Source organism: Flavobacterium sp. LC2016-01, from assembly GCF_009711135.1.
Lineage (GTDB): Bacteria > Bacteroidota > Bacteroidia > Flavobacteriales > Flavobacteriaceae > Flavobacterium.
Genome location: NZ_WMIC01000011.1, coordinates 1 through 57,671 on the forward strand (window position 1 = coordinate 1; position 57,671 = coordinate 57,671).

Below are 57,671 nucleotides of genomic sequence, written 5' to 3' on the forward strand. Positions count from 1 at the left end.
ATTAGTAGGTTAAGTTTATGGTAGATTTGGGGCAAAAAAGGCGGAAGAGATTCCGCCTTTTTTATTTTTCTTTTTTTAGAGAATAGAACATAGAGTAAAGACCGAAAAAAACAGATAAAAAAAAAGACGAACACTGATGTGTCCGTCTTTTTTCTTTATTCTTTACTCTATCTTCTTATTTATCTAAAGCAAATCTTCTTGCAACTTCTGTCCAGTTGATTACGCTGAAGAAAGCTTCAATATAATCTGGTCTTCTGTTTTGGTAGTTTAAGTAGTAAGCGTGCTCCCAAACATCCATTCCTAAGATTGGAGTTCCACCGTTACCAGCAACTTCTGGCATTAATGGATTATCTTGATTTGGAGTACCTACAACTTCTAATTTTCCGCCTTTTTGAACTGTTAACCAAGCCCATCCAGAACCGAATTGTGTTGCACCCGCTTTAGCGAATTTTGCTTTAAATTCTTCGAAAGTTCCAAAAGAAGTTTCGATAGCAGCTAATAAATCACCAGTTGGCAATCCGCCTCCGTTTGGAGACATTACAGTCCAGAATAAGTTGTGGTTGTAAAAACCTCCACCGTTGTTACGAACTGCTGCGTTTGATTTATCTAAGTTGATTAAGATGTTTTCAATTGTTTTTCCTTCTAAATCTGTTCCTGCAATTGCAGCGTTAAGATTTGTTGTATATGCATTGTGGTGCTTTGTATGGTGGATTTCCATCGTACGAGCATCAATATGTGGTTCTAATGCATCATATGCATAAGGTAATTGTGGTAATTCAAAAGCCATGATATTAGGATTTTTATGGTTTATAATAATTTATTCCAAATTTAGACATTTAACTTTGTAATTGAAAATACTATTTCGTTATAATTCAATTAAATTAATCGATAAATCGATTTTTTAAAAGTTAAATACTTATAAATCTTTACTTTCCGTTGAAAGTTGTCATCGTATTTTCTAATCCGGCTGTTCCAAAAGATTTTATAATTTCAGATGCTACTTCTAAACGTTCTGGCATTTTTGCTTTTTCATCTTCGTCCCAATCACCTAAAACATAATCAACTTGCTGTCCTTTTTTGAATTCATCGCTGATTCCGAATCTAAAACGGGTGTATTCCTGCGTGTTTAATATTTGGTTGATGTTTTTGAGTCCGTTATGACCTCCGTCGCTTCCTTTTTTTCGGATGCGAATAGTTCCGAAAGGAAGATTTAAATCATCGGTAATGACAAATATATTCTCTAACGGAATATTTTCTTTGTCCATCCAGTATTTTACTGCTTTTCCGCTGAGATTCATATAGGTATTTGGCTTTAAAAGAAAAAAAGTTCTTCCTTTAAATTTATATTCTGCAAGTGAGCCTAATTTTACTGTTTCGAATGAAAGACTTTCTTTTCGGGCTAAAAAGTCTAGCACTTTAAATCCGATATTGTGTCTGGTGTTTACGTATTCTGCACCTATATTGCCTAAACCTACTATTAGATATTTCTTCATATTATCTATGTTCTCTTCTTTTTGTGTTGATGAAAACAGTTTTGTTATCCATTTTATCATGTTTGCAAAAATAGAACTAATTAAATAATTTGCCAATGTGAAAATTAGATAATTATTTACTGGTCGTAATTTAACCGCAAAGTTCGCAAAGAAAATGTTTCTCGCAGATTTAGCAGATTATAAAGATTTTCTCTTAGCATCTTAGAATCTCACTAACTTAGAATCTTATAAAAAAGATATTTTCTCACTAGCCCTGACAGAAGCGGCATCCTTTTTATCCGCTTTTTAGCGGATGAAAAGATATAGCGGATGGCAGGAATGTCGCGTCTTGAAAAAAACGGAGCGTTTCTGCTTCTAAAAAAAACAATTAGATAATTAGAGGATGTGGCAATTAAATAATTGTCTTTAAAGGGCTTCGACTGCGCTCAGCCTGACAGAAGAAAACTTAGAGCCTTAGAATCTCAGAACCTCAGAACCTTTCAAAAAAAAGGCTTCGACTCCGCTCAGCCTGACACGCTTAATATTTGTCAGACTGAGCGGAGTCGAAGCCCTCTCCTATTAAAAAAAAACTTAGAACCTTAGAACCTCAGCATCTTAGAACCTCAAAAAAAAAGCCCCAATCGAAAGATTGAGGCTTTTTGTATTGATTTGAAAAAAATTATTTTTTCTTTCCTTTTGCAGGAGCTTTTGCAGCTTTTGCAGCTTCTTGAGCAGCTTTCATAGCAGCACGAGAAATTCTTACTTGAGCAACAACAGTGTTGTCTGGGTGCATAATTTTGTACTCCGGTTGTCCAACTTTAGTAACGTATAATTTGTTACCCATTTCAAGTGGAGTGATGTCAGCTTCAACAAAATCAGGAAGATTTGCTGGTAAAGCTTTAACTTTTAATTTACGAGTGTTTAAACGTAAAACACCTCCCGCAAGAACACCTTTAGATGTACCAACGATTTTTACAGGAACTTCCATTGTGATTTCTTTATCATCAAATAATTGGAAGAAGTCAATGTGTAAAATTTTGTCAGATACTGGGTGAACTTGGATGTCTTGCAAAATTGCATTGAATGATTTTCCTTTTCCAAGCTCAATCACAACTGTGTGTGCGTTTGGAGTGTAAACCAAGTTTTTGAACGCTGCAGCGTCTGCTGAGAAGTGTACTGCTTGATTTCCTCCGTATAACACGCAAGGAACCGCTCCAGCATTACGTAAGGCTTTAGTTGACACTTTGCCCACGCTTTCTCTTTCTGATCCTTTAATTGTAATCGATTTCATTGTAAAAAAATATAGTTATTAAATAAATATTCTAAATTGCTGTAAGCTTTAGGCCATAGGCTTTAGGCTTTTTCTTCACTATATAATAAAGCTTATTGCTTATTACATTATGAATTTTCCACTGATGGAATTGTTGTGGTGCACCATGTGCATAACTTCGGCAAAAAGCGGTGCACAACTCACTACTTTTATTTTATTTGATTCTTTCTTTAACGGGATTGAATCAGTTACGATCAATTCTGTTAATTTCGAATTTTCAATTTTTTCATATGCACTGCCAGATAATATGGCATGTGTACAAATTGCTCTTACACTTAGTGCTCCTTTTTCGATCATCAGGTCGGCTGCTTTTGCTAAAGTTCCTCCTGTATCGATCATGTCGTCTACTAAGATTACGTTACGGCCTTTTACTTCACCTATCAGCTCCATAGTGTCGATAACGTTGGCTGCTTTTCTTTGTTTGTAACAGATTACTACATCTGATTCTAAAAACTTAGAGTAAGCGTATGCTCTTTTTGATCCTCCCATATCTGGAGATGCGATAGTTAAATTTTCTAAATTTAAGCTCTGCACGTAAGGCAAAAAGATTGTAGATGCAAATAAATGATCTACTGGTTTTTCAAAGAATCCTTGAATCTGGTCTGCATGCAAATCCATTGTCATGATTCTTGTTGCTCCGGCTGCAGTTAATAAGTTAGCAACTAACTTAGCTCCAATCGGGACTCTTGGTTTGTCTTTTCTATCCTGTCTTGCCCAACCAAAATAAGGCATAACAGCTGTAATATGTCTTGCTGATGCGCGTTTTGCAGCATCAATCATTAGTAACAATTCCATCAAATTATCTGCCGATGGAAAAGTTGAACACACGATAAAAACGCGTAATCCTCTAATTGATTCTTCGTAAGATGGCTGAAATTCTCCATCACTGTACGTTGACATCGTTACTTTTCCTAACGGAATTCCGTATTGTTCTGCAATTTTTTCTGCAAGATAAACACTTTGTGAACAAGCAAAAATTTTAGCTTCTGGTTCTAGGTGCGACATTATAATTTGTTGTTTTTGCTCCGCTGCCCTTGTACAATTTAGCTTCACCTTTTTGGGTAAAGCAAAATAATATAAATGCCTCGGGTGTAGTTAGTTGTGTGTGCGTCGTTTTAACGAGGTGCAAATTTATAAAATTTATTGGACACTGAAAGGAAAAATTTAAGTATTTTTAGTAGTTGATTTAATTTTATTTTTTACATTTGCACCGTGTTAAAGGAATAAGCACAGTTATGACATCATAATTACTTATTCTATTGCGTTAAAATAACTGATTTATTAGTTGTTTTTTTTCGTCTGCTAAGCCCGGATGGCGGAATTGGTAGACGCGCTGGTCTCAAACACCTGTGGGAAACCGTGCCGGTTCGACTCCGGCTCCGGGTACATTAACGGTCAAACTGTTTTTTTTAACGGTTTGACCGTTTTTCATTTCCTCTAAACCCCCGCTAACTCTACTAAAAGTACTTAATACTTCATTCACATTAGTGGTTCGACAATCTTCATTACTGAAAATTAATTTTCCCGTAAATAAAGAACCCATCAATATTCTTTTGCATTCATAATCACTTTTTTCAAACACAATATCTAAACTTGTAAGAAGTTCCAAACCTGTACTTACATACTGCTTTATAGAATCACTATCCGCTTCTAAAACCTCAATTTCCATATTAATATCCCTTAGTTCAGTATTATATCTTTCAACTATACTCTTGTATCTATCAGCGGGCAATTCATTAGCAAGTCTCATATCATCAGCATTGTCTAGTTGATTTAGTAATGTCTGCTTACGCTCAATTCTGTTTTTTAGACGAATAGCTTTATTCCCGCTTATTTGCGCTTCAGAGTCTTTTAAAACTTGCGCAAATAAATCCTTAACATTTTCATTTATTTTAAGATTTCCCAACAGACCAGAAATCTTAGCGTGTGTTTTTACAGTTGAAACTCTTGTCTTGCATTGTTCACGACAATGATAATAACCATATTTTTTAGTTCGACCCTTCGACATGCTACCAGTGATTTGACGACCACAAACTTCACAAGTAAGAAAATCTCTCATTGGGAATTCAAAATTTTCATGACTAGGCTTTAAACCATGCCATCTTTTGCCACTAAATACTTGTTGTACCTTTTCAAAGGTTGCTATATCAATTAATTGTTCATGCACTCCATCCACAATTCTAGCTACTTCTTTCTTATATTCAGGAACTATAACTTTACCTGCATAAACGATATTTTTCAACATCTCAGTAAATGAACTTTTTCCTAATTTTAGCCCATCATTTACAAGTCTTTTTCTAGTAGTTTCAATCGATTCAATGTCCATAGCTACTTCTTTAAAAGCTCTAGTAACAAAATGAGCATTGCCATTTGGAACAAGAAGAGACCTTTTTCCTTTAAAAACGCCTCTTTGATTTATTCTTCCTCCTCGATGACTATCGTACCCATAAGGAGCCCTACTTGCATAATATCCCTCTACTTTAGCTTGATAAGTACCATCTTTTGTTCTGTTTGCTATTTTTCTACGTTCAGCTTCCCCAATCGACAAGTAAAAACTTAAAAGAATGATTTTGTCTGGATTATCTGGCTCTAACCATTGTTCAGCCGCATTGACTTCAACTCCCATATTTTCAAATTGAGAAATTACATTAAATGCTTCATGGATATTTCTAGAAAATCTATCCCATTTTGCAAATAGTATTTTATCTACTTCTCTTCTGTTACCTTTTACAAATGCTTGAAGCTTGTTCCATTCTGGACGCTTAAAGTTTTTTGCGGAATGGTCTTCTCTATAAATTGCTAACACTTTATAACCTCTTACAAGGCAAAATCTTTTTAAAGAGTCTTCTTGGTAATCTAAGCTAAAGCCATTAGCCTGCTCATCGGTGCTAACTCTCAAATAGAGTATAACATTTTCTCCGTCGTTATTTATTTTGTTCATTATTTTGATTTTTAATTATTTTATGGCACACCTCTGCCAATTTATATAGTGCATTTCGGATAATTTCTATTTCTGCATCCGTGTAGCTTATTCCTTTTTTATTTAATATTTTTTTGCATTCAGTTATACTTAACACTTAGTTTCTCAGTCGTCATTTTCCTATTTTTTAATTTGACGGTGGAATATTCTCGTTATTTTTGGTCACAGCAAGACCTCGTCCAAATCAATCTCATAAACTGGTTTGGATAAATTATTCGCATAATCCTTATTTCAAAGAAATAAGGATCACGACGAATTAGACAAGATGTTTGTCTAAAAAATTGTTTTTATTGTTTTTTTGCTGAAACCACTTTTTGGAATACAAAGTGGACTGGATATGATTATCGCCTAAACAGTAAAATACTGCCCTCATACGTTTCTGAGTAAATTTCTAAAAAAGAGCTGATTTAAGAGTCAGTTTATACCTTTTTAAGGAACTTATACAAAGTTACTACTTTATTCTAAGTGATGCCAACTATTTTTCCAACAAAAATTATATTAAGCTGATTTTAGTATTGTTCTATTGTATAATTGATGCACAGTTGGAGCAAGGAATTGATTTCCATAACGAGTCTTGAAATTTAGCTCGTTGAGGTATTTGGCTATCTCTCTATAACTCATACCTTTTTCTTTGCAACTTAAAATAACAGACTGTGCCTGTCTGTTCCTATCGTTGTTAATAGCATTTTCTTTGATTACTGCAAGTCCTTTGGTTCTTGCTTCATCATTAAGGTTCTTTGGATTCCCAAGCACAGAACCACCCTTCTTCAATTCGGCTAATGCGAGTTTTGTTCTGGAACTTATAAGCTTCGCTTCTTGTTCCGCCAGAGCGCTAAAAATATGGATTGTAAAATTATTAGCTGATGGCATGTCTACAGCCAAAAACTCAATACCTGCATCCATGAGAGAACTTACAAAACTTACGTTCCTTGCTAATCTGTCTAATTTTGCAATAACCAAAACAGCATTTTCATTTTTAGCCAATTGAATTGCTTTATGGATTTCGATACGTTCACGCTTATTTGTTCCTGTTTCAATTTCAGTAAACTCATTAATAATGACACCATCTTGTGATTCTACATATTTTACGACTGAGTTTTTTTGAGCAGACAATCCCAAACCACTAATTCCCTGTTCTTTTCGGCTAACACGATAATAAGACACAAATTTTTTCATAGCTTCAATTTTTAATGTAATAAATCTTAGACGACCGTTTATGAATTATTACACTGCAATAGTCCAGGTTTTTTTTAAACTATCCTAGAAAAATCCTGGATTTCCTGGGCTCACAGGTTTTTAGGTCATTCTGGAGCACAAAAAAACGAGGTGTTAGCCTCGTTCTTTGGATTGTATCAATCGTGAAAACTCTTCAAGTTCCTGCTCCGTGAAGTTCATCGCTTTGAATGTTAATGGATATTTGACAGCTTGGGTTTTAAGTACTTGTTTTAGTTGGGATAAGCTTATTACTATTTTCATGTTCTCTTTTACCATAAATATGGTCTAAAATGGAATCGGATTTTTTTCTCAGAAATTTTTCTCAGAAATTTGTGTCCAGAATTTTTTTCATCGATTTTGTTAGCGTAGTTTACGGACAAATCAGAGCTACGGGGAAGCAATGTGTACATTTTGGGGTATAAGGTTCGGAGGTAACTAACCCTCTTAATCCTTGTTTTTGCAGGGATGAGGGGGGATTTCATGGTCACGCAGTGGTCTGTTGAGGTACATTGCTCCATTTCGTGACCCCTCGCTTTTACAGGAGCATCTGTAGCCCTATCAGAACGCAATACGGTACTTAAAGGTACATGAAATAGCTGATAAGGTTTGATTACTCTCTCTTCATTCCTCTATCATATATGTTACTTAATATCCTATAGAAAAATAAGAGCTTAATCTCAGTAATAGCAAGACTTGAGAGCATATTGCCTCCTATGGGGCTATGCGCAGTTTGTGCTATTGACCAGAGCTGGATTCTCTCTACGTTGAAGTGTGTTGCAGTTGGTCTTTCCTTTCGTTGGAATAGTATTGACAATCTTTACACCTAGGCTTGCTGTGCAACTGTGCCAGCCTTGCTAGTCTATCCTTTGTGTTTAACTGGTACGTGGGGAGTTTCCTCCAGTAGATAATCTTTGCACTTAGCCTTTTCCTTTCGTTGAAGTTAGTTTGATAATCTTTGAGTTGGATGAATCGATTTGTGTTGGAGTATTGTCTTATCCTTTAACTTGTCTTTGTGGTCATCAAGACCACATAAGACATATCTTTCTTTGTCTCTCAGTTATCCGCTGTCTACTTCCGACAGCAATAACTTATATAGTTAAGTACCGCAATATTACGGTATTTTGTTTTGCGGTATTGCTGATTTTAGTGGGTTTGTTACAATACCGTAGATGTGCGGTATTGTAAATTTTCTTGCCACTTACAATACCGCTACTTTGCGCTATCATTGATTGTTATGATGGTCATGGATGTCTTATCATAAATAACACTTCAACGACCCAACCTGTACCTACCAGTTTATTTCAATAAGTATTGACCTTATCAATGAGTATCATTATACTTGAATATAACTAGCGGAGTAAACCGCTTCAACTAAAATCCCTAGTGCTGGGATAAACAGGAGTCGACACCTGCCCAGCTCTTAGTCTAGGTCAACGACTAAAATCATAACGCTAAGATAAAGCCCCACAAGATGGAAAAGAAAAAACCAACCCAAGAAAAAAAGTACAATAGAATAACATTTCATGTAAAAGAAAGACAAGCAGGAACTTTCAGCCTAGTATCAAACACAATCCTATATAATAAAAACCTAACCCATTTCGATAAGTTGCTACTTATTAGCATCCTAAGCGATGACGATACTTACATATTTAATGTTATGACGTATGCTAATCGATTTGGGTGTAGCGATGATACCATAGGTAAATCAATCAAAAGGCTTAAAAAGGCTGGGTATATCATGCAAACCCAAGTAGATAAACGCTTCAACATGTGGACATATAAAATAAGCGAATACGGAAACCTAAACCAACAATCCAAGCAAACGCCAGAATTGGAAGCCCCAGCGGTGGAAAACACATACGACCCATCCGAGCAAATATCATCAACGGAACACGTAAGCCAAACAATACATGATTCAACCCTAACGGTTGAATCTGATGTTAAACCACTAGTTTTAAAAGACTATGCTAATTTAATTTTTGATGAGATTGACAAATCAATTATGAACGACAAGGACGTTGATATTACAAATTGCATTGAGTATTTTAAGACTGCAATTGCTAATGGCACACTTAAAAGTGCCGACCAGCTAAACGTTGAAAATATAAATCTGATAATAGAAAGGTTTATCATCAATGAACCCGTACCAGTTGCACCATCAAGAATAACTGAAACGGAATGCATTAAGATAATTGAAAACAAAATGACAGGGGGAACTGTTAACCAACGCAAAGACACTCATAAGAAGGTATTGCAATGGTTTATTGATGCACAATACAACAAGACCCATGATGAAATTGAAGCCAAAACCTTTATAACACATCACATTAGCAAAACAGCAGGTCGAGAAATTGACCAAAAATATAATGACTAAGAATAACAATTCAATTAATATTGATACCGAGTGTACTTTAAAAAGGGTTGGGAATATTGATAATACCATTTTTAAATAGATAGGTTATATTGTTATGAAAAAAATATAATTTAATCTTTACGGATCGTGCGATGCACGATTCGAAAAGATTAATAGTATAAATAAAATTCAAAATTATTAATTCGTATAAATTGTTACTAATTGAATACTTTTGTGAATCGAATAAATTTTTTAAATAGATAAATGGTTATGAAGGTTAAAGTTGTGGAATTGTTTGCTGGTGTTGGTGGATTTAGACTTGGATTAGAGGGATGGAATGGTAAATCTGCATCTAGCTTATATAAACAAAAAGTAAACTCTTCATACGAAGTGGTGTGGAGTAATCAATGGGAGCCTTCAACTAAAATACAGCATGCTTCAATGGTTTATGAAAATAGATGGGGCAAATTAAATCATAGCAATGAAGATATTGCTTCTGTTGATGTGAGCAAGATACCAGACCATGATTTGCTAGTAGGAGGATTTCCATGCCAAGATTATTCGGTAGCAACAACTTTAAAAAATTCAAAAGGATTACTAGGAAAAAAAGGGGTTTTGTGGTGGTCAATTCATAAAATTCTAAATGAGAAGGAAATCAAACCAAAATACTTACTACTTGAAAATGTTGATAGGCTTGTAATTTCTCCATCCAGTCAAAGAGGAAGGGATTTTGCAATTATACTACAAAGTTTAAATGAATTGGGATATGCTGTTGAATGGAGAATAATTAATTCTGCCGAATACGGCATGCCACAAAGAAGAAGAAGAATTTTCATTTTAGCATACCACAATACTTCGGAAACTTTCAATCAAATGTTGGAATCGGATTCATTAGAATGGATTCTTGAAAAAGGAACAATAGCAGATTCTTTTCCTATTTCAATTGATAACAAAAAAAGTTATAACGTTTTTCAATTAGATAACGATATTGTCAATATATCTAATGAATTTAACAAAGGCGGGAAAAAAAGTTCTTTTGAGAATACTGGTATTATGATTAATGGACAGGTTACAACTGTAAAATCAGTACCTAGTTATGAGGATAAGTATGTTACCCTTAGAGATATTGTTTTATCAGATAGAGTTGAAGAAGATTACTATATTAATGAAGAAGAGCTTGAGAAATGGACTTATCTTAAAGGAGCAAAAAGTCATTCAAAAGTCAATGCTGAGGGCTTTGAATACAAATATAGTGAAGGTAGTATGAGTTTTCCTGACTCTTTAGACAAGCCTGCCAGAACAATAATAACAGGCGAAGGAGGTAAGTCGCCTTCTAGATTTAAGCATGTAATTAACACCGCAAATGGATATCGTAGGCTATTACCAATTGAATTAGAGAGATTAAATATGTTTCCCGACAATCATACGGAACTAGCTGGTGTTTTGCCGACCAAAAGAGCATTTTTTATGGGAAATGCTTTAGTTGTTGGAGTTATTGAAAAATTAGGCATATCACTACAAAAAAAGATAGATGGAAGATTTTGAAAGCGTTGACAATTTAAAGGAATTTTATAGAAATTTTGAAAATTGCACTTTAAGGGATTTACATGATTATATTTCTGCCACATATCCCGAAATAATTCTTACCCCCAACAAGGGAATTGCGGGTCAAGTACTAGAAGCAATCATAGGGAATGCTCCAAACTCTAATCCTCAAGCGGATGTTCGTGGTATTAATGTAGAATTGAAAGTTCTTCCTTTAAGAGAAATAAGTAAAAAGATTCAACCGAAGGAAAGGTCTAAAATTAAATCACTAAACTATAATACCATTACTAGTGAACAATGGACTACTTCTGAAGTAAGGAAGAAAATGGAAAAGATGCTTTTTCTTCTCTATGAACATCCAACTGGGAAGACATATCTTGACTGGGAAGAATTTATTTTTAAAGGAACTCTTCTTTACGAAATTGAGCATGAAAATGAAAATCTAGTCCAAGAAGATTGGGAACAAATTAAGCTGAAAGTTGTTGATGAAATTGCCGAAAGTATTTCTGAAGGTGATGGGAAAATTTTAGGAGCATGTACATCTGGAAGTGGCAAGTTAATTCCTTATGGTAAGGATAAACTAGCAAGAGCAAAACAAAGAAGCTATAGTCTAAAGCATAGCTACATGAAATTCTTTTATGAAGAAAAAATACAAAAGCAAAAATATGCATCATTAAATTTAGTAGCAGAAATTACTCCAGAGGATTATGTTTTAAACAAACTTAATGATGAACTGCGAGGAAAAAACTTAGAAGCTGTAGTAAAGAAGTATAAAGTGGATTTTTCTCCTAAAGCAAAATCGTCTTTTCGTCTTTTAATCAATAGGGTACTAAATGTTGCTGACAACAAAAAAATACTTGAACTGGAAGAGAATGGTATCGAAATCAAAACAGTTCCTGTTGACCCAGAAAAAAAGCCTTGGGAAGCAATGTCTTTTCCAAAGTTCAGTTTAGTAGATTTAATCGTTGAGAAATGGGATATTGATGAAGATGAAGAAGAAGGAGAAGCAGTTTTTAAAAACATCATATCTAATGGGTTCATTTTTATCACTATCATTAAGGAGAAAGAAAAGTATCTTAAAGATGGCAAAATAGAAGAAAGATACAGAGACTGGAAAACATGGACAATTGGAGAATCAGTTTACTGGAAAGCTTCTGATGCTGAATTGTCCACTATTGAAGATGAATGGAAGAGAGCTCAGGAAATTGTTAAAAACGGAGTGCAAGTAGAAACTGTTATGCATGGTTCTAAACCAAGACAAAAAAACAACCTCTTAAAATCTAGCAGTACAGAAATCATACACATACGTCCTCACGCTCAAAATTCTGATGATATAGATTTGCCTTACTATGAATATACTGGAAATAAAATTAGAATCTCTTGGCAAAGCTTTTGGTTAAATAAGAGCTTTATAGAATCAAAAATCAAGGCTTAAATTAAGTTTTTGTTTTATTTAATTTATTGAAAGCATACGATAATCTCTTCAAATCCTCAATAAAAAGGTTCGACAATTCAACTGTAAAGGGTACAAAAACCTCTTCAGCAATGAAGAGGTTTTTTTGGTTTTATATTATCCCAAAGCTCAACTATTTTAAAAAAACAATGTGCTTTTCCAATTCAAAGTATTAAAAATCGATTAGTATTGACGCTAACAAAACATCATATCATTCTTCTACGATGTAAATTTTTAATCCTTTTGATTATTAAGTTTATTTCCCCTTAATCTTTAAAAAGATTAAATTATCCTCCGTATTAAAATTTCTAATTACTTTTTTGCTTTTTAGTAATTGTGCAAATTCAGTATTAAAAGGATTGTTTTCGATTTCCACGATATGTTGATCATAAATTTCAGAATATGGTTTTCCCATCAAAATTATAAAAGTTGCCAAAATATCATCGAAATCACTTGATCGTATTATTTTATAAATTGTCTCTTTATCAAGAGACAGTTCATTTAAAATCTCAATAAACTTTTCTTTATTTTCTTTGATAAATTTCAACAGTAATTCATTGTATCCATTATTAATAAAATCGAAACTATGCTTATCCATTTCAACAAACTTGAAATCAATTAACAACTCCATTTTATCAGTCGGAACACTACCAAAATCCTTTAATTTAATTTCAATTGATAGAAAACAAATTATCAAAAACTGAAAAGCTTCAAGTTTTATTCTACTATTGGCAAATTTAACAAAGAAAGGATAAGCTCTTGCGTCTCCCTTAAGGTCAAAATCATCATTAATAAGTTGTAAATAATTTACAGAGTTGTTTAAAAAGTCAAATAAATCTTCATCAATTATATTTTCGCACTTAACAAAATATGCCAAAATATTATCCCAGCTAATAGCGAGTTTTCTCTCTTTTATTAAAATATTCCAAAATTCCTTATCTTGAATTTCATTGATATCATTAATAACATGTTTATTTTTGCGTAAGATTTCCTCTCTAAAATCTATTAAAGACTCTTCATTTAATAATTTTAATAAGGCAGTTTCACTTTCATTATTATTCTCTTCTAATTTAGAATAAACATTGTTATAATAAGTTGAAATATTATCATTAATGTAATTTATTAATGGACTGCAACCCGATTCTAATATTGCAGTATAATTAGGCCTATCTAATGAATCAGAAAATTTCATATCTGAACAATATGCCATAATAAAAAATCGAATCATGTTTTCATTAATCAGATAATAATTACTTTGATAAACAAAGGGAGTAAATTCATTTTCTGCAGTTTTTAAACTAGAAAATTTTACATTTTTACTAATGATAAAATCTTTAACTTTAACAATGCTAATTAAAGGATCGTGAAATACATTTAAATCATCAAACTCAGAAATATAATTTGTCAATACATTGTTAGAATCCATTTTAACTATTTCTTCACTGGCAAAATTGATAAAAAATAGTCTAACATAACTCATTCTTTTCTCTTCTGTAAAATTTCCCTTTACAAAAATTATATCTATCAAATCATCTTTTAAATTACAAACTTTTTTAAAGAAGTAATTCACATTATTACTGCTTCCATAATGCACATATCCATCCATGAATTTTACAAATTGAGCACTTCTATTGCATATGTGATTAATTATAAGCAAAGACTTTTGATCTTTCCCTTTTTCAATTACATAGTCTAACAAGCTGAAATTCATGATTGAATCCTTCGAAAAATTCGCTTCTTTAATTTTATTTTGACTCAGAAGAGCTTTAATATCATCTAATTTATAATCGAAAGCTAAGGGTCTATTATTAGTAAAACTCAATAGAAAATCAGTATCAACTTTAGAGACATTGCCATCTTTTCTCGAAATATAAATTTCATAATCTTCGTCAATATATCCTTCATTAACTAAATATTTAACCAGATCATAATTATTGATTACATGTGTTTTCTTCTTTTCAATTTTAAAGATTCCATCAATACAATCGAAATTTAAACAATTATCATAATAACTTAATGTAATTAAGTCTTTCAATCGTTTTGAAGAATAGCTGGCTATTTCAGCTTTCCTTCTTTCGATATTTTGATTCAATTGAGAGGAATTGCTTTTTTCTTTATTTAAAATAAATTTTAATCGTTCATCATAAGATTTTTTATTTTCAAATGAAGTTTCAATATCTTTAAATGAAATACCTGTCTCCGTTTTTATAGAATATTCACCTATCAAAGTGATATTTTTACTTTCCTTAAAAATCTCAAATTTCTCGTCAGAACCAAGTTTTGCTACCGATAATCTTTCATCAAAATATGGCATTCCTTTATTTGACAAACCTTTTTTATCAACTAAATCAAAAAATTTAAATATATATAAAGCTTTTAACTCGTAAATATTACTAAGAGTTTCTTTTTGGGAATCATCCTTTATTTTCTCATAATTTGTAATTTCTTCTTCTAATAGTTTAATTTTCTCGGCGAATAATGTACTTACATTTCTAAAAAGATTATATACAAATCCTTTACGATTATTTAGATTTTCAAAATCAGCAGGCTCTACATTTTTATAAACTATTATGGCTAATAATTTTTCACCTGCTAACTCTTCTCCCAAAACTTTTTTATATACAGTATACTCGTTGATTATTGAGTTCAAAAGTCTTTTATCAGTTAGATACCTTGAAACTTCTTCCAAAAATGTTTTATCCACACCTGAAATGTTGTCGATTAAGGTTTTACTGGAATTAGTATAATTTATAATAGGTATTACAGGAATTATAAAATCAAAAAATTTAGTTCTTTCGTCTTCTTTAAAAATATCATCATTAACAGCGTATATAAAAGTAACTTTGCCCCTTTTTTTAATTGGCTCGTAATTATTAATTAGTTGATTAATCTCTCTTAATTTAATAAAGATTAAAGTTTCCTTGTACCTATCAAGGTCTTCAAAAAAAACAACCTCTATTTTTTTCCTTTCAAAAAAATAAAGAATTTCATCTATCTCATTTTCAAAACTAATGGTTTTCTTGTCCTGATTATTGTCTACATCAACTTCACTAAATTTAATTTTACTAATTTTAAAATTTAAAACAAAATTCATTAATATATACAAAACACAAAAGCTTCCTAAACTAAAAATAATTAGGTAAATTAGTTTAATATATTCCTGATAATTTTGAGAGTAAAAAATTTCGCACAACAACTTATTTCCAGAAACATATAAGAGGGAAATTAACCAAAGCGCAAAAAGGAATGTCTTTGTCTTAACCCATTTTTGGTTGACAATTCGTTTAAAACGTGATTCCGGAATTGTATCATGCTCAACGCTATAAAACAATTGTTTAAGTATACATAGTTCAATTGCTTTAATATCCTTAAGTTGCTTACCATCGAAAGTTGCTAAAGAAATATTTAAACATTCCAATTCTGAAAATTTGTTTTCGAACGTTGAGATAATTGAACTTTTCCCAGAACCATACGATCCTGTAAGTGCCACATTCTTAACTTTTGGATTATCAACACTAAATTTCATAATATCGCTATACTTGTCTTCATTATCATCAAGTATAACAGGAGAAAAATCTTTTAAGTTATCTTCATTCGAAAATTTATTTTGCAAATAATTTCTTTTATACCAAAAAGCAAATTTTCTAAAAATGATTATTGGCTTATCTTTAAAAATAGTATAGACTATTGAATTTGATGTTTTTTTTGTATTTGGTTCTTGTGAATTACTTTCCTTTGAATCTTCATTCTTTGATTTACTCATGGTTTTGGAATCTATTTTTGTTTGCAATATATTCAAATATTCTCGTTGTTTTAACAGTAAAAACCCCTAATAAAAATTAATTAAAGCAAACATATTAGCGAATTTAAATTCCTGCACTAAACAAACTTAAAACACTTACATATTTAAAACCTCGCAACTCGCTTCATGCAAAACCGGAAAATTGCAAGAATTTGCAATAAAACATAATTGATTTGCCTTAAAATGTAAGTCTAAAGCCAATTCTATTTGATCTGGATTTGAGATTTTCACTTTCGGAAATAATTTTACTTCAACAAAACGTCCGCTTCCATCTGGAGAAACTTCGAGTGTTGCTTCGGCATTGTCTGAATATTCATGAACTTCTATTCCATTTTGAGAGCAAACATATAAATAGGACATCATGTGGCAGGAAACCAAACTGCTTAACAACAAATCTTCAGGATTATATAACGACGGATCGCCTTTGAAAGCTTTGGCTGCTGAAACGTCTAAAGTTGGTTTTCCTTCAATTTTAATTTGATGGGTTTTGCTGTAGAATCTTTTAGATAATTCCTCAGTTTTTGAAATCCAATTTAATTGTGCCTTAAATAAATGTTTAATCGACATACTTGTTTTATTTATGATAAATAATTCTTCCTTTTAAACATTTAAAGTGTATCCACAGATTCTATTTTATCAATAAACCATTTCTCATTTACTTTTTTCAAAGAATATTTATAAGTGATCCCACATATAGGAAGATAAAACTTAACTTCAGAATTAAATTCTCCCTTTTGATTAACAACATATTTACTTTTGTCAATATTTGGAAGATCTTCTTCAAAAGCTTCTTGGGTAAAAAAGAAACGGTCATAATCAAATCCATAAGGTGGTCCATCATTCTCCGGATTTTCTTTAAAATATTTTTCACCTTCTATAAATATTTGCTTTTCATTTTTAAGAAAGTTCTCTGTCAAAAAACCACTTTTTTTTAACTCAACAATATATTTTTCAACCTCACTGAAATTTACAAAATAATTTTGCGGTTCTTCGTTTTCAGCTACATTCGCTCCTCCTCCAATAGTATTAAATTTATATAATGTATTTACATTTTTAATATACCATTTCATGAAACTTTTGACTAATTCGATTTCCTCTTTTGCATTAATACCAGAATTAACCTCTTCTTTGTTTACTGAATCACTTTTAACGATAGAGCCGCTTTTTAACTGATTGCTATCCTTATTTTGACAACTTTGAATAAATAAAATTAAAATAGGCACACAAATGATTATTCTTTTCATGATCAAGTTTTTAAATCTTTAAACAATCCTTCAAATGTAAAGCAGAATGATCGAAATAAAAAAACCTCGAAAACATTTAAATTTCGAGGTTTCTTATAGTATTCTTAAGCAAATTCTAAAACATCTTCTTTATCTTGAACTTAATGTTTTTATATTAGTCCCGTAGCTATTTTACTAGTACTCGTATGTTAATTCAATTGTATTATTTGGAGGAATTGTTATTGGGAAATCTTCACTACTACTTTTTCCATTTTTCCTTTTTAAAACACGAATAACATTTTTCTCTCCTTCAGCAACGAAAACATTTAACACCGTGTTTAATTGCTTTGCCTTAAACGTATCATAACCGCTAAAACCAGTTGAGTATTTAGAATCTAAAAAAGTATTAGTTCCAATGTTTGGCCCAAAAGGGTACAATGTCTGTACTTCAAAAAAATCTTCTTTGTCTTTAGGAATAAAGTTATTTAGATTTACTTTTATAAAGGCTTTTTTGGGAACATAATAATCTATATTGATTATTGTATCCCTGTTTGTTATTGAATAAATTTGATAACTAACTACCGTAGTAGTAGTTCCAATTAAATTATCCTGTCTAATATATTTGGTCACATCAATCTTTGAATCTGTGATGTCAATATCAAAATAACCATCTTCCTTTCTTCCTAATTCCGAATCTTTAATATAAAAGTTTTGGTCAAAATTTCCGTTTTTGTCAGATTTCAGATTTACTATTTTCCTAGTATAGCCACCACCTAATTCTCCACCACTAATTCTATAATTTAATGATACATTCATATTGGCAACAGGCTCATCATTTACGCTCACAAATCTGCCTCTTATAGTTGTACAGTTTGAAGAACAGTCTTTGCGAGTATCATCATCAACCTTTTCGCAACTTACAAATGTCAAGACTAGAATTAACAGGAGTATTTTCTTTATCATATAATTAAAAATTTAGATTCTTTATTAAATACAAAAAAATTCTACTTATTGAAACTGCCACATCTAAAAACCAACCTCCACGTAAAGCGATACAAAAATATTTGTGCCACCTATCAAATATAGATAAATTTTCTACAAAAAAACCTCGAAAGTGTTAAGCTTTCGAGGTTTTTCAGAGAATTAGAACTAACTAAACAAATTCTAAAAGAATTATTTTTGAACAGAAAACTTAAAGGTTGTTTTAGTTTTATAATTTTCTCCCGGGTTTAAAACCGTTGTTGGGAAATTTTTCTGGTTTGGAGAATCTGGATAATGTTCCGTTTCTAGACAAAGTCCGGTTCTGTGAGCGTAAGTTCCGCCATTACGCATTGGTAAAGTTCCGTCAAGGAAATTTCCTGAGTAAAACTGAATTCCAGGTTCATCAGTTGTCATTTCCATAACTCTTCCGCTTGCTGCGTGGTATACTTTTGCAATGATTGTTTTTCCTTTTTCAGGATTGTTCAATACCCAACAATGATCGTAACCTTTTCCTCTTTCTAACTGCTCGTTTTTAGCATTGATGTCTTTTCCAATTAATTTTGGAGTTCTGAAATCGAAAGGCGTACCAGCAACATCGTCTAATTTTCCTGTCGGAATTAAAGTCGCATCAACCGGAACTAATTTATCTGCATTTAAAGTCAATTCGTGGTCTAAGATGGTTTTTGTAAAATCTCCAGATAAATTGAAATACGAATGCTGTGTTAAGTTAACAACTGTTTTCTTGTCAGTCGTTGCCTCATACAAAACTTCTAACTGATTGTCATTTGTCAATGTATACGTCACAAAAACTTTCAAAGTTCCCGGATAACCTTCTTCCATATCTTTACTTACATAAGATAATTTTAAAGAAGCGTTTTCGCCAGATTTAACCTCATCAGCTTTCCAAACAACATTAAAATATCCTTGCGGACCGCCATGCAAAGCATTTGGTGCATTGTTTATTGCCAATTGATAGTCTTTTCCATCCAATGAAAATTTACCTTTTGCAATTCGGTTTCCATATCTTCCGATCAAAGCTCCGAAGAAAGGATTTTCTTTTTCGTATTGTGCCAAAGAACTAAATCCGATTACTACATTTTCAGAAACGCCTTCTTTATTAGGAACTTTCAAATCTGTAATTCTGCCACCAAAAGTGATGATGTCAACTTCCATCCCATTTTGGTTTTTCAGTTTATAACTTTCAACTTTTTCTCCTTTTGCAGTTGTTCCGTACTCTGATTTTTCAATTGTAACTAAATCTTTTCCTTCAGTTGCAATTTTTTCTGCATCTGTTTTTTTATCGCTTTTACATTGAACTGAAACTGCTGCCAAGCTCAAAAGGCTTAGACCGAAAACACAACGTTTTAATACATTCATAAGTGGTTATTTTTGGTTAGTAAAGTCTTAAAGTCAAAAGTCATAAAGTCTTTTCTTCAAAGTAACTAAAACTTTCGGACTTTACGACTTTCGACTTTTGACTAATTTATAGTCCGTGTTGAAACAAATGATAATAGGCTTCGTTTGCGTTGATTTTATCTTTAAAATCTCTTACAGTCGTTTTTTCATCGATTACCAATAACTCAATTCCAGCGATATCAGCGAAATCTTCCATATACTCTGTTGTCAATGATTGGCTGTAAACCGTGTGATGTGCTCCACCCGCCAAAATCCAAGCTGTTGCTGCAATATCAAGATTTGGTTTACAATCCCATAAAACTCTGGCAACTGGTAATTTTGGTAATTCTGCCATTGGTTTAACCGCTTCAACTTCGTTTACAATTAAACGGAAACGTGTTCCCATATCTACCAAAGAAACATTGATTGCATCTCCTGCAGGAGAGTTGAATACCAAACGAGCTGGATCTTCTTTTCCTCCAATTCCTAACGGATGCACTTCGCAAGAAGGTTTTCCATCTGCAATTGATGGACAAATTTCCAACATATGTGATCCTAAAACGTATGATTTTTGTGGTGTGAAATGGTACGTGTAATCTTCCATGAAAGAAGTTCCGCCTTCCAATCCAATGTTCATTACTTTTAAAGCTCTTACCATTGCAGCGGTTTTCCAGTCTCCTTCACCACCAAAACCATAACCATCGGCCATTAATCTTTGTGTTGCGATTCCTGGTAATTGTTTCCAAACTCCAAGGTTTTCGAATGTATCTGTGAAAGCACCAAAACCTCCTTCTTCAAGGAAAGCTCTTAAACCTAATTCAATTTTTGCTGCTTCCGCTAAAGAACTTCTTTGCGCGCCGCCTTCTTTTAAAGAATCAGTTAAAGTATAAGAAGCTTCGTAAACTGCTAATAAATCTGCCAATTGTTTGTCTGTAACTTTCTCAATATGTTTGGTAACATCTGAAGAATCAAATCCGTTTACTGAAACTCCAAAACGAATTTGAGCTTCAACTTTATCGCCTTCTGTAACGGCAACTTCACGCATATTGTCTCCAATACGAGCTACTTTTAGGTTTTGAAGTTCGTCCCATCCTAGAACGACTCTTGACCAGATTCCTAATTTTTTCTGAACTCTTTCATCTTCCCAATGCCCTACCACAACTTTACGTTTTTTGCGCATTCTTGACATAATGAAACCAAATTCACGATCTCCGTGAGCCGATTGATTCAAGTTCATGAAATCCATGTCGATAGATCCCCACGGAATTTCAGCATTGTATTGTGTATGTAAATGACATAATGGTTTTTTCAAAATACTCAGTCCGCCAATCCACATCTTTGCTGGAGAGAAAGTGTGCATCCAAGCGATAATTCCGATACAGTTTTTCTCTGAATTCGCAGCCAAACAAACATCTAAAATCTGCGAAGGCGATTTTACCACATCTTTGTAAACCACTTTTACCGGAATCGAAGACGAAGCGTCTAATCCTTTTGCAATAATCTGTGAATGTTCTGCTACTTTTCTAAGTGTTTCTTCACCATATAATTCTTGGCTTCCTACTACAAACCATACTTCTTTTTGAGAAATGTCTATCATGTTTTTTATTTTGTTTCAGGTTTTCTTTGTTTCAAGTTTCAAGTTTTGAAATGCCGAAAATCTTTGTTCTTTATTCTTTTATCTTTTATCTAAATTACTGTCCGTAATACGAATCTTTTCCGTGTTTGCGGTTGTAATGTTTTTTTATTAATGAATCTTTTAATCTTGGTGCGTTTGGGTTTATTTGTAAAGTCAAGTACGCCATTTCTGCCACAACTTCTAAAACTTTACTGTTGTAAACCGCTTTTGCTGCGTTTTTTCCCCATGCAAACGGGCCGTGATTTCCTATCAAAATCATTTCTACTTCTTCATAAGAAAGATTTTTTTCTTTAAAACAATCCAAAATCTGGATTCCGGTATTGTGTTCGTAGTTTCCTTCGATAAGAGAATCTGCCATCGGGGGCGCACACGGAATATCCACTGTCAAATGATCTGCATGTGTTGTTCCGAAAATTGGAATATCTCTTTGCGATTGTGCCCAAGCAACTGAATAAGTGGCATGTGTATGCGCAACTCCTCCAATATTTGGCCAGTTTTTATATAAATAAGCATGCGTTTTTGTGTCTGATGACGGACGCATGGTTCCTTCAATAACATTATTATCAAAATCGACAATTACGATATCTTCAGGTTTTAAATCTTCATAAGGAACACCGCTTGGCTTAATGGCAAAAACACCATTTTTTCTGTCCACGGCGCTCACGTTTCCAAAAGTGTATACCACCAAATTCAATGCATTTAACTGCATATTGGCTTCGTAACATTCTTGTTTTAAATCTTTATACTGAGAACTCATTTTGAGATATTTTAATGGTTGGATCTGCAAAAACACTTAATTGTTCGTAAGCGATAAGCAACTTGTTATACGCTGCAACTTTATCTAATTGAGGGAAATATTCTCCGTCAAAATCACTTCCAATTTTTTGACTTGCCTCAATTACGTTTGGATAAATTCCCGCTGCAACTGCTGCGTAAATTGCTGCTCCTAAAGCCGGAGTTTGATCTGAAGCTGCAATTTTAATTGGCTTGTTTAAAACATTAGCCAAAGTCTGCATAATGAAAGGAGATTTACGAGCAACACCACCGATTCCGATCACGCTATCAATTTTTACACCTTCTTCTTCAAAACGGTCTACAATTTTCTTCGCTCCAAAACAAATTGCGTTTACTAAAGCTTTGAAAATATGAGGCGCTTTTGTTCCTAAAGATAAATTTGAAATCGCGCTTTTTACTTCTTGATTGGCATCTGGAGTTCGTCGCCCGTTGATCCAGTCTAAGGCAATTGGAAGACTTTCTGAAACTGGAATTTTCTCTGCTTCTTTTGTTAATTCAACAATTAATTTATCGCTGAATTCTTCTCTTAATTGTTCTTTTTGAGTTTCATTTAAAAGAGATGAAGTACCTAATAAATGTTCCGTCGGCCACATTAATAATTCTTTGTACCAAGCCAATAAATCTCCAAAAGCAGATTGTCCTGCTTCAAGACCGATAAAGCCCGGAATTACAGAACCATCAACTTGTCCGCAGATACCGCGAACTGTTTTTGTTCCTACTTCATCATAAGAACCAACTAGAATATCACAAGTTGAAGTTCCCATAACACGAACTAAAGTGTTTTCTCCAATTTTAGCTCCAACTGCTCCAGAATGCGCATCAAAAGTTCCAACAGCTACAACGGTATCTGTCGAAAGCCCTAAACGGTCTGCCCATTCTTTGCTTAAATTTCCTGCTGCTAAATCAGAAGTATAGGTTTCATCGTATAAATTACCGCGAAGTTGCGCTAAATACGGATGTAATTTTTCTAAGAATTCAACTGGTGGTAATCCATTCCAGTCGGTGTGCCACATCGCTTTGTGTCCTGCTGCACAACGGCTTCTTTTGAATGTTTTTAGATCTTTATCTTCAATTAATAAATACGTCATTAAATCGCAGTGTTCCATCCAAGTATACGCTGCATTTTTAACCGCTTCATCTTGTCTTGCAATGTGAAGGATTTTTGCCCAAAACCATTCTGATGAATAGATACCGCCTACATATTTTGTAACGTCTTCTCCGCCCCAGCTTACTGCCAGTTCGTTGATTTCGTTTGCTTCATTAATAGAAGTATGGTCTTTCCACAACACCATCATCGCATTTGGGTTTTCTTCAAAACCTTTTGTTAATGCTAATGGAGTTCCATCTTTTGTAACCGGAACTGGCGAAGATCCAGTAGTATCAATACAAATTCCGCGAACTAAAGACGGGTCAACTTTGCTTTCTTTTATAACGGTTTGAATCGTAATTTCTAATCCTTCAATATGATCTAAAGGATGCTGACGAAACTGATTTATAGAAGCGTCACAATATTGTTTGTTTTTCCATCTCTTGTAATGAGAAACATTCGATGCTAATTCCTGGCCATTTTCAGTATCGATAAGCACCGCTCGAACAGAATCTGTTCCGTAGTCCAATCCTATAACGTAATTTTTCATTCGAAATTCATTTTTAATAATGACAAATATAATTATAATTCATTTATAAGTGTACAATAAACACTTAAAAAAACTGAGCTTTGAATTTTTACAAATAATGCATCAAAACAAGCAATTATGGCAAAAAGAGAAAACAAACGTTAGTTTTACATTTATTCTGTTGCGATTATTTCATCTTAATTTTCAAAACTGTTACTGAATAAGCTGGAAAATCGTACTGAACTTTGCTTCCGCTTACTTTAAATTCGCTTTCTTTCGGGCTGATTTTAGTTGGAGCTTCAAAAGAATTTTCGTCATTTATTCCGTCACCTTTTAAAACTATTGCCGTTCCTTTTGACTCTAATTTTGCACCTTTTAAATCAATTGAAACATTTTGAGAAGCAGCATTTGCATTAACAATTTTCAAAATCACTTCTTTAGAATTCACATCTTTTACTGCCGATGCAAACAAATCATTTTGTCCTGTAACCGCTTTTCCGTCTTTTGTAATATTGATTAAATCTGTCCCTTTATTATTAGAAAATAATTTCTGAACATAATAATTTGGCGTTCCATACGATTGTAAATTATTGAACCAAATCATATCTGGTGTCCATTGCCAGCCTTCAATATGAGCTAATAATGGCGCATAAGAAGTTAACTGAACAACCTCAGCATTACGCTCCATTCCCGTCATAAATGCCGCTTCAGAAAAGGCACATTCCCAGTTGTTTTTGTTTTCTGGACTTGCAATTGCTACACTTTGCGCTGCGTATTCTCCAGCAAAAATCTTTGGTCCTTTACGATCATAATTGTCGTAACGCGTTACATTTTTACGGAACCAAGCTGGATCTTTATAATAATGTTCGTCAACAATTTCTGCATTCAGTTTTTTTAATTCTTTCATACCATAATCATAAAAATCTCCGTCAGGAAAAGGGCCTGTTCCAGATACGATTGTGATGTTTGGATATTTTGCTTTAATGGCTTTTTGAAACACTTTGAAACGTTCAATATAATCGGGTCCCCATTGCTCATTTCCAACTCCAATAAATTTTAAATTGAATGGTTTTGGATGTCCCATATCGGCTCTTACTTTTCCCCAAGCTGTCGTCGCATCGCCATTTGCAAATTCAATTAAATCTAGCGCATCTTGAACGTAAGGATCGATTTGATCCATTGGAACTAATTCTCCCGTGTTGAACTGGCAAGCCATTCCACAGCTTAAAATTGGAAGCGGAGAAGCGCCAATATCTTCTGAAAGTTGAAAATATTCAAAGAAACCCAAACCAAAACTCTGAAAATAATCTGGCGCCGGACGATGTGAAAATTCCATATTCCAACGGTTTACTGCTGTTTCTCTGTCCTCAACATTTCCTACTGATTTTTTCCATTGGTAACGCTCTGCCAAAGTTCTTCCTTCTACAATACAGCCTCCAGGGAAACGCAAAAATCCTGGTTTCAAATCGTATAATAATTGGACTAAATCTTTACGAAGTCCGTTTTTTCTTCCTGCCCAAGTATCTTCCGGAAATAATGAAATATTATCTAAATCAATTACGCCATTTCCTTCAAAAGTGATTTTTAATTTTGCTTTCGCTTCTGTTGCTGAAGATGTTAATTGAGCCGAATAATTGGACCAATCACTTGATGTTGGTACAACTGAAGTTTCTCCTAAAACTTTATTGTTTTTGTCAATAAATTGGAATTTGATTTTTGAAATATTACCTGAAATTTTTGAAGCTTTTAAAGTCAAATTGTACTTCAAATCTTTCTTGATTCCCATTCCTCTGAAACCATCGTTTATCAACTCATAACCTGAAGCATCATTAATGGTAATTCGGCAGTAATTATGATTTGTCCCTTTTTGAGAATACTGAATCACATTTGCAATTCCTGATTCGGTGTTTAATTTATGACGGTCACTTTTAGGCTGATTCCATCCCATTAACGGAAACTGGAATTCGAAAGATCTGTTTTTGATCATTTCGGCATACAATCCGCCATCTGCAGCAAAATTGATATCTTCAAAAAACACTCCGTACATGGTGGGCTGAATTTTTGTTACTGTTTTTGCAACATCAACTTGAAGATTATTTTTTTGTGCCGATGCATAAACGCCGCTCAGCATTAAACCGCAAAGGGTAATTTTTGTAATTAAATTGGACTTCATTTTTTATTTATTTAAATGTGTTTTATGGCACGCGGATGACGCGGATAAAACGGGTTTTTAATTTTGTTTTCTATTGTGGCTTTAACTTAAACACATAGAATCATAGTTGTACATTGTCTAAAAAAGGTATTTCATTTATTTAAAATACACATAGTTGTGTGTTTAAATTTTCTCTCGCAGATTAGGCAGATCTATTTTAATCTTTTATCTAAATAGTCTAAAATCTTGCTTCTTTGTTCTATTTTCTATAATCTATATTCTATTTCAAAACAGGCCATAAATCAGTATCCCATTTCATTTCTTTTACCACTAATCTTGGTGTTCCGTTCGTTTTCTTTTCATAAGCGTGATAAAAAATGTAATCTTTTCCATCAAATGTATAAGCGCTGTTATGTCCTACTCCAAAATAATTTTCATCGCCTTGGACTACGATGGTTCCACCACCTTCGGTTAATAATTTTCCGTCTTTATCAACATAAGGTCCGGTTACGTTTTTTGATCTTCCAACCACAACTTTATAAGTACTTTTTTCCCCTCGGCAACATAAATCCCAAGAAAGAAATTGATAGTAATATCCGTTTTTCTTAAAAATAAATGGAGCTTCAAGTGCGCCGTCACCCGGATCAGAATCGGCTAATTCAAAAGTTCTTTTTCGTTTTGAGATCGTGTGCCATTCTTGAGGCTGGGCGATCGATTTTAGATCGGGATTTAATTTTACCATTTTCAAGCCTTCCCAAAAAGAACCAAATGAAAGCCAAGGCGTATTGTTTTCATCAAAAACCAAATTCGGATCAATGGCGTTCCACATGTCACGATTAGGCTGTGATTGAATTACAATTCCCTGATCGACCCATTTGTAATTTTTATCAGATGGATCTAAAGTCGTATTCGTAGCAACTCCAATTGCCGAAGTATTTTTGGCGAAAGCCGAAACCGAATAATACAGATAATAAACATTGTTGTGCAATGAAATATCTGGTGCCCAAATATGATTTTTGAAATCGGCGGCAACGCCATCTGCCCAAACGGGTTTATCTTTGAAAACCTGTGGCTGTTTGTCCCATTTTTTTAAATCTTTTGAACTAAAGACACTAATTCCGTTTCCGGTACAATATAAATAATAAGTGTCTTTTTGTTTGATCACTACCGGATCGTGAACAACAATGTCCTGTGCTATTACCGCGGACCCAGTTAGAATAAATAGGAGTGAGAATATTGATTTTATTTTGATGTACAATTCCATGATTATTTTTTATTTTACAATTCTTATTTGAGAAATTTTAGACGTTTTTTTGCCGTCTTTAGACTTAATTTTTAAATCAATAATTTGAGTATTGTCTACTTTGAATTGAATTATCTTATCTTTTTTTGTGACAATTGCAGCAGGTTTTTCATTAATAAAAACATCAAGGTTATCCGTTTTAAAGTCTCCTAAAAAACTAATTTCAATAAATTTGCCTTCTAGATTTTTATTTACCATTTGATAGGAAATATAAGAGCTGGTATTTCTCCAAAAACCATCTTCCTCATAGCCCGATTCACTTTTTTCTCCTTTATAATGGTGATCTACTTCAGGCTGTTGTTCTCCACAATTTATTTTATCGACCGTGTTGGCTTCAATAGCCATAGCTTCAATTTCCTGTTGTCTTAACAATGCCTGTTTTTCTTTATAGTCTTCTGGTTTATAGGTTTGAAAATACATCTGATAACGGGCATCGTGTATTTCAAAGAAGGGCTGTAATTCTAATGAATCTAACTTAAAGCGCATATTACCTAAATCTTTAAGTTTTGAAACATAACTTCCATCTTCTCCTACTAGTGCATAAGCTTTGTCTAACGAAACGTATTTTCCTTGAGCAACATGTCCCATTCGGCTATCATCAGCAAACAAACCATCTAAATTTTCAGTAGAGGTTTTAGCCGCTAATACAATAGGACCATTTACAAATGCGGCCCAATTGGAGCCATCGGGCAACTTTTCCAAATGAGTTGAAGTCTGGAATGCAATAGTTATTTTATCTCCTGATTTCCATTTTCTTTCCAGACTAACATAGTTAGCTGGTTTGGTATCTGTTTTTTGCAATTTTCCGTTGACTAAAATTTCGAAATTCGTTGCCCATTTTGGATAACGAATATTCAAAACAAAAGAATTAGGATTTTTAAGTTTTAGAACAATCTCAGTATTATTTTCATAAGGAAATTTTGTGGTTTGCTCTAATTCTATTCCTTTTTCCTTCCAATTTAAAGTGGATGGAATAAAAAGATTTACAAAAATATCATGCTCTGAATGGCTATAAATTAATTCTCCATATTTAGAATGATTTTCAAGTCCCGTTCCAACGCAACACCACATGCTGGTTTCTGGCTGCGAGTATACGCGATAATGATTTGGTCGAATTGGAGTAAAATACACAAAACCACCTCTATTAGGCTCTTGGCTAGAAAGAATGTGATTGTAAAGTGTACGCTCATAAAAATCAAGGTAACTCACATCATTTTTGTCTAAAAACAATGCTTTACTTAAACGTTCCATATTGTAGGAATTACAAGTTTCCGGGCCTTGATTTGATTTTAGCATACCGCTAAAATCATTTATCGGATTGAAATGTTCAGCAACACTATTTCCTCCAAAAGCGACAGTTCTTTTTTCGGTGACATTTTTCCAAAAAAACTGTGCGGCATCGGACCATTGTTTATTATCCGATAACTTTCCAATTTTCTCAAAACCAATAACTTTTGGTATTTGTGTATTAGCATGTAAACCCGTTAGTTTGTCTTCCTTTTTAATTAATGGATCGAGAATGGCTTTTTGCGAAAGCTTTTCAGCCGTTTCAAGATATTTTTTGTTTTTTGTGATGCTATATAAATCTGCAAAAGATTCGTTTATACCACCATGTTCTGTTTTCAAGATTCTTTGAATTTGCTCATCAGAAAGAGGTCGAATCAATTCGATAAACCAATCTCCTAATTTTATTACAATTTCTTTTGCCTTTTCATTATCCGTATAATTGTAGGCATCGATTAAGCCTGCAAAAAGTTTATGAATATTATAGATTGGAACCCAGGTATTATTTAAACCAAAACCACTACCGTCTATATCTCCTTTATGAATTCTATCCCAAAAGACTTTTCCTTCAGGAATACCTCCAACATAACCAGTTCCGTCCTTTTGCTGGCAACGATCCAATTCAGAAATCATATAATCCAAACGGCTTTTAATTTCATTATTTCCCGTAGAAGCATACATCATTGATAATGCCGCTAAATAATGACCTCCTATATGTCCATCAAGACCTATGTTTTCCCAGTTGCCATATCTATCCGCTTTTGTAGGTAAGCCGGCAGCTATCAAATAAGGTGCTAGTAGTCGATCTGGATTTAGGTCTAATAAATATTTAAGATCAACGTTTTGAGCATTTTTGAAAGGACCACTAGTTAGTTTTATCTCTTGCAACTTAAATTCCTGCATCTGTGCGATTGAAGGAATAGTAATTAAGAGAGTTGCGATTAAATAAAATGATTTAATCGTTATTTTTTTCAAACTCACTTTCATATAGGAGAAAACCATGTGTTTAAAATATAATTGTTTAAAATACTTCTTTTGTTAACCATATAAGTGATATAAGTAAATTTAAGTTTTGGTTAACTGTAAACTTTTTTAGATCATATAATCAGTGCCTTTAAAAACTGAAAATTGCGACTGAAAAACTAAACTGTAAACTAAAAACTTGAACACTGATCACTAAATTACTGAATTCCCTCAGACGTCATAACCACTCGTTTCATTGTTCCGTCTTTGTTATAGTATAATTTATCAACACAGACTGATCTTCTGAAACTTCCTCCATGCGGAATGGACGCCCCGTTGTGATAAATAAAATACGACTGTCCTTTAAAATCAATTATTGACTGATGATTTGTATTACTGTTTCCGGCCAATTCATTCAAAATTCCTTTGAATTCCCATGGACCATTTATTGATTTGCTCATGGCATAAGCTATTTTCTCTGGAAATTCATAAGCATATGACAAATAATACCAGTCTTTGTGTTTGTGAATCCAAGGTGCTTCTGTAAAATGCGGTAGCTCAATATGCTGAATTGGTCCATCAAGTTCGGTCATGTTTTCTTTTAATTTTGCATAATGACAAGAGGTATTTCCCCAAAACAAATAAGCTTGACCATCAGTATCGATATAAACCGTTGGATCGATATCGTCCCAGCTTATATCGGTATATTTGGTCATGTCGTTTGTAATTAAAGCTTTTCCTAAAGCATCTTTAAAAGGTCCTATTGGACTGTCTGAAACTGCAACTCCAATTGCTTTTCCGTGAACTGAACCATGTTCAACCGTTACAAACCAATAAAATTTCCCGTTTCTTTCAATTACCTGCGACGCCCAAGCATCACTTTTTGCCCATTTAAAATCGGTTACTTTTAACGGAACTGGATGCGATTCCCATTTTTTCATATCTGACGAAGAATAAACAACCCATTCATTCATCTTATAAAAATTAAAATCATTTGGCGCTTCATCATGACCAGCGTATAAATACACTTTGTCTTTATAAACTAATGCTGCCGGATCTCCGGTATATTGATCTTTTATAATTGGATTATTGAATTTTGATGGATCGCTTTGAGCAACTACTTTACATGACGTAATTAAAACTAAAAGCGACAGGCTTGTAAATAGATTTTTCATTATCTTTTTTTTTTGCCACGAATTGCACAAATTTCCTCGAATTTTAATTTGTGGAAATTTGTGCAATCCGGGGCTTATTTTTTCTCTCGCAGATTGAGCAGATTCTTATTTTAGAATTTTAAAAATTGAAATTTTCTAATTTTCTAATTTTCTAATTTTCTAATTTTCTAATTTTCTAATTTTCTAATTAATCTTTTTACCCCAAACAGGTAATCCAGCTGCTGTATATCCAGAATAACTCAAGGTTACTTTTCTTGTGGCTAATTCCCAATCCCAAGAATCTGATACATTACATTTAACTCCGTTAACCGTTAATACTTTTTTAGTGCTGTCGTATGACCAAGTTCCTGTTGCATCTCCGCTTACTTTTTTATCGGCAGTTAAATAAATTGTTCCTGCTTTCTGCATCGTTTTGTATTGGTAATTCATTGTAATTTGTTCCCAAGTTCCAATGAAATTTGCCTCGGTAATTGTTGTTGCTGGAACTCCTGCGTAACGTTCTGCTTCAACAACTGGCCAGCCATCTTCTGTCCATTGAATGGCGCGAACATGTCCCATCATTACCGCATTTGAAACTGCAATTCCGGCAACACCTTCAGGCAAACGCGCCTGAGAAGCATAATACCATTGTTTTGTATCTGGATTTTGAAAAACGGCACAATGTGCAAATCCCACCCAGCCTGTATGATTTTTAAATTGATACGGATGTGTAACCATCGGGAAACATTCAGATCCCGTTGTAATACTGCTGCCGCTGATTGTTAAATAAGGGCCTAAAATGTTTTTTGAACGCGCTACACGAGTATTATACGCAACTGATAATTCATCATAAGCCAAAAACAAATAATAATATTGTGTATCTGGATTATAGATAATTTCTGGTCCTTCAAGAGCTTGCCAACGGTTTGTACTCACGTTTCCGCGACCTGCAATTCGAACTCCGTAATCATCAATTGTTTTTAATTTAGCAGGTTTTCCTGTTGCTGGATCTAGTTTTAAAGCTGCAATTCCAGAATGCCAAGAACCATAAATTAAATACTGATCACCCTCTGGAGTCTGGATAAAACTCGGGTCGATGGCGTTGAATTTAAAATAAGCATCCCAATCGTTTCCTCCGTTTCGAACATAGCTTTTTACACCATCTGGTTCAGAGCAAACCACCATTCCTTTATCAACCCAATTATTTGAAGCCAAATCATCTGTTTCGGCCAAACCAATAAAAGCGCGTTCTGACCATGATGTATTGGTATCTGTTCCAGTAATTGGATTCGTAACCACAATGCTGTAATACATTCTGAATTTATTTCCGACTTTTCTAACACAAGGTGCCCAATAACCATAACTCGGATTTGTAATTGGAGGTAGCGCCGGATTCATTCTTGCTCTTTTATTGTTCAAAGAATCTTTTACCCAAGCCGGAGCCGTAGTCATCGAAGATCCCATGAATTCCCAATTGATTAAATCTTTTGATCTTCTGTAGAAAAAATGTCCGTTACCTTCATGCGCATTTCCGTAAGAAGCGTCGGTTTGGTACATATAATAATAGTCTCCAGATTTTTCTACCGATGGATCATGTACGTTGGCCAAATTCCACTGCGATCTGTTTCCCCAACTTGAAATTGAAGTGTAATTATCTGCATATGTTGGTCCGGCAAATGTAGATGGCGGAACAACAACTGGTGGTACCACAGGATCTGGTCCGCCAACTTCAGGTACTGCCGGATCATCTTTAGAACAGCTTGCTGCAATTAGAACAACCAAAAACAGTCCGATTTTGGATATTACTTTTATTATGGAATTTGATTTTTTCATTTTTTTAGCTTGTTATTTTCCTTCTAAAACAACAACTGAGAAAGGAGGAATTATGATTTCAAGTTTTCCTTTTTTGTTTTCGAAACCTTTAAAAACCGTTGGAACAATTTTGTTTGGTGTATCGAATGAATTGTAATCTTGTAATTTCGCTGATGTTAAAACTATTCCTGTGAAATTTTTAACGCCAAGTTCATTTACATCAATTTCTATTTTGTTTTTATTTTTAGCGTCAACATTTACTAAAGAAATATGAACCGCTCCGCTTTTATCTTTTGAAGCTGATGCCGAAACTGCAGGAAGTATTTCTCCATTAAAAGTATAATTTGGCGAAGTAAAACTTACTGGCAATAATTTAGCATCCTGATGCACACTGTACATTTTCATTACGTGATACGTTGGCGTAGTTATCATTTTTGCTTTATCTGTAAGGATTACAGCCTGCAAAACATTTACACATTGAGCCAAGTTTGCCATTTTAACTCTGTCCGCATGGTTATTGAAAATATTCAATGTTGCGCCAGCCAAAACTGCGTCACGCATTGTATTTTGCTGATATAAAAACCCTGGATTTGTTCCTTTCTCCACTTCATACCAGCCTCCCCATTCGTCAACCATCATGGCTACTTTTTTCTTTGGATCGTATTTGTCCATTATGGCAGAATGCTTTGTAACAAGCTCTTCCATTTTTAAAGCCGATTTCATTGTTTTGAAATAACCTTCTTCAGTAAAATCTCTGTCATCCCCTTTTTTAGCCCATTCAATTACGGCATAATGATGTACTCCAAGACCACCTAACATATTTGTTGGAATGTTTTTCATTAAAACTTCTGTCCAATTATAATCATCACCATTTGAACCTGACGCGATGCGTGTAAGTCCGCCAGTGTTTTCCCAATCCGACATGAATGTTGCAAATTTTCTGTATTCTCCAGCATAATATTCTGCTGTCATATTTCCTCCGCATCCCCATGCTTCATTTCCAATTCCCCAGAATTTAACTTTCCAAGGTTCTTTTCTTCCATTTTTTTGACGCAAATCACTCATCGGGCTTCTGCCGCCAAAATTGGTGTACTGAACCCAGTCTGCTAATTCCTGAACGGTTCCGCTTCCAACATTTCCTGACAAATAAGGTTCAGCTCCAAGAAGCTCGCACATATTAAGGAAATCGTGAGTTCCAAAACTGTTGTCTTCCGTTACGCCTCCCCACCATTTGTTTACAATAGTTGGTCTTTCTTCTTTTGGTCCAATTCCGTCTTTCCAATGGTAAGTATCGGCAAAACAGCCTCCAGGCCATCTTAAATTTGGAATTTTTAAATCTTTTAAAGCAGCAATAATGTCATTTCTTACTCCATTTGTGTTTGGTATTTTTGAAGTGTCTCCAACAAAAAATCCGCCGTAAATACAGCGTCCTAAGTGTTCAGCAAAATGCCCGTAAATGTTTTTATTAATTACTGGCGCATCTGCATTATTTTTTATAGTAACAACTGTGGTTTGATTTTGGGCAAAACTAACCTGATTACAAAGGGTAATAAGAAAGGTAATTAAAAGTGCTTTTTTCATAATGTTTTTAAGTTATAATATCATGTGAAGATTTTGAAGCCTCCACATGATATTAAGTATTCTTACTAATTCAAATTTATTCTTAGTCTCAGTTTTCAGTCCCAGTCTCGTTATATACTGTGACTGAGACCGCGACTGAAAACTTTTTAATAACTGCTGTTCTGTACAGTTCCCGGATTGTTATCCATTTCTAATTGAGGAATTGGGAAATATTCTCTTCCTGGCGCATATGAATTGAACTCTACATCTCTTGTTTTTAACCAAGCCAATTTTGTAGCATCCTGAAGCCATCCCCAACGACGAATATCATCAAAACGGTGTCCTTCAAGAGGGAATTCTAAAAATCTTTCGTGGCCAATCTGATCTCTCATTTGAGCCTGATTCATTCCTGGTTTTGTTGTAGCTAAATCAGGCAAGTTAACTCTGTTTCTTACCATTTGAATGTAAGTGTAAGCTCCTGGAGTATCACCTGTTTCGTTTAACGTTTCAGCATACATCAATAAAATATCCGCATATCTCAACAAACGCTCGTTGATTCCTGAACGCCAGTCGTACTCATCAGCAAATTGACCATCTGAATTTTGATATTTTCTGCAAAAGATATCATTTAAATCAGCTGGACTCGTTGCATAGAACGTAGCAAAATCTTTACCGTACAATTGCATGCCGCCTGGTTTATTATAAAATATTGTAGCATCTAAACGAGGATCTACAGCATTCGTTTTTGTTTTTTCCTGCTGAAATTCATTAAATAATGTCCATGAAGGCTGAACGTCTGTCCATCCAAAAGCTCTTGGCGCATAAGTAATTGCACGGGCAGAAGTTTTTCCCCAGCCAGAAGCCGGAGCACCGCCCCATCCTAAATCAACTCCGCCTGCATCTCTGCTGAACTGAACTTCAAAAAGAGATTCAGAATTGTTTTCATTAGCTGTAGTAAAGTTATCACGATAGTTTGAAACTAATGAATAAACTCCTAAATCAATTACTTGTTTAAAGGTTGTTTTTGCGTTTGCAAAATCTTTAGTAAACAAATACGCTTTTCCTAAATATCCTAAAGCTGCTCCTTTTGTAGCACGTCCTTTTTGACCTTTATCGATTCCTGTAACGGCATCATATGATGTTGGCAGCAAATCGGCAGCAGCTTTAAAATCAGCAATAACCAGCGCCCATCCTTCTGCTTCTGTTTTTTGCGGTGTATACAATTTAATTTCTGTTGGAAGCGGTACATTTTTAAACATATTTACCGCATGAAATAAATACAATCCTCTTAAAAAATACGCTTGTCCTAAAATCCTGTTTTTAAGAGCTGCATCTGTAAATTGTATTTCTGGAACATTTGTCAAAACTTGATTGGCACGGTAAATTCCTTGATAGTATGTTTCAAAAGCCCAGCCGTAAATTGCAGGATCTGTAGGGTTTGAGTTGAAACGCCCAACGTTATACATTGCTCCCCAAGGGCTGTTGCTTCGTGTATCATCTCCTTTTAAATCTAAAAGCAAAGGCGTACTTCTCATGTAAGTTCCATCAGTAAGCAAACTTCCGTAAGCGGCATTTACTCCTTCGATAGCGTCTTGATCTGTTTTCCAAAATGAACCTGCAGTTTCAACGTTTGGGTCCACTTGGTTCAAGTCTTCATTATCAACACAGCTTGTGGTAACAAGTGCTAATGAAAAGAAAACTGTTATATAGTTAAATACTTTATATTTCATTTTAATTCGTTTTAATTGGTTAGGCTAGTTTAAAAAGTTACTTCAACACCCAAAGAAATTGTTCTTGGGTTTGGGAATGATCCAGCATCATATCCTCTAGAGAATAATCCATCATTGTAATTAAAATCTGGATCGTAACCTCTGTATTTGCTAATGATCCATAAGTTTTGACCATTTACATACAGTTTCGCTTTTTGAATAAACAAATCTTTTGGCAATGGAAGTTCGTATCCAATTTCCATTGTCTGTAATTTGATATAATCACCGCTTTCAATAAACCTGTCAGAATCTCTTGCGTTTCCGTTTGGATCTCCAATAATAGGACGAGGCACATTTGTATTCGTGTTTGTTGGCGTCCAGTAATTCAAGGCATCAACATGGCTGTTTCCATATTGTTCTGTCATTAAATTACGATACAATCCGTTGAATACTTTGTTTCCTCCTGAACCTTGCCAGAACATTGAGAAATCCCAATTTTTATAATTTGCACCAAAATTAATTCCGTAGCTGTATTTAGGAATTGCAACTCCCATGAACTTTCTGTCAGCATCCGTAATTTGACCGTCACCGTTTAAATCACTGAATTTAAGATCTCCAACACCTGCATTCGTCTGAGTTGGCGAAGAAGCTAAATCAGCCGCATTTTGAAAAATTCCAGCAACTTGATACGTATAAAGTTCACCAATTGATCTTCCCACTTCAGTTTTTGAAGCTGCACCGTAAATTGGATTTCCGTCAAGACCAATTTGTAAAACCTCATTTTTCAAGGTTCCTAAATTTGCCGAGATGTTGTATTTAAACTCGTGGTGATTGTTGTTGTACGTAGCCGTAAACTCAAAACCACTGTTTTTAACCGCACCTGCGTTTGTTGTAATACTTGCTGGAAATGCTCCAGTTGAATAAGGCAATGGCACTCCAATTAATAAATCTGTTGATTTTTTCTGATAGTACTCTGCTGTAATCTGCAAATCATTGTCTAAGAAACCAAGTTCAACCGCAACGTTTGAAGTCGCTGTTTTTTCCCAGTGAACATTTGGGTCAATTGCACTTACAACTGTTGTTCCCGGAGCTAATGTATTGTTGAAATCGTATCCAGCAAATGCATTAATTGTTGGCGAATAAGCATAAACTCCAAGTGTATTGTTCCCTAATTCTCCATAACCTCCTCTTAATTTAATGGTATTAAACCACTCTGGTAAATGAATGAATTTCTCGTTGCTTACTTTCCATGCTCCAGAAAAAGAGTAGAAATTAGCCGTATTGTTGTCTTCACTAAAAAGTGATGTTTTATCTTGTCTGAAGTTTCCAGTAATGAAATAACGGTCATCGTAAGAATAATTCAAACGGCTTAAGTAAGAGATATTTGTAAGTGTGTTTTTATATTCTCCAGCACTTGTAGCATCAGCATACTGAATTTGGCTGATTTCGCCCGGAGTATAGCCAACACCTCTTGACCAATGTCTGTAATAATCATTTCTTTCCTGAATCCAGCCTCCTAAAGCATCAATTTTGTGCTTGTCTAAAGTAATTTCGTAAGTCAATAAATTATTTACGAATGTTCTTTGCTGATTTCCGTTATCAACATCTAAAGAAGCTTCATCATTTGTTGTGATATAATACCATCCTAAATCACTTGGCGGAATGAATTTTCTATTTTGAAAATCCAATCTGTCATAACTTAAATCTAATTTATATTTTAAGCCTTTAATGATTTCCAATTCTCCCCAAAGATCTCCAATAAAACGGCTTCTTTGCCCATTATTAGTAATCAAGTTATTGTAACCAATAACGTTCATAGAGATTGCTCTCTGCGTTAAGTTGTCTGTTCCTCCGTAACCTCCAAGTCTATTTGGATCGTACACTTTCATTGTTGGAATTGCGCCTAATAAATCTACAATTGCTGATTCTCCAGCGTTGTATTCATTAAAGTTTTCTTTATCCGATTTTGTATAGCCAATTTTTGAACCGTATTTGAATTTTCCTTTTTTACCGTATAAATTCAAATTAGCAGAATATCTTTCATAATCCTGAGGCGAGTTCAAGTAACTTGTATTTTTGAAATAATCGGTATTTAAATTATACCCTAAAGTTTCAGCACCTCCGCTAAAAGTAAGCGAGTGATTTTCGACAAGACCAGTCTGGAAAGCCTCATTTTGCCAGTTTGTATCAACATTACTGATGTATGATGGACTAGCTGGGTTGTTCCCTGGAGCAATTCCTAATCCTGCATTCAATTCGGCAGCTGTTGTGATTTTTTGATATCCAACTCTGTCTGTCAGATCCCATTTTCTAGCCACATTCTGGAAACCTACAAGCGATTTATATTTAATGTCTAATTTACCGCTTTTCCCTTTTTTAGTCGTAATAATTACAACCCCGTTTGCTCCCTGAACACCATAAATAGCTGCAGCCGATGCATCTTTTAAAACCTGCATCGATTCGATATCTCCTGGTGCAAAGTCATTCGGGTTTGATACAATCATTCCGTCAATAACAAAAAGAGGATTGTTATTTGTAAACGAATTGATACCTCTAATTTTAACATTCACAAATCCTCCAGGCTCTCCTGATGATTGTACTGTTACACCCGCAACCTGCCCCTGAAGCATTTTTGCAGGATCATATGTTACGGTTTTCTTCGCTGCTTCCATGTCAACTACACCAATTGAACCCGTTAAATCGGCTTTCTTCTGTGTACCGTAACCTACAACTACTACTTCATTAAGTTTATTTGTATCTTCTCCTAATGTAATATCAATTTTTGATTGATTTCCTACTGTGATTTCTTGGTTCTGAAATCCTATAAATGAAAAAACTAAAACATCACCTGAAGATGCTTTAATCGAATACTCTCCATCAAAACCAGTTGTTGTAACGGTTTTGGTTCCTTTAATCATAATATTCACACCCGGCAAAGGCAATTTGTCTTGAGCCGAGGTAACAACTCCGCTAATCGCTTTGCCTTGAGCCGACATTTGATTAGCAGAGAATAATAGCATTACTAATGCTAAAAGCCATTCTTTTTTTGGCAACAAAAAGTTGCAATAAAAAAATAATCGTTGGTTTGTTATCATAAGGTTTAATTAAGTTGGTTAGTGTATAATTATAAGTGTTAATTTTACATTTGTAAATTTAACTAAAAAAAAACCTCAAAAACAAATTAATATCCTAAAAAAACCGCTGAAAAAAAATACATATCATAAATTAAGTGTGAAATTAACATTAATAAATTGATATTTTTTTCAAAAAAAAGACCTTTTTCAAGGGTTATTTGTGTAAAATCTACACTTTTTATCAAAAAGCTTCTTTTTAATCAAAAAAACGACTTTTTAAAAAAAATTATGAATACGCTGTTTTAGAATAATTTGCGGTATAAAAAAATTTTTATTTGTAAAAAAAATCTTGTTTATAAGGTTTAATTTTTCGCGCAAATTGCTTCGAATATTAAAAAAACAGCTTATTTTTGTTTCGAAAACGTTTGAAAACGATAAAATATGCTTCCAATTGCAGTTTTATGATGATTTTTTTTAACTTCTTTTTTTGATAATTTTTTGTTTTAAGTGTAAAATCTACATTAATAAATTATGAAACGTATTAGGAAGTTTATATATTTACCACAAAATATTAATTATGCTAAACAGTTATAGCTCTGCTGATAAAGCGTTATTAGCAGTAGATTGTATCATTTTTGGTTTCGACAATCAAGGCTTAAAAATACTTTTAATTAAAAGAGACTTTGAGCCAGAAAAGGGCAAATGGTCTTTAATTGGAGGGTTTTTAAAGCGTGATGAAGTACTGGATAATGCCGCGATACGAATTTTAAATACATACACAGGTTTAAACGATATTTATATGGAGCAGCTTTATGCGTACTCTGAAATTGATCGTGATCCTGTCGAAAGAACCATTTCGGTTTCTTATTATGCTTTGATTAATATCGAAAATCATAATGCCGAACTGATCAAAAATTATCACGCACAATGGTTTAGTATTACCGATGCGCCAAACTTGATTTTTGACCATAATGAAATGGTTGAACACGCCATCAGAAGACTTCGCTACAGAACTTCAATTAAACCTATTGGATTCGAATTGCTTCCGGAGAAATTCACTATGAGGCAGTTATTAGAATTATATGAGGCAATTTTGAGCAAAGAATTGGACAAACGTAATTTTATCAGCAAAATTAATTCATTAGAAATTTTGAATAAATTAGATGAAAAGGATATGCAGTCTTCTCGTAAAGGTTCATATTTGTATACTTTCAACAAAGAAAAATATGAAGAAAAATTACTAAACGATTTTGTTTTGAACTTGTAAAATTGTTTCTCGCAGATTTAGCAGATTCGATAGATTTTCTCTCTACGTTGAAATCTTTTAAATCTGCTAAATCTGCGAGAAAAACATTAAATAAAAAAATAAAACCCTGAAAGCCACAATCTTTCAGGGTTTTTACTTCAATAAAACTACTATTAAAAAACTAACTAATTAATCTTTTTTTTGAAAAATAATCTCTCGCAGATCCGGCAGATTTAGGGAATTTTTTTAATCCTGGAATCAGCTTAATCTGCCAAATCTGCGAGAAAAAAACCTTTTAGCTATTTCCTTTTTGATAATCAGCAAGGAAAGTTGCCAAACCAATATCTGTTAATGGATGTTTCAACAAACCTTCAATTGCGCTTAATGGCCCAGTAATAACATCAGATCCAATTTTTGCGCAATTAATTATATGCATTACATTTCGAACTGAAGCGGCAAGGATTTGAGTTTCATATCCGTAATTGTCATAAATCAATCTTATTTCTTCAATTAGATTCATTCCGTCTGTCGAAATATCATCTAAACGCCCAATAAATGGCGAAACATAAGTGGCTCCAGCTTTTGCTGCCAATAACGCCTGGCCAGAAGAAAACACTAAAGTACAATTGGTTCTGATTCCTTTATTGGCAAAATATTTTATTGCTTTTACGCCTTCTTTAATCATCGGAATTTTAACTACAATCTGCGGATGCAGTGCAGCTAATTTTTCTCCTTCGGCAATCATACCTTCAAAATCGGTTGAAATTACCTCGGCACTGACATCACCTTCTACCAGTTCACAAATTTTTATATAATGATCTAAAATATTCTGTGCGCCCGTAATTCCTTCTTTTGCCATTAATGACGGATTTGTGGTTACACCATCTAAAACACCTAAATCATTGGCTTCTTTAATATCTTTTAAATTTGCTGTATCTATAAAAAATTTCATTTGTCTTTTTTTTGAATGAATTAAAAACTAGTTTGTTTTATCTTTTTGACGAGTTTCTTCCTAGGTATTCTCTTCAATAAAACAAATTAAATAATAAGTGTAAAATTTACATTTACAAATGTATGTAAAATATTTCCACAAAAACAAAAAATTGTTTCCTTATTTTTTTAATTAAAAAAATGATAATTTGTTAAACAATAAGAAAATTGCTTGTGATATAAATACCCGAAAAGAAAATTAACTTACCTCAACACTACAAAGAATTTCGCATAATCAAAGACGATTTGTTTTCGATCTGTTCTTTTTTTCCTTTCAAAACCATTTCGGCTAAAATTTTTCCCATGGTTTCAAAATGAGTCGAAATTGTCGTAATTCCGTTTGCGACAATCTTTTTTAATCGCGTTTCGTTATAAGAGATAATTCCGAAATCAATTCCCAATTTCAAATTCTGATTTCTTGCGTTTTCAATAACATGAACCAGCTCACGATCGGTTGGAATAATATATACATCGCCAACAGCAATTTTTCGATCCGTAAATTCGCTTATGATTTCGTATTCAAAATTATATTCGGTACAAAAAGCTTCAAAACCTATTTTCATACCAAGCGGTTCTCTAAATCCGAGGAAAATTAAAATCAGTTTTTTGTAATTTTTCAATCTTCCTTTGGCATTATACAAACCTTCAAAAATATCTTTCTCGTGATTTTGATAAATCGCCGGATACGCTCTTAAATCAGGATTGGTCTGATCCAGTATGATAACTTCGTTTACTGGTAGGGTTTTTATTGAAGATGCCGTATCGAGCAAATTGGTTGGCATAATAATATATTTCGTGTAATTGCCATTGCTGTCATTGATGAGCTTCTGGAAAACCTGAATATTAAAATGATGAAAGAAAATATCAACCTGAACATTTTTTCCGATGTGCTGTAAAAACGAATTATAAATATCTTCTTTAAAAATATTCAATTCATCAAAAAGTAAAAAAACCTTTTGTTTTATAGTGGTTTCGACGCTTTTAATATAATAGCCTTTACCTGGAATGGCATAAATAATTCCCCTTTTTTTTAATTCTTCATACGCCAGCAAAACCGTATCGCGAGATAAAGAAAAAGCCAGACAGACTTTATTTACTGATGGAAGACGGTCGCCTTTTACCAATTTCTCTTCATCAATCGCTTTTTCAATTGACAGAATTATCTGCTTATATTTTGGCAGACCAATGTTATTTTGGATGGAGATAATATTCATAAAAATTGAAATTTGGCGCAATATACAAAAAACTGGTAGGTACTGGTATGCAAAGGCGAAAAATGTTTCTACTTTTGAATTTCACTTTTGTTAAAAATAGCATGGAAATAAAACATATATCGCATTTTCAAGATGCTTCTGCATATAAATCATTTGGTTTAACGCTTGATAACCAAGAAATTCTTTCTTTCGAATTGTCAAACAAAAACGGAACGAAAGTTCAGTTAATCAATTATGGTGCAACGGTAACTTCAATTAAAATTCCCGTTGATGGAAAATTGGTTGATGTGGTTTTGGGTTTTGATACTTTAGAATCTTATATAAGTTCATACAATTTACCAAGCGCGCCTTATTTTGGAACTACTGTTGGCCGTTATGCCGGGAGAATCAACAAAGGAATTTTTACTTTAAATGGAAAAGAATTTCAGTTGGCCGGAAATAATAACGGAAATGCTTTGCACGGAGGAAATGAAGGTTTTGGAAAAAAAGCATGGAATGTTTCTGATCTAACTTCTGGCGAAAATCCATCCATTACTTTTAATCTTTTAAGCGAAGATTTAGACCAAAATTATCCTGGAGCTTTACATGTTGATTTAAAATATACTTTAACAGAAGCCAACGAATTGAAACTGGAATACAAAGCGACCACAACTGAAGATACGGTTATCAACTTAACGCATCACAGTTATTTCAATTTGAATGGTCATGATTCGACTGTTTTAGATCAGGAAATGACTATTGTTTCAGATAAATTTTTAGAAACCAATTCGGAAAGTATTCCAACCGGAAAATTCACAGCCGTTTCAGGTCATGATTTCGATTTTAGAACGTCTAAAAACTGTCCGCAATCAATTGACAATTCGTTTGTAATTGAACCTTCAAATGATGTTGTGGCAACTTTATACAGCCCGAAAACAAAATTAAAAATGAGTGTTTACACAGATCAGCCAAGTGTACATATATATGTAGGCGGCAACTGTTTTGACACTTTAAAAGGAAAAGAAAACGTAAATTACAGTGCCGTAAGCGGTATTTGTTTTGAAACGCAAAATTTTCCTGATGCACCAAATCAAGAACATTTCCCGAATTCAGTTTTGAAAAAAGGGGAAGAATATCAGCAGACAACGGTTTACAAATTTGAAACTTTAACTTAAGATTTATGAAAAAGATCAAAGTATTATTAGGCCTTTTTGCTGTTGCTGTTTTTGCTTCGTGCACCACGACAAAAGACAGTAAAGATGTAAAAACTGAAGATAAAAGTTTTGCAAAAGGAGCCGATGTTGGCTGGTTGCCACAAATGGAAGCAACGGGTTATAAATTTTATGATACTGACGGAAAAGAAAAAGACTGTCTGCAATTATTAAAAGACCGTGGCATCAACACGATTCGCCTTCGTGTTTGGGTAAACCCGAATAACGATAAAGCAAGCGGACACTGCAGTCCCGAAGAAACTGTTGTGATGGCGGTCCGTGCCCAAAAAATGGGAATGCGCATCATGATCGATTTTCATTACAGCGATTCATGGGCAGATCCTGGAAAACAAAATAAACCTGCAGCTTGGGCTCAACATTCATTTACCGAACTTTTAAATGATGTTTACAATCACACTTTTGATGTATTGACTTTATTAAAAAAGGCCGGCGTTACTCCTGAATGGGTTCAGATTGGAAATGAAATTCCAGGCGGCATGCTTTGGCCGGAAGGAAGCTCAGACAATTTTGCACAATTGGCACAATTGCTTAATAAAGGTTATGACGCGACAAAAGCAATCGATTCAAAAATAAAAGTTGTCGTGCATCTTGACGAAGGAAACAAAAGCGAAAAATTCAGATGGTTTTTTGATAAAGCGACTGCCAATAATGTAAAATACGATGTAATTGGAATGTCCTATTATCCTTATTGGATTAAAACCGATTACAAAAGCACCATTTTAGATTTAGAAAATAATTTAAAAGATATGGCTTCGCGCTACAATAAAGAAGTTATGGTTGTTGAAGTTGGCGGTGATTATACTGAGGTGCAAAACACAAAAGAAATGCTCGAAGCGACTATAAAAGCAGTAAAAAGTGTTCCAAACAATAAAGGTTTAGGTGTGATTTATTGGGAACCGGAAGGCGAAAAAAGCTGGAGCGGTTATCAATTAAGCGCTTGGCTTTCTGACGGAAAACCTTCACCGGCTTTAGATGCTTTCAAATAATAAACAATTAAAAATTTACCATTAAGACATTAAGGCTCATTAAGCTTTGTGTTAAATGAAAGATCATTAAGTTTTGCGTTCGTCTAAAATACATTTATAGCTTGGCTTAATTCTCTTGACAAAGCTTGGACTTAATTTTCTTAATATCTAAATGGTTAAAAAAACAGAAAATGAAATTAATTTTTAAATCCATATTTTTCTTATTTCTACTGAATTTTTCATTCGGAAAAATTCAGGCGCAGTCACGCACAAAAGTAAATTTTGGTGTCGACTGGGAATTTAAAAGAGAAGAAACTCCAGCTCAGGATTGGGAAAAAGTGACAATTCCGCACACCGCTAGATTAGAAAAATTAGTGGTAATCAAGCAGTTTCAAGGAACATCTTGGTATCAGAAAAAATTCAAAACTGCTGTCTCAAAAGACCAAAAAGCCTTTATTTATTTTGAAGGTGTAATGCAGGAAGCTGACGTTTGGATCAACGATAAAAAAGTAACGAATCATAAAGGCGGTTATTTGCCATTTACAGTTGATGTTACGCCGTATTTGAATGCCAATAATGAAAACACAATTAAAGTAAAAGTCAATAACGAAGACAATCCAGATTTTTTACCTGGAAAGCCTATAAAAGATTTAGACTTTAATTACTATGGTGGAATTTATAGAAATGTTTATTTCGTTACCACTTCAAAATTACATATTACAGATGCTGTAAATGCTAATAAAGTGGCAAGTGGCGGTCTTTATGTCAATTTTAAAAACATCAATAAAACTGAAGCTTCAGGAACTGTTCAGGTGCATTTGCAAAATGATTTTGACGCAGAACAAAAAGCTTCTTTAAAATTTATTTTAACCGATAATAAAGGCAAAAATACCGAAATCAAATCGGATAATTTTTTGGTTAAACCGAATGCTGATTTTGTTTTAACTCAAAACATTTCGGTTACAAATCCAAAATTATGGTCGATTCATAATCCGAATTTGTACCAATTAGAAGTTCAGATTATTTCGAATAATAAAGTCGTTGATTCGTATTCAGAAAAAATCGGAATCAGAAAATCAGAAATAAAAGCCGATGGTTATTATTTGAATGATGAAAAAATCTACATTACTGGAACAAACGAACATCAAGAATATCCGTATTTAGGGTACGCCATTTCTGATGAAGCGCAATATCGTGATGCGGTAAAAATTAAAAATGCCGGTTTTGATTTTGTTCGAATGTCACATTATCCGCATGCCGAAGCTTTCTTAAATGCCTGCGACGAATTGGGAATTTTGGTTATGAACAGCTTGACAGGATGGCAATTTTTTGGCGGAGAACAATTTCAAAAAAGTGCTTATCAGGACATTCGCGATATGGCTAGAAGAGACAGAAATCATCCGAGTATTATTTTTTGGGAAGCTTCATTAAATGAAACTAATATGTCGCCAGAATTTATGAAAGAAGCGACAAAAACACTTAAAGAAGAATTGCCTCTTGATCATAATTACAGTGCGAGCTGGATTGACAACGACAATTACGACATCTTTATTCCGGCGCGCCAGCACGCAAAAGCACCGGATTATTGGACAAAATACAACAAAGGAAATCGTAAAATTTTCATTGCCGAATATGGCGATTGGGAATATTATGCTCAAAACGCAGGTTTCAATCAAACCGAATTTGCCAACTTAAAAGAAGAAGAAAGAACTTCTAGACAATTGCGCAGCGCGGGTGAAAAAAGACTTTTACAGCAAGCTTATAATTTTCAGGAAGCATCAAATTCAAACCGAAGAGGAGCATCAACAATTGGAGAAGCAAACTGGGTTATGTTTGATTACAACCGCGGTTACAGTCCAGATTTAGAAAGTTCTGGAATCAGTGATATTTTCAGAATTCCAAAATTTGCTTACTATTTCTATCAAAGCCAGCGCGATGCCAATGTAGTTTTGAATAAAAAATTGTTCTCTGGACCAATGGTAAATATTGCCAATTTTTGGACTCCAGAATCACCACTGAATGTTACTGTTTACAGCAATTGTGATGAAGTGGCTTTGTACGTAAATGATATTTTAATTTCTAAAGAAAAACCAACTGTAAACAATAACAGCGACAAACTGGAACACGCACCATTTATTTTTAAAGTAACAGCATTTCAAGCAGGAACTTTGCGTGCGGAAGGTTTCATCAAAGGAAAAAAAGTGGCTTCAAACAGTGTGAAAACTCCTGGAAAAGCTTCAAAAATTGAATTGAGTTATGATCTTTCTTCGGTAAAAATCAATCCGGAATTTCCAGATATGGTTTTCGTTTATGCCAAAATTACTGACGAAAATGGAACTGTTATTCCAACGGCGACAAACGAAGTAACTTTTGCTTTAAGCGAAGGAAATGCCGAAATCATTGGACAAAATCCCGTTCAGGCTGAAGCCGGAATTGCAACCATTATTTTGAAAACCAAAGACCTGAAAAAGAAAATTGTGCTAAAAGCAACATCAAATAATCTACAAGACAACACTATTACAATTACTAAATAATGAATGAGATTTTAATTCAAAACACCACTGCATTTTTTGAGAAAACTTTCGGGTCTGCTCCTCAAAAAATTGTACTTTCTCCAGGACGAATCAATATCATTGGAGAACATATTGATTATAACGACGGTTACGTTTTACCTGCCGCAATTGACAAAGTAATTTGTTTTGCTTTTGAGAAAAACAATACTCAAAAATCTAAAATAATCGCCATCGATTTAAATGAAGAATTTGAAATTGATTTGACTCAAAAAATCGAATTGAATGATGCCGTTTGGACCAATTATATCCGTGGCGTTATCAAACAGCTTCAGGATAATGGTTTTGCTTTTGAAGGTTTCAACTGTGTTTTCAGCAGTAATATTCCGGTTGGATCTGGATTGTCATCTTCTGCTGCTTTAGAATGCGGGATGATTTTCGGTATAAAAGAACTTTTCAGCTTAAAAATTGAAAAGAAAGACATAGCATTATTAGGACAAAAAGCAGAACACTGGGTTGGAATCAACTGTGGAATTATGGATCAGTTTTCAAGCGTTCACGGACTTGACAACAAAGTAATTAAATTAGACTGCAACACGTTGGAATTTGAATATCACAATGCCGATTTCAAAGATTATTCTTTGATTTTAATGGACAGCAATGTGAAACATTCTCTTTTCACTTCAGAATACAACACAAGAAGAATCGAGTGCGAACAAGGTTTAGTGATTATAAAAAATCATTTTCCAGAAGTAAAAACTTTTAGAGACTGCAAAGAAGAACAGCTTTTGAGCATTCAGGATAAATTTGATCCAACTGTTTTTAAAAGAGTACATTTTGTTGTAAAAGAAATCAACCGAGTAATCAAAGCTTGCGAGGCTTTGGACAAAGGAAATATAGAACTTTTAGGACAATTGCTTTTTGAAACACATTATGGATTATCACAGGAATATGCTGTAAGCTGCGAAGAATTGGATATGCTTGTAGATACTGCAAAAGCTGATGATGCCATTATTGGTTCTCGTTTAATGGGCGGCGGTTTTGGCGGATGCACCATAAATTTAATTAAAAAAGGTCATGAAAATGAGGTAAAAAGTAAGTTTTCAAATCTTTATTTAGATACATTTGGAATTGAATTAAAATTCTATGATGTAAAAATCTCAAACGGAACACAACTACTTTAATACCACAACACATTACATGAAAAATTTTGACATTAACGAAGATCCACACAGACGTTTTAATCCTTTATTAAACGAATGGGTCTTAGTTTCACCTCATCGTGCAAAACGTCCTTGGCAGGGACAAAATGAAACCATCGCTACAGAAGCTTTGCCAAAATACGATCCAACTTGTTATTTATGTCCTGGAAATGTTCGTGCCAACGGAATGAACAATCCAAAATATGAAAACAGTTTTGTTTTTGAAAATGATTTTGCAGCCATGAAACAGGATGAAATTATTTTTGAAGAAGATATCAAACATACTTTCTTTAAAGCAAAACCAGAACAAGGAATTTCAAGAGTAGTTTGTTTTTCACCAAGACATGACCTGACGTTACCAGAAATGGAAATTGACGGAATTGAGAACATCATTAAAACCTGGCAAAAAGAATATACCGATTTAGGAAATATCAAATACATCAATCACGTTCAGATTTTTGAAAATAAAGGAAGCGTGATGGGCTGCAGCAACCCGCATCCGCACGGGCAAATCTGGGCACAGTCTTCATTGCCGACTCAAGTTGAAAAAACACAAAACAGCTTAAAATCATATTACGATAAAAACAACAGAACGCTTCTTAAAGATTATTTAGATGCCGAATTAAAATCTGGCGAGCGCATTGTAATCGAAAATGATCATTTTGTGGCTTTAGTTCCGTTTTGGGCAATCTGGCCTTATGAAACCATGATTTTAAGCAAAAGAGCTTTCGGAAAAATCACTGATTTCACTGCCGAAGAAGCGACTTCATTTGCTAAAATTTTAAAACAGCTAACAACGAAGTATGATAATTTATTCCGTACTTCTTTCCCATATTCATCAGGAATTCACCAAGCCCCAACAGATGGTTTAGATCATCCAGAGTGGCATTTTCATATGCATTTTTATCCGCCTTTATTAAGATCGGCAACGGTTAAGAAATTTATGGTGGGCTACGAAATGTTAGGCGAATCACAACGAGATATTACTCCAGAAAAAAGCGCTGCGATTTTAAGACAGCAATCAGAAGTGCATTATAAAAGTCTATAAAACGGAGTCTGAAAAAAGCAAAAATCAAAAGTATATTAAAATTTAACATAATAAATCTATTATAAATGTAAAAAACACATTTGTAAATGGTGTAGATATAGAATTTTATTATACTTTTGGCTTTCGTTCTTATTTTCATAAAAAAATAACAAAATAAAAACAGATATCTTAGTTTTAATAAGATAAAACAACAAAATAACAGGTTTCGAAATTATATTAAAATGAATTCATAAAACCACTTTATAAACAATCACCTATACTAATTTTTTAAAATACTATTAACAATGAACCAGAACCTCGCTTTTGCCGATTATGCGGTTTTTATTATTTATTTCATCGTAGTTTCTGCCTACGGTTACAGCGTTTACCGCAAACGTAAACAAGACGAACACGACGCTAAAGCTTATTTCTTGGCTGAAGGAAACTTAACTTGGTGGGCTATTGGAGCATCATTAATCGCTTCAAATATCTCGGCTGAACAATTCATCGGAATGAGCGGTGAAGGTTTCTTTTTAGGAATCGCTGTTGCTGCTTACGAGTGGCTTGCTGCTGTTGCCTTAATTATAGTAGCAGTTTGGTTTATTCCTGTTTATCTTAAAAACAAGATTTACACGATGCCTCAATTCTTAAAAACACGTTACAACGAATCTACTGCTTTGATTATGGCGGTTTTCTGGTTGTTTTTATATGTTTTTGTAAACTTGACTTCAATCCTTTATTTAGGAGCTGTTGCTATTAACGGACTTGCGGGTGGACAATATCTGCATGTAATCATGATTGGATTGGCTGTATTTGCTTTATTCATCTCTTTAGGAGGAATGAAAGTTGTAGCTTATACAGACGTTATTCAGGTTGCGGTTTTAATTATTGGAGGTTTAGTAACTTCTTATATTGCATTGACAACTGTTGGTCAATATTTTGGAGTAGGCGAAAATGCAATTGCAGGTTTCAAAGTTTTAATGAGAGAAGCGCCAGAGCATTTCAAAATGATTATCCCAAAACCAACTGCAAATTCATCTCAACTTGAGATCGACAAATACTTAACTTTCCCTGGTTTGATGTCTTACCTTGCTGGTATCTGGATTATCAACTTAAACTATTGGGGATGTAACCAATACATTACGCAAAGAGCTTTAGGTGCTGATTTACAAACGGCTCGTACAGGTATTTTATTTGCTGGTATGTTAAAATTATTAATGCCTTTAATCGTAATGTTGCCTGGTATTGCTGCTTACGTTTTATACCAAAACGGACATTTACCACAATTAGTTGGAGGAAAAGATGGAGCTTACTCAGCTGTATTGACTTTCTTGCCAACAGGTTTAAAAGGACTTTCCGTTGCGGCGCTGACTGCTGCAATTGTAGCTTCTTTAGCTGGAAAAGTAAACAGTATCTCGACTATTTATACATTAGACGTTCATAAAAAATACATTCAAAAAGAGGCGGGTGAAAAGCAACAAGTAAATATTGGTAGAATTGCCGTTTTTGCTGCAATGCTTTTGGCTGTGTTATTTACTTGGAATGACATTTTAGGAATTGGCGGAGTGGGTGGATTTACTTACATCCAAAAATATACAGGTTTCATCAGCCCTGGAGTTTTCGCTATGTTCTTCCTAGGTATGTTCTGGAAAAGAACAACTGGAACTGCGGCTATCGTGGGTGTAATTTTAGGATTTGTTTTATCTGTTTTATTCAACGAATATGCGCCTGCTTTATTCGGAAACGAAACTTTACTTTATACTGCTTATCCTAACGGAAAAGGAGCTTTTGAAATTCCTTTCCACATTTGTATGGGATTATCATTCTTCTTTACGATGTTAGCGATGATCGGAATCAGTTTTGCTGGACCAAAAGTAAATCCAAAAGCGTTTGAAATTGACTCTGAAATGTTTAAAGTAAAACCACAAACTACAGTTTTAATCGTAATTACATTATTGATTATTGTTGCACTGTACGTTAAATTCTGGTAGTATAATTTTTTACTATATTATTTTTTGAAGATTAAAAAGGCTGTCTGTTTTGACGGCCTTTTTTTTATTATTTTTTATTCAAAAAAAACCATTAAAATATTTCTGTTTAATTATTTTTGACCAACTAACATTAACCTTTAACCGAATCAAAAAAAATGAAAAAATTAATTATTGCCTGCTTCTTTATTTCAGCAACTGCCTTCTGCCAAGACATGGAAATTATAAACGGAAGCTTTGATTTTTTAAAAGATCAAAAAGAAATCAACGTAGAATTTGATTACAGCAATTTTACAATGATGAAAGAAAATAAACCGGAAGCACAATATGTAGAAGAACATAAAGCCGATTTAGATCAAAAAGCAAAAGGAAACGGCAATCTTTGGTACAAAAGATGGCTTGTTGCCAAAGAGCAGATCTGGACTCCAAAATTTTTAGAAATTGGAAATATTGTATTAGCCAAAGCTGGTAAAGACGTAAATTTTCAGGAAGGTTTAAATACTCCTTATACTTTAATCGTAAAAACAGTTTGGATTTACCCAGGTTGGGATGCCGGAATTATGAAACAGCCTGCAAAAGTTTCTACTGTTTTGACTTTTGTAGAAACAGCCAACAAATCTAATGTTTTATTAGAAATCTCAAGTATGGAAGCTCCAGGAGATCAATGGGGAAATAATTTTAATAATGAAACCAGAATTGGAGAAGGATTTGCAAAAACAGCAAAATCATTATCTAAACTTTTATTGAAAAAAGCATTTAAATAAAATCATAAAAAAAGCCCTGATTATTCAGGGCTTTGATTTTTTTGCATATTTAGTAAATACGCCATATTTGCTATTACGTGATCGTGTTTCTTAACAAAAGGATTTTCTTCGTTCCAAACATAACCTGCCAAAACAGAACATATTTTTTCCTTAACATCTGGATTTTCCGGCTGATGAAAAAACAAAGTCTGTAAATTTCCGGTGTACCATTCCTGAACATAAGTAGTGAAAACTGCAATACCGCGTTTCATATATTGCGTAAATTCAACTTCCCAGTCCACTTCAATTCCTTGTGATTCTTTTAAATATAGTTTTGCTGCCAACATTCCTGATTCTGTAGCAAAAGCAACTCCTGATGAAAAAACAGGATCCAGAAATTCAGAACTGTTTCCGGTCAAAGCAAAACCGTCGCCGTACATTCTTTTTACAGCTCTTGAATAATTTTCCAATTTTACCGGTTCGAACAAAAATTCGGTTCCTTTAAATCTTTTGATATAATAATCTGATTTCTGAATGGCATTTCGCAAAGCCTCAGCATTGTCTTTGTTTTCTGAAAGCGAATTAATAAAATCTGTTGGACCAACAACGCCTAAACTGGTATTTCCATTCGAAAAAGGAATTACCCAAAGCCAGACTTCAGTTTCTAAAATATCAAACGAAATCTGCGTTCCCTCCTCGCCTTCTTCTCTGTTTATATCTTTAACATGTGTAAAAATCGAAGAATGCGGATCTAATTTTGAAGGTGTGTCCAAGTCTAAAAGTCTAGGCAAAACACGTCCGTATCCGCTGGAATCAACAATAAATTTGGCGTGGATTTCTTTTAAATTTCCATCCTTATCTTTTACAATAGTTTTCGAATTTTTTCCTTCAAAAGAAACTTCCAAAACTTCCGATTCAAATTCCAAATCGATTCCTTTTCGAACCACTTCCTGCGCCATTGTGTTGTCAAAATCAGCACGCGGTACCTGCCAGGTCCAATCCCAGCCTTCTCCAAATTTCTGGCTAAAATCAAAAACGCAGATCTCTTCGCCTCTAATAAAACGGGCTCCTAATTTTTTTTCAAAGTTCATCGCGTTTAGCGCATCATAAAGCTCCGCCTCTGCAAAATGATCCATCACTCGCGGAATAAGGCTTTCGCCGACCACAAGTCTTGGGAATTTTGCTTTTTCTACAACTTTAACCTTGACATTATTTTTATGAAGATACGATGCCGAAACACATCCTGAAGGTCCTGCACCAATCACTAAAACATCAACAAACTCCTTTGTCATAATAAAAATGTTATGAATTATTAACTTACATTTGCCATCATCAAAATAACTACATTTATTTTGATAAATAAAATTAAATTAGCACAATCAAATACGGTTTAATGAACACAATTAATGAATATTTAAGTTTAGCAGAATTCGAGTCAATCATTTTTGGAAATAATAAAGTTGCAATCAGTGATGTAGTTTTAAATCGAGTAAATGAAAGCTTTAATTTCCTGAAAGAATTTTCGGGAAACAAAATAATATATGGTGTAAATACTGGTTTTGGACCAATGGCTCAATATAGAATTAAAGAGTCAGACCAAATTCAGCTGCAATATAATTTAATCCGAAGCCACTCTTCAGGAACTGGGAAACCATTGAGCCCGGTTTGTGCAAAAGCAGCAATTCTGGCACGTTTGAACACTCTTTCATTAGGAAATTCTGGTGTTCATCCTTCAGTTATCCACTTGATGGCGGAATTAATTAATAGAGACATTACACCTCTAATTTTCGAGCACGGCGGTGTCGGAGCGAGCGGTGATTTAGTACAGTTATCACATTTAGCGTTAGTCTTAATTGGCGAAGGCGAAGTTTTTTATAAAGGAGAAAGAAGACCAACTCCAGAAGTTTTTGAAATTGAAGGTTTAAAACCAATTCAGGTTGAAATTAGAGAAGGTCTGGCGTTAATCAACGGAACTTCGGTAATGACAGGAATTGGCGTTGTGAATGTTCATCATGCGAAAAAATTATTGGACTGGTCGTTAAAATCTTCTTGCGCGATCAACGAATTGGTGCAGGCGTATGACGATCATTTTTCGGCAGAATTAAACCAAACCAAACGTCATAAAGGACAGCAGGAAGTAGCTGAAAGAATGAGACAAAATCTTTCTGACAGTACTTTAATCCGCAAAAGAGAAGATCATTTATATTCGGGAGAAAATACGGAAGAAATTTTCAAAGAAAAAGTTCAGGAATATTATTCTTTAAGATGTGTACCTCAAATTTTAGGACCAGTTTTAGAAACTATTAATAATGTTGCTTCGATTTTAGAAGACGAATTCAACTCGGCAAACGACAACCCAATTATCGACGTAAAAAACAAACATGTTTACCACGGAGGTAATTTCCACGGCGATTATATTTCGCTTGAAATGGATAAATTAAAAATCGTTATTACGAAATTAACCATGTTGGCAGAACGTCAATTGAATTATTTATTGAATTCAAAAATCAACGAAATTCTTCCTCCATTTGTCAATTTAGGAACATTAGGATTTAATTTCGGAATGCAGGGCGTTCAGTTTACGGCAACCTCAACAACTGCCGAAAGTCAGATGCTTTCGAACCCAATGTACGTGCATTCAATTCCTAACAACAATGACAATCAAGACATTGTAAGTATGGGAACAAATGCGGCGGTAATTACCTCAAAAGTAATCGAAAATGCTTTTGAAGTTTTGGCTATCGAAATGATTACCATCGTTCAGGCAATTGATTATTTAGGTCAAAAAGATAAAATTTCATCGGTTACCCGAAAATGGTACGACGATGTTCGAAACATAATTCCTGTGTTTAAGGAAGATCAAGTAATGTATCCTTTTGTTCAAAAAGTAAAAGATTATTTAATCAACAATTTGTAGTATATTTCGCGCTATTAATTAAAATTAAAAATCATGAAAAAAACGCTTATTTTTTTATCGCTTCTATTCATTCAATTTGTTAATAGTCAAGAACTGGCTTTAGTCAAAAAAAATTCAAAAATTGGATATATTTCCAAAGACGGATCTTTTAAAATTGAACCGCAGTATAAATCGGCCAGAAGTTTTTCTGAAGGTTTGGCTGCTGTAGAAAACAACGGAAAATGGGGTTTTATTGATGCAAAAGGAAACTGGATTATTCCAGCCGATTTTAAAGATGCAAAGGATTTTAACAGTGGCATTGCCATTGTACAAAAAGACAAAGATTGGGTTTATATTAATACAAAAGGCGAAATTCAAAAAGCGCCTGCATCTGATAAATTATTTGATTTTAATGATGGTGTTGCTTTCATCAGACAAAACAACAAAGTGGGTTTGATCAACAACAAAATGACTGTTGTTTTAGAGCCAAAATACGATCAGATCAAATCTTTTGAAAATGGTTTTGCTAGAGTCGAAAACAATAAAAAATGGGGAATTATTAATACCGCTGGCAAGGAATTAGTAGAACCTGTATACGACGAAATAGGAGGCTATTTTAAAAATACAACTTGGGCTAGAAAAGATAAAACTTTCGGACTTGTAAGCGCTGGAAAATTTATTCCGGTTGACGGTGCCGAAAAAATCTGGGATTTCGAAACTCAGGATTTGACATTTGCCAAAAAGAACGGGAAAATTGGCTATATTGATTTAAAAGGAAATTGGGTAATTCTACCTATATATGATAAAGGAAAAGCATTCTCAAAAAACCTGGCTCCGGTTTTAGTTGGAAAAAAATGGGGATTCATCAATCCAGAAGGAAAATTTGTAATTGAACCAACTTACAGCGATGCTGAAGTTTTCAGTTCAAACGGATTGGCTCCTGTAAAAGAAAACAATTGGGGATTTATTAATGAATCTGGAAAAATAATAATCCCAACACAATACGGCATTACTGCAAATGCTATTATTGCTATGTTTACGCAACAGGATAAAGGATTTATTGATGGTGTTGCAAGAGTAAAAAATGAAGGAAAATGGGGTTTTCTTAAACCAGACGGAACAGTTTTAAGCAATCAATGGTTTGAAAATGCTGAACTATTTTCGAAATCAGAAAAAAATCAGGCAGCTGAAGTTGTGGCAGAAAAACCTAAAGAAGAAACCAAACCAGCAAAAACTGCAGCAAAACCGGTAAAAAAACCAATCAGCAAGAAAAAATAATATTTATCCCCAATAAATAAAAATCTACAGAAATGAAATTGCCAATAATAAATTATTGCATTAGCAAAACCATTATAAAAGGCAATACCATTTATGACCTATTAAAAATAAAATCTACATAAATGAAATGTGTATTAGTAACAGGCGGTTCAAGAGGAATTGGAAGTGCTGTTTGTAAAAAACTAGCCGTTGAATCTGATTATCATATTCTGATTAATTATCATTCCAACCAAACTGCTGCCGAAGAAACACTTCAGGAAATTCAGAAATTAGGTGCAACCGGAGAAATTCTGGGTTTTGATGTTTCTAATTTTGAACAAGTACAAACGGTTTTAACAAAATGGCAAGAAGCCAATCCTGAAGCGATTGTTGAAGCAATTGTAAACAATGCCGGAATTACAAAAGACGGTCTGTTTATGTGGATGACTCCCGAAGACTGGAATGGCGTTGTAAATACAAGTTTGAACGGATTTTTTAATGTAACGCAGTTTTTTATTCAAAAAATGCTGCGCAATAAATATGGCCGAATCGTCAATATGGTATCTGTTTCAGGAGTTAAAGGAACCGCCGGACAAACCAATTATTCGGCTGCAAAAGGTGCCATTGTTGCGGCTACAAAAGCTTTGGCTCAAGAAGTGGCAAAACGAAATATTACGGTTAATGCTGTTGCACCAGGCTTTATCAGAACTGATATGACAAGTCAGTTGGATGAAAAAGAATTATTAAAATTAATTCCGGTAAATCGTTTTGGCGAAGCCGAAGAAGTTGCTGATTTGGTAAGCTTTTTGATTTCTAAAAAAGCAAGTTATATTACAGGAGAAATTATTAACATAAACGGCGGAATATATTCTTAAAGAATACTATGTTTGCGAAGCTTGTTTTAAGTTTTTTATTTAACAACGAAAATTAGTCACAAAGTCGCAGAGTCGCAAAGTTTTATTTAAAAGACTTAAAAAAGAAAATACTCTGCGACTTTGCGAGATTAAAAAAATTACACTTTAAGGATAAAAAAATTACTTTGAAAGACCATGAATAAGAGAGTTGTAATTACTGGAATGGGAATTTATTCTTGTATCGGAACTTCTTTAGACGAAGTAAAGGAATCATTATACAATGGAAAATCAGGTATTCAATTTGATTCTGACCGAAAAGAATTTGGTTTCCAGTCGGCTTTGACCGGAATGGTTCCAAAAGCCGATTTAAAAAATTTATTGACACGCAGACAGCGTATGAGCATTGGTGAAGAAACCGAATATGCTTATATGGCTACTATCGAAGCATTGAAAAATGCGAATATCGACGAAGCTTTTTTTGAAACTCGCGAAGTTGGAATTATGTATGGAAACGACAGTGTTTCTAAAGCAATTATTGATGCAACAGATATTGTCCGTGAGAAAAAAGATACAGCATTAATTGGTTCTGGAGCGATTTTCAAATCAATGAATTCAACGGTAACGATGAATCTTTCGACAATTTTTAAATTACGCGGCATCAACTTAACTGTCAGTGCGGCTTGTGCGAGCGGTTCTCATTCTATAGGATTGGCTTACTTTTTAATAAAAGGCGGTTTTCAGGATATCATTATTACAGGCGG

At 33.9% G+C, this 57,671-nt stretch carries 39 protein-coding genes and 1 tRNA gene (1 of these 40 running past the window's edge); 16 read left to right on the forward strand and 24 right to left on the reverse strand.

The genetic code is table 11. The features are described 5' to 3' along the window. Nucleotides 1-175: 175 nt before the first annotated feature. From GKZ88_RS19385 to GKZ88_RS19400, 4 genes are all read right to left on the reverse strand, one after another. Complete coding sequence (locus GKZ88_RS19385; RefSeq protein ID WP_155103974.1) at nt 176-787, reverse strand: superoxide dismutase; 612 nt, start codon at nt 785-787, stop codon at nt 176-178. A 139-nt stretch (nt 788-926) separates the two neighbouring features. Beyond that, a complete protein-coding gene (gene pth / locus GKZ88_RS19390; protein ID WP_155103975.1) occupies nt 927-1,553 on the reverse strand; it encodes an aminoacyl-tRNA hydrolase in 627 nt (208 codons plus the stop codon). Nucleotides 1,554-2,151: 598 nt separating this feature from the next. Next, nucleotides 2,152-2,763 (reverse strand): 50S ribosomal protein L25/general stress protein Ctc, encoded by a 612-nt coding sequence (locus GKZ88_RS19395; protein WP_155103976.1) that lies wholly within the window; start codon nt 2,761-2,763, stop codon nt 2,152-2,154. Nucleotides 2,764-2,865: 102 nt separating this feature from the next. Beyond that, on the reverse strand, nt 2,866-3,807 hold the full coding sequence (locus GKZ88_RS19400) for a ribose-phosphate pyrophosphokinase (protein ID WP_155103977.1): 942 nt from the start codon (nt 3,805-3,807) through the stop codon (nt 2,866-2,868). A gap of 301 nt (nt 3,808-4,108) precedes the next feature. On the opposite strand from GKZ88_RS19400, the gene GKZ88_RS19405 reads away from it, so the two are divergent. Then, nucleotides 4,109-4,188: transfer RNA gene (locus GKZ88_RS19405), tRNA-Leu, on the forward strand. Nucleotides 4,189-6,280: 2,092 nt separating this feature from the next. Here GKZ88_RS19405 and GKZ88_RS19420 read toward each other — a convergent pair. After that, nucleotides 6,281-6,958 (reverse strand): recombinase family protein, encoded by a 678-nt coding sequence (locus GKZ88_RS19420; RefSeq protein ID WP_155103978.1) that lies wholly within the window; start codon nt 6,956-6,958, stop codon nt 6,281-6,283. A gap of 1,510 nt (nt 6,959-8,468) precedes the next feature. On the opposite strand from GKZ88_RS19420, the gene GKZ88_RS19425 reads away from it, so the two are divergent. From GKZ88_RS19425 to GKZ88_RS19435, 3 genes are all read left to right on the forward strand, one after another. Next, nucleotides 8,469-9,371 carry a helix-turn-helix domain-containing protein gene (locus tag GKZ88_RS19425; RefSeq protein WP_155103979.1) on the forward strand — a complete coding sequence of 301 codons (903 nt, stop codon included), beginning with the start codon at nt 8,469-8,471 and terminating at the stop codon, nt 9,369-9,371. Between the two features lie 249 nt (nt 9,372-9,620). Then, the gene (dcm, locus tag GKZ88_RS19430; protein WP_347343900.1) at nt 9,621-10,895 is read left to right on the forward strand and encodes a DNA (cytosine-5-)-methyltransferase; all 1,275 of its coding nucleotides are present in this window, start codon (nt 9,621-9,623) and stop codon (nt 10,893-10,895) included. Beyond that, nucleotides 10,882-12,330: a MutH/Sau3AI family endonuclease gene (locus GKZ88_RS19435; RefSeq protein ID WP_155103981.1), complete on the forward strand. Its 1,449-nt coding sequence runs from the start codon at nt 10,882-10,884 to the stop codon at nt 12,328-12,330. The genes dcm and GKZ88_RS19435 overlap by 14 nt, the downstream gene beginning before the upstream one ends. Before the next feature lie 274 nt (nt 12,331-12,604). On the opposite strand, the gene GKZ88_RS19440 is transcribed toward GKZ88_RS19435, so the two are convergent. The 16 genes from GKZ88_RS19440 to GKZ88_RS19515 form a co-directional block, all read right to left on the reverse strand. Continuing rightward, nucleotides 12,605-16,111, reverse strand: coding sequence for a hypothetical protein (locus GKZ88_RS19440; RefSeq protein ID WP_155103982.1), 3,507 nt, complete (start codon nt 16,109-16,111; stop codon nt 12,605-12,607). 135 nt (nt 16,112-16,246) lie between these two features. Beyond that, a complete protein-coding gene (locus GKZ88_RS19445; protein ID WP_155103983.1) occupies nt 16,247-16,717 on the reverse strand; it encodes an OsmC family protein in 471 nt (156 codons plus the stop codon). A gap of 41 nt (nt 16,718-16,758) precedes the next feature. Then, nucleotides 16,759-17,394 carry a hypothetical protein gene (locus GKZ88_RS19450; protein WP_155103984.1) on the reverse strand — a complete coding sequence of 212 codons (636 nt, stop codon included), beginning with the start codon at nt 17,392-17,394 and terminating at the stop codon, nt 16,759-16,761. 174 nt (nt 17,395-17,568) lie between these two features. Beyond that, on the reverse strand, nt 17,569-18,336 hold the full coding sequence (locus GKZ88_RS19455) for a hypothetical protein (protein WP_155103985.1): 768 nt from the start codon (nt 18,334-18,336) through the stop codon (nt 17,569-17,571). Between the two features lie 210 nt (nt 18,337-18,546). Then, entirely contained in the window at nt 18,547-19,731 is a 1,185-nt protein-coding gene (locus GKZ88_RS19460) for an aldose epimerase family protein (RefSeq protein ID WP_155103986.1), read from the reverse strand. A gap of 106 nt (nt 19,732-19,837) precedes the next feature. Next, nucleotides 19,838-21,346, reverse strand: coding sequence for an L-arabinose isomerase (araA, locus tag GKZ88_RS19465; protein ID WP_142449965.1), 1,509 nt, complete (start codon nt 21,344-21,346; stop codon nt 19,838-19,840). A gap of 94 nt (nt 21,347-21,440) precedes the next feature. After that, complete coding sequence (locus GKZ88_RS19470; protein ID WP_155103987.1) at nt 21,441-22,142, reverse strand: L-ribulose-5-phosphate 4-epimerase; 702 nt, start codon at nt 22,140-22,142, stop codon at nt 21,441-21,443. Further along, nucleotides 22,126-23,817 carry a ribulokinase gene (locus tag GKZ88_RS19475; RefSeq protein WP_155103988.1) on the reverse strand — a complete coding sequence of 564 codons (1,692 nt, stop codon included), beginning with the start codon at nt 23,815-23,817 and terminating at the stop codon, nt 22,126-22,128. Before GKZ88_RS19475 ends, GKZ88_RS19470 begins: the two co-directional genes overlap by 17 nt. Nucleotides 23,818-23,983: 166 nt before the next feature. Then, entirely contained in the window at nt 23,984-25,969 is a 1,986-nt protein-coding gene (locus tag GKZ88_RS19480) for an alpha-L-arabinofuranosidase C-terminal domain-containing protein (RefSeq protein WP_155103989.1), read from the reverse strand. A 259-nt stretch (nt 25,970-26,228) separates the two neighbouring features. After that, nucleotides 26,229-27,212: an arabinan endo-1,5-alpha-L-arabinosidase gene (locus GKZ88_RS19485; protein WP_155103990.1), complete on the reverse strand. Its 984-nt coding sequence runs from the start codon at nt 27,210-27,212 to the stop codon at nt 26,229-26,231. Between the two features lie 9 nt (nt 27,213-27,221). Continuing rightward, on the reverse strand, nt 27,222-29,516 hold the full coding sequence (locus GKZ88_RS19490) for a glycoside hydrolase family 127 protein (protein WP_347343902.1): 2,295 nt from the start codon (nt 29,514-29,516) through the stop codon (nt 27,222-27,224). A gap of 200 nt (nt 29,517-29,716) precedes the next feature. Then, nucleotides 29,717-30,673: a glycoside hydrolase family 43 protein gene (locus tag GKZ88_RS19495; RefSeq protein ID WP_155103991.1), complete on the reverse strand. Its 957-nt coding sequence runs from the start codon at nt 30,671-30,673 to the stop codon at nt 29,717-29,719. A gap of 183 nt (nt 30,674-30,856) precedes the next feature. After that, complete coding sequence (locus GKZ88_RS19500) at nt 30,857-32,485, reverse strand: arabinan endo-1,5-alpha-L-arabinosidase (protein ID WP_155103992.1); 1,629 nt, start codon at nt 32,483-32,485, stop codon at nt 30,857-30,859. Nucleotides 32,486-32,497: 12 nt separating this feature from the next. After that, a complete protein-coding gene (locus GKZ88_RS19505; protein ID WP_155103993.1) occupies nt 32,498-34,045 on the reverse strand; it encodes an alpha-L-arabinofuranosidase C-terminal domain-containing protein in 1,548 nt (515 codons plus the stop codon). Between the two features lie 146 nt (nt 34,046-34,191). Then, nucleotides 34,192-35,754 carry a RagB/SusD family nutrient uptake outer membrane protein gene (locus tag GKZ88_RS19510; RefSeq protein ID WP_155103994.1) on the reverse strand — a complete coding sequence of 521 codons (1,563 nt, stop codon included), beginning with the start codon at nt 35,752-35,754 and terminating at the stop codon, nt 34,192-34,194. Nucleotides 35,755-35,783: 29 nt separating this feature from the next. Then, entirely contained in the window at nt 35,784-38,828 is a 3,045-nt protein-coding gene (locus GKZ88_RS19515) for a TonB-dependent receptor (RefSeq protein ID WP_155103995.1), read from the reverse strand. Nucleotides 38,829-39,384: 556 nt separating this feature from the next. On the opposite strand from GKZ88_RS19515, the gene GKZ88_RS19520 reads away from it, so the two are divergent. Next, entirely contained in the window at nt 39,385-40,074 is a 690-nt protein-coding gene (locus tag GKZ88_RS19520) for an NUDIX domain-containing protein (RefSeq protein ID WP_133523625.1), read from the forward strand. 274 nt (nt 40,075-40,348) lie between these two features. On the opposite strand, the gene fsa is transcribed toward GKZ88_RS19520, so the two are convergent. Together fsa and GKZ88_RS19530 are read right to left on the reverse strand one after the other, a co-directional pair. Continuing rightward, a complete protein-coding gene (gene fsa / locus GKZ88_RS19525; protein WP_155103996.1) occupies nt 40,349-41,005 on the reverse strand; it encodes a fructose-6-phosphate aldolase in 657 nt (218 codons plus the stop codon). Nucleotides 41,006-41,258: 253 nt separating this feature from the next. Beyond that, entirely contained in the window at nt 41,259-42,257 is a 999-nt protein-coding gene (locus tag GKZ88_RS19530; RefSeq protein WP_155103997.1) for a GntR family transcriptional regulator, read from the reverse strand. Between the two features lie 101 nt (nt 42,258-42,358). Here GKZ88_RS19530 and GKZ88_RS19535 point away from each other — a divergent pair, with 101 nt between their 5' ends. From GKZ88_RS19535 to GKZ88_RS19565, 7 genes are all read left to right on the forward strand, one after another. Further along, nucleotides 42,359-43,411, forward strand: coding sequence for an aldose epimerase family protein (locus GKZ88_RS19535; protein WP_155103998.1), 1,053 nt, complete (start codon nt 42,359-42,361; stop codon nt 43,409-43,411). A gap of 5 nt (nt 43,412-43,416) precedes the next feature. Then, nucleotides 43,417-44,454: a glycosyl hydrolase 53 family protein gene (locus tag GKZ88_RS19540; RefSeq protein ID WP_155103999.1), complete on the forward strand. Its 1,038-nt coding sequence runs from the start codon at nt 43,417-43,419 to the stop codon at nt 44,452-44,454. Nucleotides 44,455-44,624: 170 nt separating this feature from the next. Then, entirely contained in the window at nt 44,625-46,967 is a 2,343-nt protein-coding gene (locus tag GKZ88_RS19545; protein ID WP_155104000.1) for a glycoside hydrolase family 2 TIM barrel-domain containing protein, read from the forward strand. After that, entirely contained in the window at nt 46,967-48,127 is a 1,161-nt protein-coding gene (gene galK, locus GKZ88_RS19550) for a galactokinase (RefSeq protein ID WP_155104001.1), read from the forward strand. The genes GKZ88_RS19545 and galK overlap by 1 nt, the downstream gene beginning before the upstream one ends. 16 nt (nt 48,128-48,143) lie before the next feature. Continuing rightward, entirely contained in the window at nt 48,144-49,193 is a 1,050-nt protein-coding gene (locus tag GKZ88_RS19555; RefSeq protein WP_155104002.1) for a UDP-glucose--hexose-1-phosphate uridylyltransferase, read from the forward strand. Between the two features lie 284 nt (nt 49,194-49,477). Continuing rightward, complete coding sequence (locus tag GKZ88_RS19560; protein ID WP_155104003.1) at nt 49,478-51,163, forward strand: sodium/sugar symporter; 1,686 nt, start codon at nt 49,478-49,480, stop codon at nt 51,161-51,163. A 155-nt stretch (nt 51,164-51,318) separates the two neighbouring features. Continuing rightward, the gene (locus tag GKZ88_RS19565; RefSeq protein WP_155104004.1) at nt 51,319-51,924 is read left to right on the forward strand and encodes a hypothetical protein; all 606 of its coding nucleotides are present in this window, start codon (nt 51,319-51,321) and stop codon (nt 51,922-51,924) included. A gap of 20 nt (nt 51,925-51,944) precedes the next feature. Here the strand turns inward: GKZ88_RS19565 and GKZ88_RS19570 are convergent, their stop codons facing one another. Continuing rightward, a complete protein-coding gene (locus tag GKZ88_RS19570; protein ID WP_155104005.1) occupies nt 51,945-53,195 on the reverse strand; it encodes a tryptophan 7-halogenase in 1,251 nt (416 codons plus the stop codon). A 101-nt stretch (nt 53,196-53,296) separates the two neighbouring features. Here GKZ88_RS19570 and GKZ88_RS19575 point away from each other — a divergent pair, with 101 nt between their 5' ends. The 4 genes from GKZ88_RS19575 to GKZ88_RS19590 form a co-directional block, all read left to right on the forward strand. Further along, the gene (locus GKZ88_RS19575; protein WP_155104006.1) at nt 53,297-54,820 is read left to right on the forward strand and encodes an aromatic amino acid ammonia-lyase; all 1,524 of its coding nucleotides are present in this window, start codon (nt 53,297-53,299) and stop codon (nt 54,818-54,820) included. Nucleotides 54,821-54,853: 33 nt separating this feature from the next. Further along, nucleotides 54,854-56,077, forward strand: a complete 1,224-nt coding sequence (locus tag GKZ88_RS19580) for a WG repeat-containing protein (protein ID WP_155104007.1) — start codon at nt 54,854-54,856, stop codon at nt 56,075-56,077. 122 nt (nt 56,078-56,199) lie between these two features. Beyond that, entirely contained in the window at nt 56,200-56,931 is a 732-nt protein-coding gene (fabG, locus tag GKZ88_RS19585; protein ID WP_155104008.1) for a 3-oxoacyl-ACP reductase FabG, read from the forward strand. A gap of 174 nt (nt 56,932-57,105) precedes the next feature. After that, nucleotides 57,106-57,671, forward strand: the 5' end (the start) of a protein-coding gene (locus tag GKZ88_RS19590) for a beta-ketoacyl-[acyl-carrier-protein] synthase family protein (RefSeq protein WP_155104009.1). 670 nt of this gene lie beyond the right edge of the window; 566 of the gene's 1,236 nt are visible here — the first part of the coding sequence; the start codon lies at nt 57,106-57,108; its stop codon lies beyond the right edge, outside the window.

Coding starts and splice junctions, on each gene's coding strand:
- GKZ88_RS19385 (WP_155103974.1), bottom strand. CDS start 787: ATGGCTTTTGAATTACCACAATTACCTTATGCATATGATGCATTAGAA.
- pth (WP_155103975.1), bottom strand. CDS start 1,553: ATGATAAAATGGATAACAAAACTGTTTTCATCAACACAAAAAGAAGAG.
- GKZ88_RS19395 (WP_155103976.1), bottom strand. CDS start 2,763: ATGAAATCGATTACAATTAAAGGATCAGAAAGAGAAAGCGTGGGCAAA.
- GKZ88_RS19400 (WP_155103977.1), bottom strand. CDS start 3,807: ATGTCGCACCTAGAACCAGAAGCTAAAATTTTTGCTTGTTCACAAAGT.
- GKZ88_RS19420 (WP_155103978.1), bottom strand. CDS start 6,958: ATGAAAAAATTTGTGTCTTATTATCGTGTTAGCCGAAAAGAACAGGGA.
- GKZ88_RS19425 (WP_155103979.1), top strand. CDS start 8,469: ATGGAAAAGAAAAAACCAACCCAAGAAAAAAAGTACAATAGAATAACA.
- dcm (WP_347343900.1), top strand. CDS start 9,621: ATGAAGGTTAAAGTTGTGGAATTGTTTGCTGGTGTTGGTGGATTTAGA.
- GKZ88_RS19435 (WP_155103981.1), top strand. CDS start 10,882: ATGGAAGATTTTGAAAGCGTTGACAATTTAAAGGAATTTTATAGAAAT.
- GKZ88_RS19440 (WP_155103982.1), bottom strand. CDS start 16,111: ATGAGTAAATCAAAGAATGAAGATTCAAAGGAAAGTAATTCACAAGAA.
- GKZ88_RS19445 (WP_155103983.1), bottom strand. CDS start 16,717: ATGTCGATTAAACATTTATTTAAGGCACAATTAAATTGGATTTCAAAA.
- GKZ88_RS19450 (WP_155103984.1), bottom strand. CDS start 17,394: ATGAAAAGAATAATCATTTGTGTGCCTATTTTAATTTTATTTATTCAA.
- GKZ88_RS19455 (WP_155103985.1), bottom strand. CDS start 18,336: ATGATAAAGAAAATACTCCTGTTAATTCTAGTCTTGACATTTGTAAGT.
- GKZ88_RS19460 (WP_155103986.1), bottom strand. CDS start 19,731: ATGAATGTATTAAAACGTTGTGTTTTCGGTCTAAGCCTTTTGAGCTTG.
- araA (WP_142449965.1), bottom strand. CDS start 21,346: ATGATAGACATTTCTCAAAAAGAAGTATGGTTTGTAGTAGGAAGCCAA.
- GKZ88_RS19470 (WP_155103987.1), bottom strand. CDS start 22,142: ATGAGTTCTCAGTATAAAGATTTAAAACAAGAATGTTACGAAGCCAAT.
- GKZ88_RS19475 (WP_155103988.1), bottom strand. CDS start 23,817: ATGAAAAATTACGTTATAGGATTGGACTACGGAACAGATTCTGTTCGA.
- GKZ88_RS19480 (WP_155103989.1), bottom strand. CDS start 25,969: ATGAAGTCCAATTTAATTACAAAAATTACCCTTTGCGGTTTAATGCTG.
- GKZ88_RS19485 (WP_155103990.1), bottom strand. CDS start 27,212: ATGGAATTGTACATCAAAATAAAATCAATATTCTCACTCCTATTTATT.
- GKZ88_RS19495 (WP_155103991.1), bottom strand. CDS start 30,673: ATGAAAAATCTATTTACAAGCCTGTCGCTTTTAGTTTTAATTACGTCA.
- GKZ88_RS19500 (WP_155103992.1), bottom strand. CDS start 32,485: ATGAAAAAATCAAATTCCATAATAAAAGTAATATCCAAAATCGGACTG.
- GKZ88_RS19505 (WP_155103993.1), bottom strand. CDS start 34,045: ATGAAAAAAGCACTTTTAATTACCTTTCTTATTACCCTTTGTAATCAG.
- GKZ88_RS19510 (WP_155103994.1), bottom strand. CDS start 35,754: ATGAAATATAAAGTATTTAACTATATAACAGTTTTCTTTTCATTAGCA.
- GKZ88_RS19515 (WP_155103995.1), bottom strand. CDS start 38,828: ATGATAACAAACCAACGATTATTTTTTTATTGCAACTTTTTGTTGCCA.
- GKZ88_RS19520 (WP_133523625.1), top strand. CDS start 39,385: ATGCTAAACAGTTATAGCTCTGCTGATAAAGCGTTATTAGCAGTAGAT.
- fsa (WP_155103996.1), bottom strand. CDS start 41,005: ATGAAATTTTTTATAGATACAGCAAATTTAAAAGATATTAAAGAAGCC.
- GKZ88_RS19530 (WP_155103997.1), bottom strand. CDS start 42,257: ATGAATATTATCTCCATCCAAAATAACATTGGTCTGCCAAAATATAAG.
- GKZ88_RS19535 (WP_155103998.1), top strand. CDS start 42,359: ATGGAAATAAAACATATATCGCATTTTCAAGATGCTTCTGCATATAAA.
- GKZ88_RS19540 (WP_155103999.1), top strand. CDS start 43,417: ATGAAAAAGATCAAAGTATTATTAGGCCTTTTTGCTGTTGCTGTTTTT.
- GKZ88_RS19545 (WP_155104000.1), top strand. CDS start 44,625: ATGAAATTAATTTTTAAATCCATATTTTTCTTATTTCTACTGAATTTT.
- galK (WP_155104001.1), top strand. CDS start 46,967: ATGAATGAGATTTTAATTCAAAACACCACTGCATTTTTTGAGAAAACT.
- GKZ88_RS19555 (WP_155104002.1), top strand. CDS start 48,144: ATGAAAAATTTTGACATTAACGAAGATCCACACAGACGTTTTAATCCT.
- GKZ88_RS19560 (WP_155104003.1), top strand. CDS start 49,478: ATGAACCAGAACCTCGCTTTTGCCGATTATGCGGTTTTTATTATTTAT.
- GKZ88_RS19565 (WP_155104004.1), top strand. CDS start 51,319: ATGAAAAAATTAATTATTGCCTGCTTCTTTATTTCAGCAACTGCCTTC.
- GKZ88_RS19570 (WP_155104005.1), bottom strand. CDS start 53,195: ATGACAAAGGAGTTTGTTGATGTTTTAGTGATTGGTGCAGGACCTTCA.
- GKZ88_RS19575 (WP_155104006.1), top strand. CDS start 53,297: ATGAACACAATTAATGAATATTTAAGTTTAGCAGAATTCGAGTCAATC.
- GKZ88_RS19580 (WP_155104007.1), top strand. CDS start 54,854: ATGAAAAAAACGCTTATTTTTTTATCGCTTCTATTCATTCAATTTGTT.
- fabG (WP_155104008.1), top strand. CDS start 56,200: ATGAAATGTGTATTAGTAACAGGCGGTTCAAGAGGAATTGGAAGTGCT.